Origin of the sequence: Nitrospirillum iridis (genome assembly GCF_014205765.1) — a bacterium.
Lineage (GTDB): Bacteria > Pseudomonadota > Alphaproteobacteria > Azospirillales > Azospirillaceae > Nitrospirillum > Nitrospirillum iridis.
On record NZ_JACIIZ010000015.1, the window covers coordinates 1 to 56,051 of the forward strand.

Here is a 56,051-nt window from a genome sequence, read left to right on the forward strand (position 1 = left end):
GAAGTCTTCGGCCACCGGCGCCAGCGCCATCAGCTACACCACGTCCTACGACGGCACCAGCGGCTCGGGCAGCAGCTTCACCGTCACCCGCTCCGGCGCCCAGTTCAACAAGACCTCCGCCATGTCCGTCACCGTCCCGGCCAACGCCCAGGCCATCGCCGGCAGCTACGCCGACACCCTGACCGTGACCATCGCCGGCAAGTAAGTCCGCGATCCTCACCCCCGGTTCGAAGAAGGGCGGTCCCCAGGGGCCGCCCTTTTCCGCGTCCGCACCCTGGCGGAACGCATCTCCTAATGCATTGATCTTCCTTGATTCCTGGCGCTTCGCACGATGCGGAACGCAAGGACTGGCGGCCCCGCCCCGGGTGCGGCGCCAGGATCAGCCGACATAAGCGATTATTATCAATCCGTTAACTAAAAGTGCGACTTTGGCGCCCGTCCTGGCACCGCGATTGCTTTTACACCTCCCATCAAAGCAACCGGGCAACAAGCCCAGCCGAACCGATAGGACCTACCCCATGATCCGCCGCATCGCCGCCGTCGCCGCCACCGCCGCCCTGGTTTCCGCCGCCCTGTTCGCCGCAGCCCCCGCCTTCGCCGCCGCCGGCGCCTCGGGCACCGTCCAGCTGAACAGCACCGTCGCCCAGACCTGCACCGTCGCCGTCACCGATGCCGGCGCCACCCTCAACATCCTCTCCGGGTCCACCGCCGTCACCGTCGGCACTGTCGTCGAAACCTGCAACGACGGCGCCGGCTACCAGATCAGCGTCTCCTCCGCCAACGGCGCCACCCTTAAGTCCAGCGCCACAGGCGCCCAGCCCATCAGCTACACCCCCATCTACGACGGCCAGTCCGCCGGCAGCAGCGTCAACGTCGTCCGCTCCTCCGCCCAGTTCAACAAGTCCGCAACCGTCGCCGTCACCGTTCCCGCCAACGCCCAGGCCATCGCCGGCAGCTACACCGACACCCTGACCATCACCATCCAGGGCCGCTGAGCCGGCGCGCGGATTTTCAGCGCCCTCTTCCCCCACGCCCTCTTCCCCCGGGGTGTATTCGTGGCGGGCTCTCGGCTACTCTGGCACCAGCCGCTTGGGTCGGCGGCGGCGGTCCCGATGACGAGCGGGGCGCGCAAGGGGCGGGGCCCAGAGGGGTAGGGGTAGGCGTGACTTTGAACGAACGTGGCGCGCGTCCGGCGCGCAAGGTGACCTCCGCGACCGCGCCGGCTGGTGCGCGACGGGGCGGCGCCAAGGCCAGCGGCGTCACCTCCCGCTTCATCGGCACGACGCTGGTGGGGGTGCTGGCCACCGTCGCCCTGTTGTGGTTCGTTGTCTCTGCCGGTGGCAACTGGCACTTCTATTACAATCCCGAAGGCCTGGTGATCGTGCTGGGTGGCGTGGTCTGCGTGGCCTTGTTGGCGTTTCGCGGTGATGAGATCCGGGCGGCCCTGGGCGCCCTGATGGGCATCGTCCGTGACCGCGACAGCATCCGGGTCGACGTGGCTGAATTGCTGGAGGTCGCGCGCCACCTGCATGAAAAGCGCATCCAGGCGGCGGATGAGCGGGCGCAGCGCGTGGCCCATCCCTTCCTGCGGCTGGGACTGCAGATGGTGGTGGACGCTCAGCCCCTGGAAGACCTGCTGCAGGTCATGAACTGGCGCATCCAGAAGCAGATGGAACTGGAGGCCGGGCAATCGCGCTTTTTCCGCACCCTGGCCACCTTCTCCCCCGCCTTCGGCCTGTTGGGCACGCTGGCCGGCATGGTCGGCATGCTGAAGCATCTGGGGGAGGGCGACATTGGCCTCATCGGCGGCAGCATGGCGGTGGCGATGCTGGCGACCCTCTACGGACTGGTGCTGGCCAACCTGGTGTTCAAGCCCATCGCCATCAAACTGGAACAGCGCACGGGCCGGCGGGTCGCGCTGATGAACGTGTTGCTGGAGGGCGTGGTGCTGACCCACCTGGGCCGATCTCCCACCCTCATCCAGGACAGCCTGGACCACTACCTGCGCGACGCGCGGGAGGAGGATTGGGGTGGCGCCTAGCGACTCGACCAAGGGCCCGCCCGACTTGCCGCCGCCGCCCAAGCCGCGGCACACCGCGCGTGTCTACGCCAGCGGCGCCCCCGTTCCCCCGCCGGGGGCGGCGGCCACCCCGGCACAGCCGACGGCGGCCCAGCCCTTGGGCGCCCCCCCTTCCCGGCCACCCTCCCGTACCCGTCCGGATCGGACGCCTGACCGCCCGTCCGGCACGGCGCCCATCCGCATGCCGGGCGAACCGGCGGAAGAGTCCGAGGAATGGGTCATCAGCTACATGGACATGGTAACCCTGCTGATGATCGTGTTCCTCGGCATGGTCGCCATGCTGGGTATTAACGGCCGGCTTAAGCTGAAGTCCGACAACGCCCAGCCGGGCGCCGGCCGGGTGGCGGTCACCGCCGATGCCGTGGGCGCTCCCGCCCGCGACATGGCGAAGCCCCCCACGGCGGCGTCGGTCTCCAGCCCTGTTTTCCCCCCGGTCCCGCCCTATCCGCCGCAGCGCCCGCCCCAAGACGCCCTGCCCGAGGCCGGGCCGGCGGATGAGCCGACGGCGGAAGCCAGGCGCCTGGCCCGGGATCTGGAGGCGCAGAACCTGCCGCCCGACGTGCAGGTGACGCCCAAGGGGCGCGGCCTATCCATCGAGATCAAGGACCGGGTGCTGTTCGCCTCGGGCCGGGCGGATCTGGGGGAGGAGGGGCAGCGCCTGCTGTCGCGTCTGGTGCCGATGCTGCAATCCTTGAAGGGCATGGTGACGGTGGAGGGCCACACCGACAGCAACGCCATCAGCACCGCGCGCTTTCCCAGCAACTGGGAGCTGTCGGCCTCCCGCGCCGCCGCGGTGGTGCGGATGCTGATCAGCGACGGCGTGCCAGCCAGCCGCCTGCGGGCGGTGGGCTACGCCGATACCCGGCCACACGACCCCGGGGCCGATCCCACCGCGCCCGACCATGACCGCGCCGCCGACCGGCGCGTCACCTTGATCGTCGAGACGCCGTAGGCCGTTTTGGCCTGGGAGGGGACGCCGGCTTTGCCGGCAGGGGAACCTCCCGCCATTGTCCCGGCGCCAGGCCGTCCAGCGTCCAATCGCCCACGGCCCAGCGCACCAGGCGTAGGGTGGGGTGGCCCACCGCCGCCGTCATGCGGCGGACCTGGCGGTTGCGCCCCTCCCGCAGGGTCAGTTCCACCCAGCTGGTGGGAATGGCGGCGCGATAGCGGATGGGCGGGTCGCGGGGCCACAGGCCGGCCGGCTCGGCCATCAGGCGGGCGCCGGCGGGAAGGGTGGGGCCGTCGTTCAGGGCGATACCCCGGCGCAGGGCCGCCAGCGCCGCCTCGTCCGGCACACCCTCGACCTGCGCCCAATAGGTCTTGGGCAGCTTGTGCCGGGGATCGGCGATGCGGTGGATGAACGGACCGTCGTCGCTCAGGATCAGCAGGCCCTCGCTGTCGCGGTCCAGCCGGCCGGCCGGGTAGACGTCCGGCACCGGCACATAGTCCTTTACCGTGGCCCGGCGGTCGCCCCCGTTGGCGCCATCGCTGAACTGCGACAGCACGTCATAGGGCTTGTTGAACAGGATCAGCCGGGACATGGGTGGCGGCCTTCGCGGGATCAGGCCCGTTGGGCCAGGGCATGCACCAGGATGGCGGCGGTGGCGGAGACGTTCAGGGACTGCACCTGACCGCTGCCGCGCAGGGTGACCAGCTGGTTGCAGGCCTGCACCGTGGTGGCGGGCAATCCCACCTCCTCATTGCCCAGGATCAGGGCGGCAGGCTTGGCATCCCGCTCGGACAGTACGGCGGCAGGGTCTGGATGGTCGCCCAGGGCCGTGCCGACGATGCGGTAGGGCCCGCGCAGATGGCGCAGGTTCTGGGCGAAGCGCGCCATCTGGTACAGCGTCACATACTCGAACCCGCCCTCGGCCACGCGGTAGGCGGCTTCCGACGGCAGGGCCTGTTCCGGGTGGTCGGACAGCACCAGGCGGTTGATGCCAAAGAAGGCGCACGTGCGGACGATGGCGCCCAGATTGTGCGGGTTGCCCACTCCATCCAGGATCATCAGCGGTTCGCCCGCCGCCGCCCACTGGGCGGCTTCGGCCATGTCGAGGGGCGGCACCGGGCGGGGCGGGGCCACGGCCACCACGCCGCCATGCAGGGGGGTGCCTGCCACCTTTTCCATCTCATCGGCGGGCAACAGGCGGTAGGGCTTGCGCGCCTGGGCCAGGGCGGCGCAGTAGGCGCCCACCTTTTCCTTCATGCGGTCGTCGAAGAACAGCCGCTCCACCCGGTCGGGATCGCGCGCGAACAAGGCCGCCACCGCTGGCAGGCCCAGGACGCGGAAGGTCTTGCGGCGAGTGCCTTCACCGATGGTGGTATCGGCGGGGACGGCCTTGGACGGCCCTTTGGCGCTGCGGGGGTCCGGCATCCCTGGTCCTCGTGGAGCGATAATGGTGATGGGGCCGCATGAAGCGCGCGGGGCCCCCTATGGTCAACCCGTTTTGTCTCAACCCAGCAGACGGCCCAGCCGCACGCCGTCGCGCTCCAGCAAGTCCTGGAAGGCGTCGCCGGCCAGATACGCTTGCTCCACCTGCCGGCTGGCCACCACCGGGTCCAGTCCCGCCAGCACATCGTCGGCCAAGGCCGGGTGCACCATGATCAGCGCGCCATCCCGGGCGGGCACCAGGAAGCGGGCCATCAGGCCGGGAAAGTCGCGGCCGGGGGCGAAGTCATAGACCCCCCGGAATCCATGGTTGGTGGGAATGCCGCGTCGCGCAGCCGCTGGTGCCAGACCGCGCGCCAGGGTGGCGATGATCAGGGCCTTGGGCCTGTCCACCCCGCGCGCCAGGATGGCGGCCAGCGGCTCGGAACAGTTCCGCACATAGACGCTGCCCCGCGGGTAACGGCGGGCCACCGCGTCCAGCACCAGGCCGCGTACCCCCGGCAGCAGGTGCACATGCTGGTGCCCATCGACATGGGCGGGTGGCCGGCCGGCGTGGGCCTCGAACAGATCCAGCTGCCGGTCGATTTCCGCCTTCAGGTCGGCTTGGGTGGCGGCACCCATCAGTCGACCGGTGAGGGACCGCGCCATCAGCGCGCCGACGCTGCCGAAGCGGCCGTTTGGGGCCAGTGCCGGGCAAGGCCCTGCGGGCGTCTGGTCCGTCAGGGTCAGGTGCAGGCCGACGTCGGCCCGGTCCGCCACCTCCGCCAGCCAGGGCGCGTGCTCCGGCCAGAAGGGGGTGGCGGTCATGCAGCTGGTGCCCGACAGCCGCCCCTGGCGGATCAGGGCGAGGATACCCCGTGAGACACCGGGTGACAGTCCATAGTCGTCCGCGTTCAGGACGATGGTCGCGGTCATGAGGTGCGTCCCTCCGCCAGCAGCGTGGCGATCTCCGGGTTCGTGTCCATGCCGCTGGGCAGGGGGGCGGCCGGGTCGGTCACCCAGGCCAGGATATCCCGCCACACGATTTCGGCGTTGAGATCGCGCAGCATCATATGCCAGGCGGTGGGATAAAAGGCGATGCGCGGGCCGCCCTGGCTCTGGTCTGGTAGCCGGGCCAGGGCCTGGCGCATAGGCTCACGGGGGATCAGCTCCTCATGTTGGCCGTACATCACCAGCGATGGCACGTGGAAGGTGGCGGTGGCGGCCATGGCGGCGTCCATCAGGTCGGTCAGGCCCTTCAGCGCGTCCACCCGTGTCGCCTTCACCACCAGCGGGTCGCGGCCCAGCGCGATCATCATGGGGATGTTGTCCGACGCCTGCACGTGGATCAGGCCGCGTGGCGCCGTCACGGTCAACCAAGGCACGGTCCAGTTGGCCAGCGCCAGGGCCCAGCTCTGGTAAAACGGCATTGTGGCGCGCGACCAGACGGCCGGCGCCGTCAGGATGGCGCCCCGGAAACCCGCCGGCAGGTCATGGCCCGCCAGCGCGGTCAGCAACACGGCCGCCCCCATGCTTTCCCCGGTCAGGAACAGCGGCGTGTCGGGATAGCGGTCGTGCAGGGCCGCCGCCGCGTCCCACATGTCGCGGACCATGACGTCACCGCCGGCCCAGACGCCGGACCTGGGATTGCGGCCGAAGCCGCGCTGGTCATAGGCGTAGGTCGCCACACCGTGCTCCGCCCACCAGCGGCCGGGGGCATCATAGGCGTTGGCGTAGTCGTTGAAGCCGTGCAGCGCCAGGATGACGGCCTTGGGTGGGCCGTCGGCGGGCAGCCAGGACTGGGTGGGCAGTACGGTCCCGTCGCGCGTGGTGATGCCGGCGGCCGTCACTTGCGGCGCCACGACCACCGGCGGGGAAGCGAGGCGCGCCGCCGGCGCGCAAGCGGCCAGCGGCGCCATCAGGCACAACAGCAGCCAGAACAGGGCAGGCGCCGTTCCAGCACGACGGCCCTCAGCGCGGTCCATCGACGGCGGCGGGCGCGCGGGTCAGCTGAAGGAAGATGTCCTCCAGGTCCGACTCCTTGGTGCTGAGGTCGACGATGGTCAGGCCGGCGGCGGCGATGGCGTTCAGCACCTCCCCCACCTTCACCTGGCTGGGCGGGTATTGCACCGTCAGCTGGCGGCCCTTCAGCGTGACCTCGAATCCGGCCAGGGTGGCCGGCACCTCGGTCAGGTCCTGGTCCACCACCGCCACCAGATCCTTGCGGTCCAGGGTGCGCAGCAGGCGGTCGGTGCTATCGCAGGCCACCACCTGGCCGTGATTGACGATGGCGATGCTGTCGCACAGCTCCTGCGCCTCTTCCAGGTAATGGGTCGTCAGCACCACCGTGGTGCCGGCGCGGTTCAGTTCGCGCACATGGGCCCACAACGACTGGCGCAGTTCCACGTCAACGCCGGCGGTGGGTTCGTCCAGCACCAGCACGGGGGGCGTGTGCACCATGGCCTTGGCCACCATCAGGCGGCGGCGCATGCCGCCCGACAGGGTGCGGGCATAGGCGTTGGCCTTGTCCTTCAGGCCCACCGCCTCCAGCAGCCGCTCGGTCTGCCGTTCGCGCTTGGGCACACCGTAGAGGCCGGCCTGAAGGTCCAGCAGTTCCCGCGGCGTGAAGAACGGGTCCATGTTCAGTTCCTGGGGCACCACGCCGATGGCGGCGCGGGCGGCCCGGGGATCCTGGTCGATGTCGATGCCCCAGATCTTGGCCGTGCCGCCGCTCTTGGTCACCAGGCCCGCCAGGATGTTGATCATGGTGGATTTGCCGGCGCCGTTGGGGCCCAGCAGGCCGTAGACCGATCCGCGCGGGATGGCCAGGTCGATGCCCTTCAACGCCAGCTTGGCTGGCGCCTTGCCGGACGCCTTGTAGGTCTTGGTCAGGCCACGCAGTTCGATCGCCAGGCTGGGCTGGGTGTCGGCGGGCGGGGCGGTATGGGTATCGGGCGCGCGCGTGTCGGGCATGGGGTCGGGACGGTCCATGAAGACGGGGCCGAAATGGCGGTCGCGGAATGGTTGTCCGCCGGCAGGTCCTATGGCGTACACCCCCGGCTCCTTCATGGTCAACCACGGCCGTCACACCCCCCTGGGGCGTGCACGCCCGTGGCATGGGTGTTCGGGCCACCACCGCGCCACGCGCGGGAACTTATGCGGATGGCCGTACACAGGCGGTTGATCCGGCGACGCGCTTGGCTATGATCCGGGCGTCGGCGGGACGGTCGTTCCGCTCAGGACCTTTATGATGGGAAGCCAAGGCCATGCAGCCGATTGAGACGATCTATGTCGACACCCCGTCCGTCGGGTGCGATGGCGGGGGTGGTGCACTGGGCCATCCGCTGGTCTATCTGACCATGGAAAAGGAAGGCAAGATCGACTGCCCCTATTGCGGCCGTCATTACATCCTGTCCGAGGCCGGCAAGGCCGCGGCCGGCCACGGCCATTGACAGCGCAAGCCGCCCACGGCCGCTAACGCCGTGGGCCCCGGCTTCCCGCGCGGACGTGGCTAGTGCCGAGTCCGGCCCGCGCGGGGACCCTATTCTTCCGCGTGGATAGCGGCGCGCGACTCGTCGCGATATACCAGGATCGGTATGTTAATTGGCCCCCGGCCGCAACGGATTGGGGTCGGTACCGTCAGCTGCAGCCTGTGATCGATGGCCCCCCTTCCGCCCAGCCCCACTCCCACCCCCGCCCGGCTGCCGCTGGCCAAGCTACCCTTCGTCGGGCTGCGGCGTGACGGCGCCTTGGGCTATTGGGTGATGCCTGCGGATGGGGATGTCGCCATCGGCCCGGCCGCCGTGGGGTTGGGGCGCACCTATGCCGCCTGGTTCCTGTTGTATGCCGAGATCAACGGCCTGTCCGCCGCCCGTTCTCTGCTGGACAGCATTGAGCGGGAAATGCCCTCGCGCTATCCCGCCGTCGACCGCGCCTTCCTCCGGGAAATCGCCAGCCACGGATTCGTGCAAAGCGCGGCGTGAGTACGGCTGAAATTTTCTTGCCCAGGTTGCCTCCGGCCCCGTCGACGGCTACCGTTGTCCATGATAACCATCTGTGAACGTATGGCGTGGTAACCAGGGCACGGACTGGTTTGGTCCCGATGTTCGGCAATTTGCGAAAATTGTCGATAATGCTAGACTCGATTGAAACGCCGAAAGGATCGCAGCGGTCGTGCTTGAGGAATTCAGCATCAGCCTGTTCGTGATCGCGCTGCTGGGCGCCGCCTGCATGGTGGCCATGGTGCTGTTCCGTCAGACGCTGCTCTATGCCACCCGCAACGCGGTGGCGGAGATGGAAGGCCGCGTGACCCGGACGCGCGCGTCGTATGACGAGGCGCTGAAGGCGCATGAGCAGAACCAAGTCCGGGCCCGCGACCTGGAGGAGGAGCGGCGGATGATCCAGAACCAGCTAGCGGAAGCCCAGCGGCGGTTGCTGTCGGCCCAGACGGACAATTTCGAACTGATCCATGAGGTGGGTGAGCCCGCCACCGGCCGCCGCCTCTATGTCGGCAGCCTGAGCCTGGGGCCCACCCTGACCGTGAACCAGACGGCCACCACCCACAGTCACCTGCGTGGCTGCCCCCATCTGGTGGAGGTGTGGGCGGAAAACCAGTCGGAGGCCTTGCGTCTGGCCCGCCAGGCATTCCCGGAAACGGCGGGTTTCACCTTGCCGATGGTGCAGGCGCAGGACGCGCCCGTCCAGCAGCTGGTGGCCTCCTGATGTCGGGCGCGCTGCTGGCCAACATCGGCCTGATCGTTCTGCTGTTCTATTCCTTGATCCAGTTCACGCTGACGGCCCGCGCCATCGAGGATGACCGCCGGCTGCGCGAACGCCGCCTGGGGCGGTTGGAAGAGGAACTGGGCCACGTCACCGCCGCGGCCAACGACGCCAAGGCCACCGCCGAGGGCAGCGCCCGGGAAGTGGCGACCCTGGAGGAGGCGCTTGCCGTGCTGCGCACGACCCGGGCGGAGGCCGAGGCCAAGCTGCGCGAGCTGCAATCTGCCCCCCGCCGCCGCATCACCGTGCCGGACAAGGCCGTGCTGGTGCATGGCCGGCTGTGGGAAGTGACGGTGGGCCAGGCGGGAACCGAGGGCGATGTCGCCACCCGTCCTTACCTGTTCGGCGCCACCACCGACCGTGACGCCCGTTTTCGCGCGGAACAGCGCTTTCCCACCGGCCTGGGCTTCCGCGTCCAGAAGGTGGAGCGCTTCAGGCGGGGCTGACGTCCGATGAGCCTGCCCCCCGATTCGACGCCGGAGGATGATGCCGCCGCTTTCGTGATTCCCGCCACCGTGCCGCCGTTCTTCGGCCGGCCGGGGATGGAGCGGGCCTTGCTGCTGGCGCGCGGCGTGCGGCGCATGCTGGTCCATCGCGGCATGCGATCGATGCTGGAGGTGCCGCTGGCCAACAACCGCCGCGCCGACATCCTGGCCCTGGCCGGCGACGGCACCGTCACCATCGTGGAGATCAAAAGCTCCGTCGCCGATTTTCGCGCCGACCACAAATGGGGCGACTACCTGGAATTCTGCGACCGGTTCTACTTCGCCGTGGGCGAGGATTTCCCCCAGGAATTGATCCCCGAGGAATGCGGGCTGATCGTGGCGGACGGCTATGGTGCTGAAATCCTGCGCGAGGGGCCCGAGGTCAAGCTGAACGCCGCCCGCCGCCGGACCCTGCTGCTGCGCGTCGCCATGCAGGCCTTCCAGCGCCTGCACCAGGTGGAAGACCCCCGGCCGACGGCGCTGTAGCGTCGGGCCTTCATAAAAGTCGGGCCTTCATGAAAAAGGCCGGCCAGGTCGCCCCGGCCGGCCTTTCCCCATAGTCCGAGTCCGGGGGTCAGCCCCGGTTCATGCGGCTGTCCACCAGGTCGGTGACCACGGTGGGGTCGGCCAGGGTGGAGGTGTCGCCCAGGGCCTCATGCTCGTTGGCGGCGATCTTGCGCAGGATGCGGCGCATGATCTTGCCGGAGCGGGTCTTGGGCAGGCCGGGCGCCCACTGGATCAGGTCGGGCGTGGCGATGGGGCCGATCTCCTTGCGCACCCAGGCCACCAGTTCCTTGCGCAATTCCTCCGTCGGGCTTTCCCCGGCGTTCAGGGTGACGTAGGCGTAGATGCCCTGGCCCTTGATGTCGTGCGGATAGCCCACGACGGCGGCCTCGGCCACCTTGGGGTGGGCCACCAGCGCGCTTTCCACCTCGGCCGTGCCCAGGCGATGGCCGGAGACGTTGATGACGTCATCGACCCGCCCGGTGATCCAGTAATAGCCGTCCTCGTCCCGGCGGCAGCCGTCGCCGGTGAAGTACTTGCCGGTGAAGGTGGAGAAGTAGGTCTGCTTGAAGCGCTCATGGTCGCCGAACACGGTGCGCATCTGGCCCGGCCAGCTGTCGGCGATGCAGAGGTTGCCTTCGGTGGCGCCTTCCAGCAGGTGGCCTTCGTTATCGACGATGACCGGCTTCACCCCGAAGAAGGGGCGGGTGGCGGATCCCGGCTTGGTGGCGGTGGCGCCCGGCAGGGGCGTGATCAGGATGCCGCCCGTCTCTGTCTGCCACCAGGTGTCGACGATGGGGCAGCGGCCATCGCCCACGACCGAGTGGTACCACAGCCAGGCCTCGGGGTTGATGGGCTCCCCCACCGATCCCAGCAGGCGCAGGCTCTTGCGGCTGTGGCGCTTCACCGGCCCCTCGCCCTCGCGCATCAGCGCGCGGATGGCGGTGGGGGCGGTGTAGAAGATGTTGACCTTGTGCTTGTCGATGACTTCCCAGAAGCGGCCACTGTCCGGATAGTTGGGCACGCCCTCGAACATCAGGGTCACGGCGCCGTTGGCCAGGGGCCCGTACAGGATATAGCTATGGCCCGTGACCCAGCCCACGTCGGCCGTGCACCAGTAGACGTCGCCCTCGTGATAATCGAAGACGTACTGGTGGGTCATGCTGGCATAGACCAGATAGCCGCCGGTGGTGTGCAGGACACCCTTGGGCTTGCCGGTCGATCCCGAGGTGTAGAGGATGAACAGCGGGTCTTCGGCGTCCATCGGCTCCGGCGGGCAGTCGTTTGACGCCGCGGCGACCGCGTCGTGGTACCAGATGTCGCGGCCCTCGACCCAGCCGACGGCCCCGCCGGTGCGGCGCACGACGATGACCGTGTCAACGGTCGGGCAGGACTTCAGCGCCTGGTCGGCGTTGACCTTCAGGCCCACCTTGCGGCCGCCGCGCAACCCCTCGTCGGCGGTGATGACCACGGTGCTGCCGCAGTCCTGTACCCGGTCCTTCAGGCTATCGGGGGAGAAGCCGCCGAAGACCACGGAATGGACGGCGCCGATGCGGGCGCAGGCCAGCATGGCGTAGGCCGCCTCCGGAATCATGGGCAGGTAGATGGTGACCCGGTCGCCCTTCTTCACGCCGCGGGCCTTCAGCACGTTGGCCAGGCGGGTGACGTTCTCATACAGCTCGGAATAGGTGATGTGCTTGTGTTCGGACGGGCTGTCGCCTTCCCACAGGATGGCCGTCTGGTCGGCGCGCGCGGGCAGGTGGCGGTCCACGCAATTGGCGCAGGCGTTCAGCACGCCGTCCTCATACCAGCGGATGGAGACATCGCCGGTGAAGCTGGTGTTCTTCACCTTGGAGTAGGGCTTGATCCAGTCCAGCCGGCGGCCATGCTCGCCCCAGAACCCGTCCGGATCGCTGACCGATTGGTCGTACATCTGCTGGTATTTGGTCGCATCGACCCAGGCGTCTGCCGCCACCGCGTCGGGAACGGGGAACAGGGTGTTGTTGCTCATCGGACCTTGGTTTCCTTCCCTGATGTGTTGTCGCCGGCCGGGGCTACAAGAGCCGGGGCTGCGGGGGACCGGGTGTCCCATGTCCCGCAACCGCCACCCGTGTCCGGCCTGGCCCCTCCGCTCCGGGGGTGCCCTGGCCGTCCTGGCCTGTTACAGGCCAACCGGGTCTGGCGCAGCGATCGCCATCGCTTGCCAGGCCGAGTATCCCTCGTGGCCCCGCTTTCCACAAGCGTGGGCCCGCGCCAGCCGGTGGCAAACTCACGGCAATCCACGGGCTTGCCCCCATTCCGGCGCGTGGACCATGGAACGCCTCCCTGCCATCGCCCGCCATGATATGGATCACCCCGGCAACCGTTCAGGATGACGCGGAAGGGGCACATTTTTGCGTGCCACCCCCATTGGCGCTGCTGTCCCTGTGTTCATCCTGTGTTATTAGTAGTGCTCGCATTTACCATCACGCGGGGCAGCGGCCGTCAGGCGCTGACAGGAAGGCCCATGAACACGGGTGCTGGGGATACCGGTGCTGGACAGGACGCCACGGACCTGATCGGCCGTTTGAGCCAGATCAGCAGCCGTACCAGCCTGATGGCCATCGACAGCGTGCTGCGGGCGCTGGCCCATCCGGCCGTGACCCGGTCGACGTCCGGCCTGGCGACGGCCGAGGGGGGGGCGTCCGCCGCCATGGCCGGCGACGCGCCCTCTGCGGCGTTGGCCACCCCGACGGTCGCGGATGTGGCGCGCGAGGTGGGCGTGATCGCCCGGCGTATGGTCACGACGACCGAGGACTTCGCCGCCACCATGAAGGCCCGGTCGGCTTAACTATCATTGTCCCCTCAGGCGCCGGGCGCTGGCATCCGCCGGCTTGGCTTATCCTCGATTTCCAGTCCGCTCCGCTTCCCAGAAATCTCTGGCGCCCGCGGTTGCGGGCCAGGGATTGTGTGCCTGCGGAGTAGGGCTATTCGTCCAGATACACGGCACCGTCGGTGACGCGTATCAGCAGGGCCGACAGGCTGCGGCCGGCGCAGGGGCCGCGCAGGCAAAAGCCGTCTTCCACCCGGAACAACGCGCCGTGGGTGGCGCATTGCAGATGCAGGCCATCGGCGCTCATGAAGCGGTCCGGCGTCCAGTCCAGCGTGGTGCCGACGTGGGGACAGCGGTTGCGGTAGGCGTAGGCGGCATCGCCCCGCCGGGCGACCAGGATGTCCTCCCGCGCTGCGCCGCCGCCCCAGCTGATCCCCTTCGCCTGGCCGTCGGGAATGTCATCCAGGCGGCACAGGGGAGAGGGGGCGGGGGCTGCGGCGACTTCAGGCATCGACGCCCATGCGTTGGCAGGCGCCCTTCCACTCCTCATCGGTGATGGGGCAGACGGACAGGCGCGACTGGCGCACCAGGGCCATGGTGGACAGCTCCGGGTCGGCCTTGATGTCCTTCAGCGTCAGCGGCGTCTTCACTGGCGCCACCGGCTTCAGGTCCACCATGACGAAGCGGCCGCTTTCATCCGACGGGTCGGGATAGGCCTCGCGCACCACCTCGGCGATGCCGACGATCTCCAGCCCCTCGTTGGAATGATAGAAGAAGGCGCGGTCGCCCACCTTCATGGCCTTCAGGTTGTTGGCCGCCTGGTAGTTGCGCACCCCGTCCCAATGGGTGCGGCCGTCCGCCACGAACTTGTCCCAGGAATATTTGAACGGTTCCGACTTCACCAGCCAGTAGGGCATTTTTAGTTCCTTGGTTCCCTCAAGCGCCGGCGGCGCATCCGCGCCGTGGCCATCCTCGATTTCCCGTCCGCTCCGCTCCCCGGAAATCTCCGGCGGCCGCACTCGCGGCCCAAGAAAACCCCGGGGTAGGGGGGCGCGGCGGTTCAGGCCTTGGGATAGACGACGCGGAAGGGCTTGATCGTTACGGATTCGAAAAGACCAGCTTGGGCATAAGGGTCGGCATCTGCGAAGGCCTGGGTGGCGGCCTCGTCGGGGAATTCCACGACCAGCAGGCTGCCCGTGGGCTTGCCCTCGGCATCCAGCAGGGGGCCGGCCACGACGATGTGGTCCACCTGGCTGTCCAGATATTCCAGATGGCGCGGGCGGGTGGCCAGACGCAGATCCAGGTGGCCGGGCTTGTCGGCGCAGGTGATGGCGAAGTGCATGGGGAAAGGCTCTCCGTTGGAAAGGGTCAGGCGCCCTCGGTCTTGAGGGGGCGGGACAACAGGGATTGGATGGTGGCGTTGACGTCGGCGCCATGGTTCAGGATGGCGTCCACCGCCTGGCAGATGGGCATGTCCACGCCCTGGCGGGCGGCCAGGCGCACCACCGCCTCGGCGGTGTAGACGCCCTCGGCGACGGAATTGCGGCCGGCCAGGATGTCGGCCAGGGGCTGGCCCTGGCCCAGGGCGTGGCCCAGCGACATGTTGCGCGACTGCAGGCTGCCGCAGGTCAGCGTCAAGTCGCCCAGGCCGGACAGGCCCATGAAGGTCTCCGCCCGGGCGCCCAGCGACTGGCCCAGGCGGGCGATCTCCGCCAGGCCGCGGGTGATCAGGGCCGCGCGGGCGTTGTCGCCCAGGGCGCGGCCGGCGACGATGCCGCAGGCGATGGCCAGCACGTTCTTCACCGCCCCGCCGATCTCTGCCCCCACCAGATCATCGCTGGCATAGGGGCGGAAGGTCAGGCTGCCCAGCGCCTGGGCCAGGCGCTGGCTGATATCGGCATCGCGGCAGGCCAGGGTGACGGCGGTGGGCAGCCCGCGCGCCACCTCCGCCGCGAAGGTGGGGCCGGACAGCACGGCCAGCGGCGTGTCGGGCAGTTCCATGGCGGCCACCTCGGTCATCAGGCCGCCGCTGGCGATCTCAATGCCCTTGGCGCACAGCACGACGGGCGTGCCGGCGGCCAGCAGGGGCTTCAGCCTCGCCGTGGTGGCGCGGATGTGCTGCGCCGGCGTGACCAGCAGCACGGCGTCGGCCGCCGCCGCTTCGGCCAAATCGCCGGTGGCGCGGATGGCGGGGTCCAGGGCCACGCCCGCCAGGAAGGGGGTGTTCTCATGGCTGCCATTGATGGCGGCCACCACTTCGGGCTCGCGCGCCCACAGGGTCACGTCGCGCCCGGCCCGCCGGGCGGCCATGGCCAGCGCCGTGCCCCAGGCGCCCGCGCCGATGACACCGATCCGCCGCATTGCCGTTCCCCTCGCCGTTTGCCCATACCCGTCACCAAGGCTTTGGCTTACCCCGGATGCCCTGCGGTCCGCAACGGTCCGGTGGCGGCGGGCGGGGGGCGATGGTACGGTGGCGGCAAGCCGTCGGGCCTGTGACCGGCGGAAGAACAGGGACATGCTTTCAGAATAAGGGGATGCCGAAATGGCTGTTGGTTTCTCGATGACGGCGGGTCGCCGTACCCGTCGCGCTGTCCATGCCTTTGCCCTGCTGGCCGGCTGCGCGCTGGCCCCTCTCGCCGCCCAGGCGCAGGACGCGGCACCGGCGGCCAAGCCCGTGGTGCTGCACTGCCCGGCCCTGCTGGATTCCGTGGCCGGCAAGATGCTGGGCCAGAGCAGCGTGGTCGTCCAGGGTGACCGCGTGACCGAGGTGGCCGCCGGCTACGTCACCCGGCCGGATGCCGAGGTGGTGGAACTGGCGGCGGGCGACACCTGCCTGCCCGGCCTGATCGATGCGCATGTCCACATCAGCATGGAATTCACGCCCACCATCTATAGCGACATGCTGCATTTCAACCAGGCGGACTGGGTGGTGCGCAGCACGGTGTGGGCCAAGCGCACCCTGCTGGGTGGCTTCACCACCGTGCGCAACCTGGGCGACAGCCATTATGAGACGGTGGCCCTGCGCGACCAGATCAACAAGGGCTGGGTCCCTGGCCCCCGCATCCTGTCGGCCGGCCCGGCCATCGGTTCCACCGGCGGCCACGCCGATGACGGCGACGGCCTGCGCATGGACCTGCAGCCCGATGTCGGTCCCCATGACAGCATCATCAACGGCCCGTCCGACGCCTGGAAGGCGGTGCGCGAGCACTACAAGCAGAACGTCGACACCATCAAGATCATGACCACGGGCGGTGTGCTGGATCTGTCGGGCAGCGTCGACAACTCCCAACTGACGGAGGAGGAGACCAAGGCCCTGGTCACGGCGGCCCATGAGTACGGCTACATCGTCGGTGTCCACGCCCATGGGGCGGAGGGCATCCGCCGCGCCGTCGTCGCTGGTGCCGACAGCATCGAGCACGGCACCTTCATGGACGCCCAGGACATGAAGCTGATGAAGGAGCACGGCACCTATTACGTGCCGACGATCTATACCGGCACCTATGTGACGGAAAAGGCCAAGGCCAACCCTCACGCCTATCCGCCGGCGGTGCAGGCCAAGGCCCTGATGGTGGGGCCGCAGTTGTTGAAGACGGTGGGCGACGCCTACAAGGCGGGCGTGAAGTTCGCCTACGGCACCGACGCCGGCGTCTTCCCCCATGGCGACAACTGGAAGGACTTCCCGCTGCTGGTCCAGGTGGGCATGCCGGCGATGTACGCGCTGCAGATGGCCACCATCAACGCCGCCACCCTGCTGAAGAAGGACAAGGACCTCGGCAGCGTCGCCGCCGGCAAGTACGCCGACATCGTCGCCGTGTCCGGCAACCCGCTGACCGACATCACCGTCATGGGCAAGGTCGATTTCGTGATGAAGGGCGGCATCGTCTTCAAGAAGGGCGGGGCCGAGCAGGTGTTCACCAGCACGGCGCATTGAGGGGGATGGCCCCTGGTTGGGGAGGGCTGGGGGCCATCAGCCTAAAGGCGGGATATCGAAGGCACGGAATTGTTCCCGTTACGGGAACACACATGTTGTTCCCGCCGCGGGAACGGGCTATGGTTGGATCATGCAAGTCATAGCCCTGCGCACGCTTCGCCAGTTTTGGGAAAGGCATCCCCGGGCGGAGGCTCCTGTCCGGGGATGGTATGCCATGGCTACCAAGGCCGAGTGGGCCGGCCCCGCCGACATCAAGGCGCAGTTCGGTTCGATCGTGGACTTCGTGGGTGATAATCGAGTGATCTTTGATCTCGGTGGCAACAAATTCCGCCTGATCGTCCATGTGTCCTACACGTTCAGGCGCGTTCTGGTGAAGTTCATCGGAACCCACGCCGAATACGACAAGATTGATGCGGAGACCGTATGATGAAAATCCGCCCCCTGCGTTCCGAAGCGGACTATGAAAAGGCGCTGGCCGAGATTGAGCGCTTTTTTGAAAATGAACCGGCCCCGGGTACGGCGGAGGCTGACGATTTTGATTTGCTCGCCTTGGTCATCGCCGATTATGAGGCGAAACATTGGCCTATCGAGGCTCCCGATCCGGTCGATGCCATCAGGTTCCAGATGGAGACACGGGGCTACAGCCAGCGCGACCTGTCCGTTCTTTTAGGGTCGCGATCGCGGGCATCGGAAATCCTCTCCCGCAAACGGTCTCTGACCATGGAAATGGCCTGGAAACTGAATCGGGAATGGGGGATCCCGGCGGAATGCCTGATCCGGCCCAGCGGCCATGCGGGTTGACGCCCGCCGTTAAGCCTTAACCCCCGCGAACTTCATCGGCTTGGCGTTGGGGTCCAGGGGCCAGCGGGGGCGGGGGGCGAAGTCCAGGCTGTCGGTCTGGCCCAGGCGGAAACGCTCCAGTCCGGCCCAGGCGATCATGGCGGCGTTGTCGGTGCAGAGCGCCAGGGGCGGGGCGGTGAAGGTCAGGCCGCGCTTGGCCGCCAACGTGGCCAACTGCGCGCGCAAATATTTGTTGGCGGCCACGCCACCTGCCACCACCAGGTGCTTGCCCCCACCGTGTTTATCGGCCGGATGCCGGCCCTTGAACGCCTTGATGGCGCGGTCGCAGCGGTCCAGCAGCGACTGGGCCACCGCATGGTGGAAGGCGGCGGCGAGATCGGCCACGTCGGCATCGCTGGGCGTGCCCAACTGTTCCACATGCCGACGCACGGCGGTCTTGAGGCCGGAGAAGGAGAAGTCGCAGTCCGGCCGCCCCTTCATCGGCGCCGGCAGGTCGAACCGCCCGGGGTTGGTGGCGCGCTCGGCCGCCCTTTCCAGCAAGGGGCCGCCGGGATAGCCCAGGCCCAGCAGCTTGGCGGTCTTGTCGAAGGCCTCCCCCACCGCGTCGTCGATGGTGGTGCCCAGGCGGCGGTACCTCCCCACACCCTCCACCTCCAGCAACTGGCAATGCCCGCCCGACACCAGCAGCAGCAGGTAGGGGAAGGGCACGTCGTCGGTCAGGCGCGCCGTCAGGGCGTGGCCTTCCAGATGGTTCACGGCGATGAAGGGCAGCCCACGGGCCGCCGCCATGGCCTTGGCGGTCATCACGCCGACGATGACGCCGCCGATCAGGCCGGGCCCGCCGGTGGCGGCGATGGCGTCGACCTGGCCCAAATCCAGTTGCGCATCGTCCAGCGCCTGGCGGATCAGGCCGTCCAGGTAATGCAGGTGGGCGCGGGCCGCCACCTCCGGCACGACGCCGCCATAGGGGCGGTGTTCGTCCAGTTGCGACAGCACGACGTTGGCGCGGATGGTCCGCGCGTCATCGACGATGGCGCAGGCGGTCTCATCACAGCTGGTCTCGATACCCAGGACGATCATCACTCGGAACCTCTGGCCCGGCGCCTGGCGGCGGGTGCGGCCGGCCGGGGCCTAATCCATATCAAATCGGCATGATTTGCGTCGTTGTCACCGACCCGGGACTTTCCCGCAACCGCAAAGGGCGATAGACAGGCAGTCATGACGACAGCGACGCCCCTCCATACCCCCCGTGCTCCCCTGCGTATTGGCACCAGGGGCAGCCCCTTGGCCCTGGCCCAGGCGCACGAGACGCGCGACCGGCTGGGGGCGGCCCATCCCCATCTGGCCGAACCCGGGGCCATCGAGATCGTCGTCATCAAGACGACGGGCGACCGCATCCTGGACCGTACCCTGGCGGAGGCCGGCGGCAAGGGCCTGTTCACCAAGGAGATCGAGGACGCGCTGATCGCGGGGGAGATCGACCTGGCCGTCCATTCCATGAAGGACGTGCCCACCGCGCTGCCTGACGGCCTGGGCATCACCTGCCTGCTGCCGCGGGAGGATCCGCGCGACGCCTGGTTCAGCCGCAGCGGCGCCGATCTGATGGATCTGCCGGCTGATGCCGTGGTCGGTACCGCCAGCCTGCGTCGGCAGGCGCAGATTCTGGCCCGCCGCCCGGATCTGAAGGTCGTGCCGCTGCGGGGCAATGTCCAGACCCGGATGCGCAAATTGGCGGAAGGGGAGGTCGACGCGACCCTTCTGGCCCTGGCCGGCCTGCGCCGCCTGGCCTTGGCCGACCGGGTGACGGCGGTGCTGGAGCCCGAGGTGATGCTGCCGGCGGTGGCCCAGGGCGCCATCGGCATCGAAACACGGTTGGATGACGCCGTGACCAACGCCTTGCTGGCGCCGCTGAATTGCGCCGAGACGGCCCTGCGGGTGACGGCGGAGCGCGGCGTGTTGACGGCGCTGGACGGGTCCTGCCGCACCCCTATCGCAGCGCTCGCCCGCGTGCTGCCGGACGGCGGGATGGAGCTGGAGGCCATGGCCCTCAGCCCTGACGGCCGCACCATCGTCACCACCCGCCGCCGCTTCCCGGCGGCGGAGGCGCTGACCGCCGGGCTGGACGCGGGACAGGAACTGAAGAGCCGCCTGCCCGCCGGCATCTTCACCGTCGCTTGAGGCGGGAGGCGGGCGGCACCCATGGCCACCGTCCTCGTCACCCGCCCCCAGCCGGAGGCCGACCGCACGGCGGCGGCCGTGGCGGCGTTGGGCCATGATGTCCTGATCGATCCGCTGATGACGGTCGAGTACCTGGACGAGGCCCTGCCGCCGCCGGCGACGGTGCGGGCCTACCTCGTCACCAGCGTCAATGGTGTACGGGCCCTGGCGCGGCTGGGCGCCGACCGTACGCGTCCCACGTACGCGGTGGGCGATCGCACGGCCGCCGCCGCCGCCGCTGCCGGCTTTGGCGCGGTGCGTTCCGCCGCCGGCGACGCCGCCGACCTGGTGCGCCTGGTGGCGGCCGAGGTCGGGCCCGAGGATGGCCTGCTGCTGCACGCCGCCGGGGAAGAGGTGGCGGGCGACCCGGCCGCCGCGCTGGTGGCCCAGGGCTTCGCCGCCCGGCGCCTGGCGCTTTACCGCACGGTGGCGGCTGGTGCCCTGCTGCCGGGGGTGCGCGACGCCCTGGCGGCGGGGGGCATCAGCCATGTGCTGCTTTTTTCTCCCCGATCCGCGCGTACGTTTGTTAACCTTGCGGTACAGGGCGGCGCCGATCTGGCCGCCGTTTCAGCCCTGTGCCTCAGCCCGGCGGTGGCGGGTGCCTTGGAACAGGAGGCCCGTTCGCCGCCCCAGCCGATGTTCCGCCACGTGGCCGTGGCCGCCCGCCCCAACCAGGCGGCCCTCCTGGACCTGCTGGGACTTGAGCCTGGCGCCTGACGGGGCGGCATATTGAGATCGATAGGGAAGGATCGCCGTATGAGCGGTGAAGCATCGGACGCGACGTCCCCCGCCGTGGGTGTGGGCGCCAACCCCCTGGTGGACGCCATCGTCGAACGCTTCGGCGGCATCCGGCCCATGGCGGCCAAGCTGGGCATTCCCGTGACCACGGTCCAGGGCTGGAAGAAGCGCGGACACATCCCGCCCAACCGCCGCGTCGATCTGGAGGCCGCCGCCGCCCGCCTGGGCATCCCCCTGGCGTCGGCGGAACTGGACGCGGTGATGGGCGCGCCTGAGCCCTCGGCGCCCGCGCCGGTCCCCACGGCCGTCATCGCGCTGCCCGGCCCCGACCTGGCACCGCCCTCTGAGCCGCGGCCCACCGCCGATCGCCCCTTCCTGGGCGCGGACGCCGCCAAAACGGAACCGGCCCAAACGGCATCAGCCAAGACCGAACCGCGAGAGGCGGCCCCGCCCCGGATGGAGTTGCCCAAGATGGAACCGATGGGTGCGCCACGGCTGGAGATTCCGCGCCCGGACGCGGCCAGGACAAGCGCGGCGGGTCCTGATCCCGTCCGTCGCGAGCCCCCGCGGCCTACCCCGCGGCCGGCCCGGGGTGGGGCCGTGTCGGCCCTGGCCCTGCTGGTGTCCCTGGTGGCGGTGGCGGCCGGCGGCTACAGCCTATGGCGTGGCGGCGCCCTGGATCCCGTGCTGACCCGGGCTGGTCTGGCGCCCGCCAACCCCGCACTGGGGCCGTCCGTTCAGTCGGTGGAGCAGGTGGGGACGCAGGCGACGCTGGCGGAAATGGCCCGCCGCCTGACCATGGCCGCCCAGCACCAGCAGGCGCTGGAGCAGGAAGTGGCCGACCTGAAGGCCAAGCTGGCGGCACTGCCCGCCCCCACGGCCGCCCCCACGGCGGACGGCGCGCTGGCGGCGCCCGACCCCGCCCTGGCCACCCGGCTGGAGCAGATGACCGACCAGTTCAACCGCCTGACCGAACGCCAGCGGGCGCTGGAACAGGCGTTGGCGCAGTCGGCGCAGCAGCGGGAGGAGCTGACCGGCCGGCTGGCGGCGCAGACCGCGTCGGCTGGGCGCGGCCAGGCCCTGCTGGTGGCGACCAACCAGTTGCAGGCGGCCTTGCTGTCGGGCCAGCCCTATGGGGTGGAGCTGTCGGCCGTGCGTGGCCTGGCGCCGGAGGATGGTGCGCTCGGCCAAGCCTTGGACCGGCTGGCGCAAAGCCAGGCCACAGGCCTGATCGGGCCCGTGGCGTTGCGCGAAGGGTTCGATCGCGCCGCCACCGCCGCCCAGCAGGCGGCCCGGGTGCCGGAGGGTGCCGACTGGCTGGAGCGCCTGTGGGGCAGGATCAAGGCCCTGGTCACCATCCGGCGCAAGGATGGCCGCATGGAAGGAAATGCCCCCGACGCCGTGGTGTCGCGGGCCGGCGCCGCGCTGGACCGGGGTGATGTTGGCACGGCGGTGGCGGAGATGTCGGCCCTGTCCGGCCCACCGGCGGCGACGCCCGAGGTCCAGGCCTGGCTGCGCGACGCCCAGGCGCGCCTGGGCGCTGACGATGCCATGACCCGCCTGTCGCGCCGGGCAGTCAGCGACGTGCAGGCGGGACTGCCCCCGCCCAAGGACAAACCCGTGGCCCCCATCGCTCCGGACAAGCCGGTCGAGAGCGTGTCCCCGCCCGACATCGGCGGGAACCCGGTGGAGGGCAAGCCGGAAGGGGGCCAACCTGACGGCGCCGCCACCCTGCCGCCCTCGCCCATGCCGGTGGATGGGGGGCATCCATGAGGCGGACGCTATGGTTCCTGCTGCGCCTGGGCCTGGTCATCGCGCTCGCCGTCTGGGTGGCGCAACGGCCGGGCACTATCCGCCTGGACTGGCAGGGCTACATCATCCAGACCGAGGTGGGCGTGGTCGCCCTGGCCTTGTTGGCCCTGGGCGTCGTCGCCTATGCGCTGGTGCGCCTGGTTCTGCTGGTGTGGCGCAGTCCCCGCCGTCTGGGGGCGGGGCGCCGCACCAGCCGGCGCACCCGTGGCTACCAGGCCCTCAGCCAGGGGCTGCTGGCGGTGGCGGCCGGGGACGGCCCCGCCGCCACCCGTCTGGCCACCAAGGCCGAGGGCCTGCTGAATGAACCGGCGCTGACCCTGCTGCTCTCCGCCCAGGCGGCCCAGCTGGCGGGGGATGAGGCGCTGGCCGCCACCCACTTCACCGCGATGCGGGAGCGGGGGGCCATGCTCAAGCGGCCGGACATGGCCTTCGTCGGCCTGCGCGGCCTGGCGCTGCAGGCGCTCGCCGCTGGCGACACCCAGGGTGCGCTGGCCTTGGTGCGGGAGGCCGGTGCCCTGCGGCCCAAGGCGCGCTGGCCCCTGGTGACCCAGCTCGACCTCCAGGCGCGGGCGGGGGACTGGACGGCGGCATCGGCCACGCTGGACGCCCTGACGTCCGTCAAGGCGCTGCCGGCCGACACCCTGCGCCGCCACCGCGCGGCGGTGCTGGTGGAGCGTAGCCGCGCGGCGGAGGCCGGCGGCGCCCTGGACCAGGCCCTGTCCCTGGCGCGCAAGGCCCATGATTTGGAACCCGGTTCCGTTCCGGCGGCCGTGCAGGCGGCCCGCCTGCTGGCTGGCACCGGGTCCGCCCGGGCGGCAACCCGCGCCCTGGAACAGGCGTGGCGGCTCACGCCCCACCCCACCCTGGCCGTCGCCTGGGGCCGGGCGGGGGAGAAGGCGGGGGACGCGGCCGACCCGCTGGCCCGGGTCAAACGGCTGGAGGCGCTGGTGGCCCTGGACCCCAGCGTGCCTGAAGCCCACGTCGCCCTGGCCAACGCGGCGACGGAGGCGCGCCTGTGGGGCCTGGCGCGGGGCCATCTGACCCGCGCCCTGACCGCGCGCCCCAGCGCGCGCGTCTACCGGCTGTTGGCGGCGGTGGCGTTGGCCGAGCATGGTCCCGGGGCCGAGGAACGCGGCCATCTGGCCAGCGCCGCGAAGGCCCCGCCGGATCCCGCCTGGGTGTGCGGCACCTGCGGCGGGGTGAATGCCGCCTGGGGCGCGTTGTGCAGCCATTGCGGTGGTTTCGATACCCTGGTCTGGCGGGTGCCCGGGGGAACGGCCCCCGGGGGAACGGCCAAGGGCGCGGACGCGGAGACGATGGGCTTCCTGCCGCCGCCGGAGCCGCCAGCGGGCGACGGCACGGGCGGCGGCCTGGCGCGTCTGTCCGCGCGCCTGCCGTCCTTCCCATTGGGGGGCACATTGGGGGGCACGCTGGGCGGGCTGCTGCCTGGGAAACGGTCGCCGGGGGCGTCATGATCCCCCTGCCGTTCGCGCCGCCACGGGCGGAATCGCTGCTGCTGCTGGCTCTCGCGCTGATCCTGAACGCCTTCATCGCCGGCTTTCCGGCGGTGGACCGCTGGCTGATGACGCCGCAGGGCGAAATCGCCGCCGCCGTGCGCTGGGCGGACAAGCGGCTGAACCGGATCGAACGGCTGGACAGCGTGCGGCTGGCGCGCGGCGCCTTGCTGGTCCTGGTGTTGTGCGGTGGCATGGGACTGGTGGCCCTGGTGCTGACCATCGCCGCCGTGCATCTGCGCGTGGCCTGGCTGCTGTCGCTGCTGCTGGTGACGCGGACGCTGGTCTTCGGCCGCCTGCTGGTCCTCATGCGTGGGCTGCTGGCGGCGGCGCCCGCGGCGGATGAGGACGTGCTGCGCCAGGCGGTGGCCCCCCTGACGCACAAGCCCGTCTGGTCCATGGACCGCCACGCCGTGCTGCGCGCGGGTATGGAGGCGCTGGTGGGCCGGGCCAGCCGGGGGCTGGTGGCGCCGTTGTTCTGGTTCGTGCTGCTGGATCTGCCCGGCTTGATGATCTGGGTGGCGGTGGAGACGGTGGCGGGGACGGTGGGCCACACCTCGCCCCGCTATGCCGCCTTCGGACGACCGGCCCGCCGGGCGTTGCTGGTGATGGATTGGGTGCCGGCCCGCCTGACCGTGCTGTTCCTGGCGGCGGGCTGCCTGTTCGTGCCCGGCAGCCGGCCGGGCACGGCCCTGGCCGCCGTGCGCACCCGGCACATCCAGGGCACCGCCGCCCTGCCGGTGGCCGCCGTGGCCAGCGCGCTGAACCTGGCGCTGGCCGGCCCCCGCAAGGAGGGTGAGATGGTGGTCCATGAGGACTGGCTGGGCACGGGCCGTGCCCGGGTGGACGCGGCCGACCTGCGCGCTGTCGTCGCCCTCACCAGCGCCGCCGCCCTGCTGGCCGTCTTCCTGGCCTTGCTGGCGCTGGTGTGGGCGTAGGTCCGTAGCCTCAGGCGCCGGGCGCCGCTATCCGCGCGCGTCGCGCCCCGGAAATTTTCGGTGCCTGCGGTCGCGGGCTCGCCGTTGCCGCCGCTTCGCCGGTGGGGCCGGAGTAGCGGTAGCGTTGAGCATGCACTATGCTTTCAACGCGGCGGGGGGCAGAGGAGACCCGTGAGGGTACCAGAGGGTAATGCTGACCGCGCCCAGGGGCTTGGGTACCGCTCGCGTTAAGCCTATGCGCGAGCCTTGGCCCCGCCGCACCGCATCCTCAAAAATCGCTGCAGCGGCCCTTGCGTTCCCAGTCGCCATAGCGGGTGGGTTCGGGGCCGGCGGGGCCGCCGATCTCCCGCACGGGGACGGCTTTCGATACCTCCGCCTTGGCGCGCTCGGGCTGCGTCTCGGGCGCGGCGGCCGTGGGCGCCACATGCGTCTTGAACACCGGGGCCTTGGGATCGGGCAAGGGGGGCTGGGGCAGGGGGGGCAGCTTGCTCATGGGGGACATTTTGGCCCCGCCGCCGCCCGCCGCCAAGGGCTTTTGCAACAGGTCCGCATTCACGATCCGAATCCATGCCGGAAACGGGGGGCGGGTGGCCGAAAGGGGCCGGTGACAGCCGTGCTTTTCCGGGGTACACCCCGGCCCCATGAACACCGAAACATTGGCCGCCCGCCGGGTGGTCCTGGATCTCCTGGAAAGCGTGCTGCGCCGGAGCGTGCCGCTGGATGACGCGTTGGATCAGCACCGGGGCCTGGCCGGGCTGGAGCCGCGCGACCGCGCCTTCGTCCGCCTGCTGACCGCCACTGTCATCCGCCGTCTGGGCCAAATCGACGCCGTGGTCATGTCCATGCTGGCCCGGCCGGACCTGCCCAAGGGCGGGGTGCTGGACATCTTGCGCGTCTCCGCCGCCCAGCTGCTGTTCCTGGGCACCCCCGCCCACGCCGCCGTGGACACGGGCGTGGAATTGGCGGTGGGCAAGGGCCTGGCCGGCATGAAGGGCCTGATCAACGCCGTGCTGCGGCGCATGGCGCGCGAGGGGGCCGAGCTGGTGGCGGCGCAGGACGCCGGCCGGCTGAACACGCCGGACTGGCTGTGGCTGTCCTGGCGCCAGCACTACGGCACCGGCCATACCCGCGCCATCGTCGACGCCCATCTGGTCGAGGCGCCGCTGGACATCACGGTGAAGGGCGACCCGCGCGCCTGGGCGGAACGGCTTGAGGCCACCCTGCTGCCCACCGGCACCCTGCGCCGCGCCGCCGGCGGATCGGTGACGGAGCTGCCGGGCTTCGGTGAGGGCGCCTGGTGGGTGCAGGACGCCGCCGCCGCGTTGCCCGCCCGCCTGCTGGGCGATGTCGCCGGCTTGAATGTCATCGATCTCTGCGCCGCCCCCGGCGGCAAGACCGCCCAATTGGCCGCCGCCGGTGCCAGGGTGACGGCCGTCGACCGGTCCGCCCCCCGGCTGGAGCGGCTGTCGCGCAACATGGAACGGCTGGGTCTCAGCGCCACCACGGTGGTGGCCGACGCCGCCCGGTGGCAGCCCGACGAACTGGCCGACGCCGTCCTGCTGGACGCGCCGTGCAGCGCCACCGGCACCATCCGCCGCCACCCCGACGTGGCCCGCCTGAAGACGCCGGAGGATGTGGGCCGTCTGTCAACGGTGCAGCGCCGCCTGCTGGACCGCGCCATCGACATGGTGAAGCCCGGCGGCATGGTCGTCTACTGCACCTGCTCCCTCCAGCCGGAGGAAGGCGATGAGCAACTGTCCAAGCTGCTGTCGCGCCGCCAGGATGTGATGGTGGAGCCGGTCATTCCGGTTGACCTCGCCTATGGTCCGGATGCCGACGCCACCGCGCTGGCGCCCCTGGTGACGGACGCCGGCGACGTGCGCACGTCGCCCGGCCACTGGGCGGATCTGGGCGGCCTGGACGGATTTTTCATGACCCGCCTGCGCCGGACCGCCTAATTCTGTAAGGCGGCCGGACAGCTTGGCAAACCCGTGTTGAGTTGATAGGAACCGAAGTCATCATGCAGCAGCCGGTACGCATCGCCCCCTCCATCCTGTCGGCCGACTTCGCCAATCTGGGCGCGGAGGTGCGGGCGGTGGACGCTGCCGGCGCGGACTACATCCACATCGACGTCATGGATGGGCATTTCGTGCCCAACCTGACCATCGGCCCCATGGTGGTGCAGGCCCTGCGCCCCCATTCGGCCAAGGTGTTCGACGTGCATCTGATGATCAGCCCCGTGGACGCCTTCGTCGCGGGTTTCGCCAAGGCTGGCGCCGACATCATCACCGTGCATCCGGAGGCCGGGCCCCACCTGCACCGCACGCTGCAGCTGATCCGCAGCCTGGGTAAGAAGGCTGGCGTGGCACTGAACCCGGCTACCCCCGTTTCCGTGTTGGACTATGTCATGGATGACGTCGACATGATCCTGGTCATGTCGGTCAACCCCGGCTTCGGCGGCCAGTCCTTCATCAACAGCCAGAAGGACAAGATCCGGGCCATCCGCCAGCGCATCGACGCGGTCACGGCCGGTACCGGTCGGGTCATCGACCTGGAGGTCGACGGCGGCATCAATGCCGAGCTGGCGCCCGTGGCGATCGCCGCCGGCGCCGACGTGCTGGTGGCCGGCACCGCCACCTTCCAGGGCGGGCCGGAGGCCTACGCCGACAACATCCGCCGCCTGCGCGGCCCGCTGGTCTAAGGGGTCCGACGGCGCATGGCCCGTGTCACTTCCGGCATGAGACGGTTCCGCGCCGGCCCCGGCGCGCTGGTCTACGGCACGCCGCTGTACGGCGTGCTGCTGAAGGGCCGCGCGCCCCAGGCGCTGGGCGTGGTGCCGGCCGATCCGTGGCCGGGAGATCCCCGCCAGGGTGAGGCGCTGCTGGCCGGGCGGTTCAGCTTCGCCGGTGAGGAACGCCAGGCAGACCTGCCACCCTGGCTGGACCTGTCCGCCGGTTCCGCCTGGCTGACGGCCTTGCACGGGTTCGACTGGCTGCGCCACCTGAAGGCCGCTGGCGGCGATGCCGCCCGGCGCCAGGCCCGGGTGCTGGTCACCAGCTGGCTCGACGGCTTTTCCTCCTGGCATGCCGTGGCCTGGGCGCCGGAGGTGACGGCGCAGCGCATCGTTTCCTGGATCGGCGCCCACGACTTCTTCCTGGCCAGCGCCGACGACGGGCTGCGCGCCCGTGTTTTCGACAGCTTGGCCCGCCAGATCCGCCACCTGGCCCGCCTGGTGCCCGGCCGCCTGTGCGGCGTGGATCTGCTGCTGGGCGTCAAGGCGCTGGTTTATGGCGGCTTCTGCCTGGCCGGCCGGGAGCGCGCCGCCCAGCGGGCCCTGTGGCTGCTGAACCGCGAGCTGGCCCGCCAGGTCATGCCCGATGGCGGCCATGTCCAGCGCAGCCCGTCGCTGCAGCTGCAGGCCTTGCGCCATCTGATCGACATCCGGGGCGTGTTGCGCGCCGCCCGGGCCGACATGCCCGACGCCCTGCAGCACGCCATCGACCGCCTGACCCCCACCTTGCGCTTTTTCCGTCACGGTGACGGCGGCCTGGCCCTGTTCAACGGCGGCTGGGCCGAAGACCCGTCCTTCATCGACACGGTGCTGAGTCAGGCGGACGCGCGCGGCCGGCCGCTGCGCTCCGCCCCCCATATGGGGTTTGAGCGCCTGGCGGCGGGCCGGACCTGCGTGCTGATGGACGCCGGCGCCCCGCCGCCGGCCGGACTGGACGCCCGGGCGCACGCCGGCACCCTGTCGTTCGAGATGAGCGTGGGGCGCGAGCGGTTGATCGTGAACTGCGGCAGCCATCCGTCGGAGACCGGGGCCTGGCGTGGGGCGTTGGCTTCCACCGCCGCCCATTCCACCCTGGTGGTGGCCGACACCAACTCCGCCTCCGTGCGCGAGGATGGCGGCCTGGGCCGGCGTCCGCACCCGGTGGAGGCCAAGCGGCGGGAGACCGGCGGCGCCGTGCTGGTCGAGGCGGCGCACGACGGCTACCGCGACACGTTCGGCATGATCCATCACCGCCGCCTCTATCTGGCCGACACCGGTGAGGATCTGCGGGGCGAGGATCGCCTTGAGGGCGGCGTTGACGGCCAGACCTACACCCTGCGCTTCCATCTGCATCCGGGCGTGCACGCCAGTCTGTCCCAGGGGGGTGACGGCGTGCTGCTGCGCCTGCCGTCGGGCGCCGGCTGGCGGCTGCGCCTGTCGGGCGGCACGGTCGGGTTGGAGGAAAGCGTCTATCTGGGCGACGGGCCCGAGCCGCGCGGCACCCTGCAGGTCACCGTGCGCGGCGAGACCGCGGCCGGCGGCGCCACCGTGAAGTGGGCGCTGCGCCGTGAGAAGAAGGCCGAAGGCGCCGACCCCTGACCCATCCCCTGCGAAGTTTCCCTTGAGCCCGGCATCCGTGCCGGGTTCTGCTTTTTCTCAACACGTCAATTCAGCCGGATTGCCATCATGACCAGCCCCGATCTCGTTCCCCTGCGCCGCGCCCTCATCTCCGTGTCCGACAAGACCGGCCTGGTCGAGCTGGGCCAGGCCCTGGCCGCGCGCGGCGTGCACATCCTGTCCACCGGCGGCTCCGCCCAGCGCCTGGCCGAGGCTGGCGTGCCGGTGACCGAGGTGGGCGACCACACCGGCTTTCCCGAGATGATGGACGGCCGGGTGAAGACCCTGCACCCCCGCATCCATGGCGGCATCCTGGCCCGCCGCGATGACGAGGGGCATGTGGCGGCCATGAACGCCCACGACATCCCCGGCATCGACCTGGTGGTGGTGAACCTCTATCCCTTCGAGGCCACGGTGGCCAAGGGCGCCGATTTCGAGACCTGCATCGAGAACATCGACATCGGTGGCCCCAGCCTGATCCGGGGGGCGGCCAAGAACCACGACTTCGTGGCCGTGGTGACCGACCCGTCCGACTACGCCCCCCTGCTGGCCGAACTGGCCGCCCAGGACGGCCAGACCACCCTGGGCCTGCGGCGCCATCTGGCGGCCAAGGCCTATGCCCGCACCGGCGCCTATGACGCCGCCATCGGCGCTTGGTTCGCCAACCGCCTGGGCCAGACCTGGCCGGAAAGCGTCACCGTCTCCGGCACGCTGCGCCAGACCCTGCGCTATGGCGAGAACCCGCACCAGACCGCCGCCTTCTATGTGACGGGCGAGCGCCGGCCGGGCATCGCCACCGCCACCCAGCTGCAGGGCAAGGAGCTGTCGTACAACAACCTGAACGACACCGACGCGGCGTTCGAGCTGGTGGCGGAGTTCGACCGCCCGGCCATCGCCATCATCAAGCACGCCAATCCCTGCGGCGTGGCCGAGGGTGAGGATCTGCCCACGGCCTACGCCCGGGCTCTGGCCTGTGATCCCGTCTCGGCCTTCGGCGGCATCATCGCGGCCAACCGCACGCTGGACGCGGCCACGGCCGAAGCCATCGCGAAGCTGTTCGCCGAGGTGGTGATCGCCCCGGACGCGGATGAGGCCGCGCGCGCCGTGCTGGCGTCCAAGAAGAACCTGCGCGTGCTGCTGACCGGTGATCTGCCCAACCCGGCCCAGGCTGGGACCCTGATCAAGACCGTGGCCGGCGGCTTCCTGGCGCAGAGCCGGGACGACGGCCGCGTCCAGCCCTCCGCGTTGAAGGTCGTCACCAAGCGCGCGCCCACGCCGAAGGAACTGGCCGACCTGCTGTTCGCCTTCCGCGTGGGCAAGCATGTGAAGTCGAACGCCATCGTCTATGCCAAGGATCTGGCCACGGTGGGCATCGGCGCCGGGCAGATGAGCCGCGTCGACAGCAGCCGCATCGCCGCCATCAAAAGCCGCGAGGCGGCGGAGGCCGCCGGCCTGTCCGAGCCGGGCACCAAGGGCAGCGTGGTGGCGTCCGACGCCTTCTTCCCCTTCGCCGATGGCCTGATCGCGGCGGCCGAGGCCGGCGTCACCGCCGTCATCCAGCCCGGCGGCTCCATGCGGGATCAGGAAGTGATCGACGCTGCGGACGAACGCGGCTTGGCCATGGTATTTACCGGGATGCGTCATTTCCGTCACTGACGGGTGTAGGAAAGCGGGGGATGGTCCGTACAAGGGATCGGGCCATTCCCCTGCGGGCTCCCCTGAGGGGTGATCGTTTGGGGATGGCGATGATCTGAGGGTAAGTCCGGGGCCCGCCGAGGATGCGGACGCCCGGACCAATAAGGACCAGGGCCGCCCGTATGACCGCCTCCGCGCCCAACCCATTCGCACCGGCAGGCGCCCCTTCATCCATGCTCAAGGGCGATGCGAAGCCGGCGTCGGGCGATGCCGTTGCCGCCGACCATGACGGCCTGGCCACCGCCGTTCCCTTGATCCCCTCGGCTGGCCGTCCCGTCGCCACCTTGTCGGTCATGAGCCTGGTGCTGACCCTGCTGGTTTTCGCCTGGGCCGCCTGGGACCATCACCGTCGCGTCTGGGACGACGCCCGCGACCAGGTGGTGGACGTGACCCACGTGCTGGAAGAGCATGCGGGCAAGATCTTCAGCATCCATGCCACCAGCCTGCGCTACGTCGAGCGCCTGGTGGACGATGCCGGCTGGCAGGATATCGCCACCGATCACCGCTTCTACGACCGCCTGCGTGAAATCTGGCAGGCGTCGCCGGAGCTTGAGGGCCTATGGGTGGTGGATCCCAGCGGCACCGTTCGCGTCAATACGATGCAATGGCCGACGCCGGTGCTGGACGTCAGCGACCGCGAGTATTTCCGGGTCCATTTGCGGCCGGGTGCCGGCATCTATATCGGCCAGCAGCTGCGCGGGCGTCTCTCCGGGGCGCCCTTCCTGCCCATCAGCCAGCGCATGGAAACCCTGGATGGGCACTTCAACGGCGTGGCCCAGATCTCGCTACGCCCTGATTACTTCATCGCCTTCTATCGCTCGCTGTTCTCGGGCGAGCCCAAGACCATGGTGCTGATCCGTGAGGACGGCGCCCTGTTGCTGCGTGAACCGGCGCCGCCCGACGGCAGCCTGCAGGACGGGGTTTTCCCCCAGCTGATCCACACGGCGGAGGATGCCACCGGCACCTTCACCCTGACCTCGCCCATCGACGGCGTCGAACGCCTCTATGCCCGGCGCAAGGTGCCTGACCTGCCGCTGTACGTCGTCTATGGCATCACCACCGACAGCATCGCCCGCGATTGGCAGAGGCGGGCCCTGGTCTACGCCGCCGTGGCCGTGCCGGCGTCGCTGGCGCTGATGCTGGTCGCGGGGATCGCCATCCGCCGTTCCGGCGATCTTGCCCGCGCCGACCGCGTGCTGCGCCAGGCCAACACCATGCTGGAGGCGCGGGTGGCCGACCGCACCCGCCATCTGGACCAGGCCCTGGCGGAGCGCGAGGTGTTGCTGCGCGACACCCACCACCGCGTGAAGAACAACCTGCAGGTCATCTCCAGCCTGCTGCAGCTGCAAGGCGGCATGAACCCCAGCCTGCGGCCGCTGCTGGGCGACGCGCTGCGCCGCATCCAGGCCATGGGCTTGCTGCATGAGCAGCTGCACCGCGCCTCCAATGTCGATGTGGTGCAGCTGGACCGGGTGATCGCCGCCCTGACGCGGGAGATCGACAACATCCACCAGGGCGAGGATCAGCGGGTCCTGGAGGGGCAGCCGCGCCGCATCGCCGTGGTGCTGGATGCTCAGCCGGTGGAAACCGACCTGTCGGCCTCGGTGCCCGTGACTCTGGCGCTGAACGAGGTGCTGTCCAATGCCTTCAAGCACGCCTATCCCGACGGTCGCGGCGGTACCCTGTCCGTCTGCCTGCGGCGGGAAGGGCAGGAGGGCGTGCTGATCGTCGCTGACGACGGCATCGGCATGCCCGACGCGGCGACGGCGGAGCCCGGCCGCCAAAGCCTGGGCCTGCTGCTGATCGACGCCTTCACCCGCCAGTTGCGCGGGCGCTACACCTATGAGGCGAGCCATCCCGGCACCCGCTTCACCCTGCGCTTTCCGTTGGGGCAGGGGTGAGGCTGATTGGCATAGTATGCCAATCAGGTTTAAGCTCCAGGCTCCGGGCCGATGACAGGAGGTGCCAATGCCGACACGGAACGTGGTTCTGACCGATCATCACGAACGGGTCATTGAAGAGCTGGTGCGGTCTGGCCGCTATCAGAATGCCAGCGAGGTCCTGCGCGAGGGGTTGCGGCTCATCGAGCGCAACGAGGAACACCATGCCGCCAAGCTGAAGGCCTTGCGGGAGGCGGCGGCGATTGGTCACCGCGACTTGGATGAGGGCCGTTTTGATGAAGTCCGGGAGGAGGACCTGGAGGAGTACATATCCGCGCTGGGCAGGGAAGCCAACAGACTGCGTTGACGACCCATGCCGCGCTATCGGATCGCCGCCCTCGCCCGAGCGGATATTCGGGCTATCTTGATCCAATCGGACCAGGATTTCGGCACCGCCGCCCGCCGCCCGCCGCCGATATGAGGCGCTGATACTCCAGGCCATTCGCGATGTCGCTGCCGATCCCCATCGGTTCGGCAGCCTGGAGCGGCTGGACTTGCGGGGGCGGACGTACCACCTGCGGTACAGTCGGCGAAGGGCCAGCGTGGACGGCCAATCCGTTCTCAAACCCCGCCCCCTGTTGCTCTATCGGCTGGAACCTGGCGTGGTCGGCATTGTGCGTATCCTTCACGATGCCATGGACTTTGAGCGGTACGCACCCGATCCGTTCGACGACCAGTCCTGAAACGCGCACCGGCCGCCCCTTGTGGGGGCGGCCGGTGCGGTACTCGGGAGAAGCGCGAAACGGCTGAGGGTCAGCCGTCACCCATCTTCAGGGCGGCGATGAAGGCGCTCTGCGGGATTTCGACCTCGCCGAACTGCCGCATGCGCTTTTTGCCTTCCTTCTGCTTGTCCAGCAGCTTGCGCTTGCGGCTGATATCGCCGCCGTAGCACTTGGCCAGCACGTCCTTGCGCATGGCGCTGATGGTCTCGCGGGCGATGACGCGGCTGCCGATGGCGGCCTGCACGGCGATCTTGAACAGCTGGCGGGGGATCAGTTCCTTCAGCCGCTCGCACAGCAGGCGGCCGCGATGTTCGGCCTGGCTGCGGTGGACGATGGTGGACAGGGCGTCCACCGGCTCCGCGTTCACCAGGATGGACATCTTGACCAGGTCGCCGGTCTCGTACCCGTCCATCTGGTAGTCGAAGCTGGCGTAACCCCGGCTGATCGACTTCAGCCGGTCATAGAAGTCGAACACCACTTCGTTCAGCGGCAGCTTGTAGACCAGCATGGCGCGGCCGCCGACATAGGTCAGGTCGATCTGCTGGCCGCGCCGCTCGGTGCACAGCGCCAGGATGCCGCCCAGATACTCGTCGGGCAGCATGATGGTGGCGCGAATCCAGGGCTCATCGATGTGGTCGATGCGGATGGGGTCCGGCATGTCGGCCGGGTTGTGCATGTCCATGACCGACTTGTCGGTCATGTGGATCTTGTAGATGACGCTGGGCGCGGTGGTGATGAGGTCCAGGTTGAACTCACGCTCCAGCCGCTCCTGGATGATCTCCAGGTGCAACAGGCCCAGGAAGCCGCAGCGGAAGCCGAAGCCCAGCGCCGCCGACGTTTCCGCCTCGAACTGGAAGCTGGCGTCGTTCAGGGCAAGCTTGCCCAGGCTTTCGCGCAGGTGCTCGAACTCCGCGGCGTCGGTGGGGAACAGGCCGCAGAACACCACCGGCACGGATGGCTTGAAGCCTTCCAGCGGCGCGCTGGCCGGGCGGCGCTCATCGGTGATGGTGTCGCCGACCTTGGTCTCGCGGATGTCCTTGATGCCGGCGGTGATGAAGCCCATCTCCCCTGGCCCCAGGCGCCCGGACTGCACAGCCTTGGGCGTGAAGTGGCCGACGCGGTCGGCTTCCTTCGTGGCGCCCGAGGCCATCATGCGGATCTTCTGGCCCACCTTCAGCTCGCCATCGACGACGCGCACCAGGATGACCACGCCCAGGTAGGGGTCGTACCAGCTGTCGACCACCAGGGCCTTCAGCGGCGCGTCCAGCTCGCCCTTGGGCGGCGGCAGGCGGGCGACGATGGCCTCCAGCACGTCCTTGATGTTCAGGCCGGTCTTGGCCGAGATCATGACGGCGTTGCTGGCGTCCAGCCCGATGACGTCCTCGATCTGCTGCTTGATGCGGTCGGGTTCGGCCGCCGGCAGATCGATCTTGTTCAGGACCGGGACGATCTCATGGTTGTGGTCGATGGCCTGGTAGACGTTGGCCAGCGTCTGCGCCTCCACCCCCTGCGAGGCGTCGACCACCAGCAGCGAACCTTCGCAGGCCGCCAGCGACCGCGAGACCTCATAGGCGAAGTCGACATGGCCGGGGGTGTCCATCAGGTTCAGCTGATAGGTCCGGCCGTCGTCCGCGTTATAGGTCAGGCGCACGGTCTGCGCCTTGATGGTGATGCCGCGCTCGCGCTCGATATCCATGCTGTCGAGCACCTGTTCGCGCATCTCGCGCGCTTCCAGGCCGCCGCAATACTGGATCAGGCGATCGGCCAGGGTCGACTTGCCATGGTCGATATGGGCGATGATGGAGAAATTGCGGATGTGGGAAAGGTCGGTCATGACGGGCCGGTCTGGGAAAACTGAGCGCGACCATAGGATGCCCGGCGTTCCCGCGCAACCGCAGGGATGGCGGGGCGTTCATGTGTGGGCGTGCTTATGACGCTATCCGGTCCGTGGGCGGCGAAGGCCAGGGGCGCTCACGGGACACTTGCCCGGGGGCGGGCCCTGACCTCAACCCGCCCGCACCTTGGCCAGGAAGCCGGCCACCTGGTGGCGCAAATGGTCGGACTGGCTGACCAGATCCTGGGCGGCATGCAGCACGTCGACGGCCATGGTGCCCGTCTCGCTGGCGGCGCGCGTCACCTCACCAATCGTGCTGGACACGTCGGAGGTGCCGGCGGCGGCTTGCGCCACGCTGCTGGCGATCTCGTTGGTGGCGGCCCCCTGCTGCTCCACCGCCGCGGCGATGGTGGTGACGATGTCGCTGATGCGGCCGATGGTGCCGCTGACGCCGTGGATGGCGCCGGCGGCATTGCCCGCCACGGATTGGATTTCACCGATCTGGGCGCTGATCTCCTCCGTCGCCTTGGCGGTCTGGGTCGCCAGGGTCTTCACCTCGCTGGCCACGACGGCGAAGCCCTTGCCGGCCTCCCCCGCCCGTGCGGCCTCGATGGTGGCGTTCAGCGCCAGCAGGTTGGTCTGGCTGGCGATGTCGCTGATCAGGCGCACCACGTCGCCGATCTTGCGCGCCGCCTCCACCAATCCGCTGACCGTGTGGTTGCTGCGCTCCGCTTCCACCACGGCGTTCTGGGCGATGGTGGATGATTCCTCCACCCGCCGGCCGATTTCCTGGATGCTGGCCGACAGTTCTTCGGCCGCCGCCGCGACGGTGTTGACGTTGCCGGCCGCCGCCTCCGCGGCACCCGCGACCGCCAGCGTCTGGTGGTTGGTCTGCTCCGCGATGGCGGACAGGCCCTTGGCGTTGCCTTGCATGCGGTCGGCGGCGCCCGCCACCCCCTCCACCACCTGGTTCATGGCGGCCTCGAACTCGTCCGCCAGGCGGGCCAGGGCGGCCTGACGCTCGGCCTGGGCTTGGGCCTTCATCGTCTCCTGCTCATGGCGCAGCGTGTCGGCCTCCACCATGGTACGCTGGAAGATGCGCAGGGCCCGCACCGTGGCGCCGATCTCGTCCTTGCGCTCGGTGGCCTTCACCTCCACCGTCTGGTCGCCGTCGGCCAGCGCCGTCATGCTGTCGACGATGCGTTTCAGCGGGCGGGACACGCTGGCCCAGGCGATCCACAGGGCCAGCGCCATCACCACCACGCCCCCCGACAGGCCGCCGGCCAGCGTCACCCAATATGTCCGCTCATTGCGGGCCTTGGCGGCAAGCTCGCCCTTGCCCAGGTTCTCATCCACCGCCTTGGTGATGGCGGTCAGCCGGTCCAGCAGCTTGGACAACTTGATGTCGAATTGGTCGGTCAGGGTGGCGGCACCGGCCTTGGTGTTGCCGGCCGCCATCTGTTCGCGCGCTTCCTCCGCGAACTTCATCATGCCCTTGAACTCATCCCGGGCCATGGCCAGGTCGTCCTTGGTGCCCGGGTTCAGGCGGGCCACCGCGTCCAGATATTTGGCCAGGTCGCCGGCCTGCTGCCCAATCTCATCCTTCATGCTGTCGATGATGAATTTGTCGGTCTCGGCCAGCATCATGTAGCTGATGCGGCCGATGTTGGCGGCGGCACCGTTGGCCCGGTCGATGGCCTTCAGGGCTTCCGCCTCGCCGCGCAGCAGATGCTGGTACTGCGCGGCACCCGTGTTCATCTGCGACAGGGTGTAGAGAGAGGTGCCCAGCGTCACCAGACCCATCAGGATCAGGGGCAGCAGCAGCTTCTGGATGATGGGCAGATTCCGGAAAAACTTCATGCGGCCCTCTCCTCCCTGGAGTACGACGCCAGACTAGCGTCAGTCTCTCCCTTTTATCTTTGAAAAGATAGTTAAGGGTGGGCAAAGGGCACCGGCAAGGGCCTAAACAAGGGCCTGATACACAATAAATTGGTTAAAAAAGAAAGGCGCCCCCGAAAGCCAAGGGGCGCCTACTGCAACCGTGAAAGCTCTGTGTCAGCCGCGCAACACCGCGCCGGTCGCCTTGGTGACGGCGGCGACGACTTTGGCGGCTGCGGCTTCGATTTCCGCGTCCGTCAGGGTTTTGTCCACCGGTTGCAGGGTGACCGACAGGGCGACCGACTTGAAGCCGGCGTCGACTCCGGGCCCCTGATAGACGTCGAACAGCTGCACGCCGGTGATCAGCGCCTTGTCGGCACCCTTGGCGGCGCGGACCAGACGGTCCGCCTCCACATCCTTGCCCACCACGAAGGCGAAGTCGCGGCTGATGGGCTGGAAAGCCGACAGCTCCAGCTTCGGTTTCTCCGTCCCGCCCTTCTTCTTCGGTTGCGGGATCACGTCCAGAAAGACCTCGAACGCCACCAGCGGCCCGGTCAGGTCCAGGGCCTCCAGCACCGCCGGGTGCAGCTCGCCGAAGTGGGCCAGCACGGTGGGACCCAGCCGCAGGCAGCCGGAGCGGCCCGGGTGGTACCAGCCGGGCGCGTCGGTGGAGACGACCAGGTTGGCCGTTGGTGCGCCGGCCGCCTCCAGCGCCGCGATGGCGTCGGCCTTGGCGTCAAAGGCGTCGACGGGGCGGGTGCCCTTGGCCCAATGGCGGGCGACGGCCAGGCCGGCACGCACGCCGGCGGCCACCAGGTCCTGGCCCTTTTCCGTGCCGTCGCGGAAGGCGGGGCCAACCTCGAACAGCGCCAGGTCGGGATAACCCCGTGCGGCGTTGCGGCCGACGGCGGCGGCCAGGTTGGCCAGCACCGACGGGCGCATGATGGCGAGATCAGCGCTGATGGGGTTCAGCAGGGCCAGCTCGTCCGGCGCGCCGCCGAACAGCTTGGCCGTCTCCGGCGCCAGGAACGACCAGGTGATGGCCTCCAGCATGCCGCGGCCGGCCAGCAGGCGGCGCACGGTGGCGGTGCGGCGCTGCTTGGCCGTGACGGCCACCTTGGGCAGGCCCTCGTCGCGCGGCAGGCTGGTGGTGGGGATGGCGTCGAAGCCGTGGATGCGCAGCACCTCCTCCACCAGGTCCGCCTCGGCATGCACGTCGGCGCGCCATGACGGCGGCGTCGCGTGGATCAGGCCGTCCTTCTGGGCGACGTCGAAGCCCAGGGCGGCCAGGATGCGCACCTGATCCGGCTCGGGCACGTCCACGCCGCCCAGGTTGGCGACGCGGGCGGGACGCAGCGTCAGGGGGCGCTTCCAGGCGGGTTCGGCCCCGGCCACGAAGACCTCGCCCGCCTCACCACCGCAGAGGTCCAGCACCAGGCGGGTGGCCTGCTCGATGCCGCTGACGACCGAGGCCGGATCCACCCCACGCTCGAAGCGATAGCGGGCGTCGCTGTCGATCTGCAGGGCGCGGCCGGTCTCGGCCACCTTCGCGGGCTCGAACAGCGCCGCTTCGATGATGAGCTCGGTCGTGGTCTCCGACACGCCGGTGGTCTCTCCCCCCATGACGCCGCCCAGGGACAGCACGGCGCCTGAGGCGTCGGCGATGACGGTGAGGCCGGCGGGCAGGGTGTATTCCTTGCCGTTCAGCGCCAGCAGGGTCTCGCCGGGCCGGCTCTCGCGCACCGTCAGGTCGCCCTGGACCTTGGCGGCGTCGAAGACGTGCAGGGGGCGCACCTGGTCCAGGGTCATCAGGTTGGTGATGTCGACCAATGCCGAGATGGGGCGCAGGCCCACGGCGGTCAGCTTGTCCTGCAGCCATTGCGGGCTGGGGCCGTTGCGCACGCCGCGCACCACGCGGGCGGCGAATTGCGGGCAGGCGGCGGTTTCCAGGACCACCTTGACCGGGGCCGGGAAGGCGCCGGGCACGGGCGTGGTGTCAAGGGGCTTCAGGGTGCCGACGCCAGCGGCGGCGAGGTCGCGGGCGATGCCGTGAACCCCGGCGCAGTCCACCCGGTCGGGCGTCAGCGAGATCTCGATGACGGCGTCGTCCAGCTTGCGCCAGGCGGCGAAGCCGGTGCCGACGGGGGCGTCCTCCGGCAGCTCGATGATGCCGTTGTGCTCCTCCGACAGGTTCAGTTCCCGTTCGGAGCACAGCATGCCCCGGCTTTCCACGCCACGGATGGCGCCGACCTTCAGGGTGTCGCCCGTGGCCGGGATGACGGCGCCCGGGCTGGCGAACACGACGGTGATGCCGGCGCGGCAATTGGGGGCGCCGCACACCACCTGGACGGGCTCGCCCGCGCCGGTGTCGACCATGGCGACACGCAGCTTGTCGGCGTTGGGGTGCTTCTCCGCCGACAGCACCTTGGCGATGACGAAGGGGGCCAGCGCCTTGCCGGTGTCCTCCACGCCCTCGACCTCCAGGCCGAGGGCTGTCAGCTTGTCGGTGATGACGTCCAGCGGGGCGTCGGTTTCTAGGTGCTGCTTCAGCCAGGAAAGGGTGAACTTCATCGCTACCTGCCGTCTTTCGGGTGGGGCGCCGGACCGTCCGGTCGGCTGCCGCTCTTGCGTCGTATGGGGTTCTTTAGCGGGTAAGGCCTTGCGCCAGGCTGGGCACGTCCAGCGGCACGAAGCCGTAGTGCTTCAGCCAGCGCAGGTCGGCCTCGAAGAAGGTGCGCAGATCCGGAATGCCGTATTTCAGCATCGCCACGCGCTCGATGCCCATGCCGAAGGCGAAGCCTTGCCAGCGGGTGCTGTCGATGCCGCAATTCTCCAGCACCTTGGGGTGCACCATGCCGCAGCCCAGGATCTCCAGCCAATCGCCGTAATTGCCCAGCTTCAGCTCGCCGCCCTTGCGTGAGCAGCCGATGTCCACCTCCGCCGACGGTTCGGTGAAGGGGAAGAAGCTGGGACGGAAGCGCAGCGGCAGGTCGTCCACCTGGAAGAAGGCGCGGCAGAATTCCAGCAGCGTGCCCTTCAGGTGGCCCATGTGGATGTTCTCGCCGATCACCAGGCCTTCGATCTGGTGGAACATGGGGGTGTGGGTCTGGTCATAGTCCGACCGGTAGGTGCGGCCCGGGGCGATGATGCGGATGGGCGGCTGGCCCGCCAGCATGGTGCGGATCTGCACCGGGCTGGTGTGGGTGCGCAGCACGCGCGTCCCCTCGTCCGGCCCGTTGGGCAGGTAGAAGGTGTCGTGCATCTGGCGGGCCGGATGCTCCGGCGGGATGTTCAGCGCGGTGAAGTTGTTGAAGTCGGTCTCGATGTCCGGCCCTTCCGCCACGGTGAAGCCCATGTCGGCGAAGATGGCGATCATCTCTTCCACCGTCTGGCTGATGGGGTGGACGCGACCCTCGGTCTCGGGGCGGGCCGGCAGGCTGACGTCGATGCGCTCCGCCTCCAGCCGCTGGGCCAGCGCTTCGGCCTTCAACACCTGGCGGCGGGCGTCCAGCGCCTGGGAGATCTCTTCCTTCACCGCGTTCAGGGCCTGGCCGCGTTCCCGCCGCTCATCCGGCGTCAGCGATCCCATGTCCTTCATCAGGCCGGTGACGCGGCCCTTCTTGCCCAGGGCGTCCACCCGCACCTCTTCCAGGGCGGCCAGGTCGGGGGCGGCGGCAGCGGCGGCCAGCAGGTCGGCCTTCAGGCTGTCGAGGATGTTCATCGCAACGATCCGTCTTTAGGGGGCAATGGGGCGAACTTGGGGGGATACTATCAACGGCAGGAGGCTTTGACCCGTGCCGCCGCAGGACGCGACCCCTCGCTTACAGGGAAAAGGGGCCGCCGGAGCGCGCACCGCTGCGCCCGGCGTCCGAGGGAATAAAAACAAAAAAAGGGGAGCGGGCCCGCCGGGCCTGCTCCCCTTCTTATCAGTACCGTTGATCCGGGTAGGATCAAGCGGCCTTGAGAGCGGCCTGGGCTTGATCGACCAGGACCTTAAACGTCTCCGGCTCGCGCGCGGCGATGTCGGCGAGGACCTTGCGGTCAACGTCGATGGCGGCGCGCTTCAGGCCGTGCATGAACTGGCTGTAGGTCAGGCCGTGGATGCGGGCACCGGCGTTGATGCGCTGGATCCACAAGGCGCGGAAGTTACGCTTCTTGGCGCGACGGTCGCGGTAGGCGTAACGCAGCGCCTTCTCGACCTTCTCGATCGCGATACGGAAGCAGTTATTGGAACGACCCCGGTAGCCCTTGGCCAGCTTCAGGATCTTCTTGTGACGGGCGTGGGTGGTCACGCCCCGCTTAACGCGAGCCATGGATCAGCCCTCCTTACGGTACCCGAATGAAATTCTTGGTGATGATGATACCGTCCTGCTTGGACAGGGTCATCATACCGCGGGCGTTCCGCTTCATCTTCTGCGGACGCTTGCGCATGCCGTGGCGCTTGCCGGCGGCCTGGGCGCGAACGAGACCGGAGGCGGTCAGCTTGAACCGCTTCTTCGTCCCGCTGTGATTCTTCAGCTTGGGCATTTTGGTTCCTCACGAAAGAATAGCCGCCCCTGGGGAACGCCCCTGGGGACGGCGGTGGAATTCAGATGAGCGGGTGGGCATGCCCTGGACCCTTCGGTCCGGCCTCGCCGCCCAAATGAAGCGCGGTTTGTACACGGGGCGGGGCGGTCTTGCAAGGGCGGAGCGTGGCGGAACGACTCAATTCCAGGCACATCCGCCCCTTGCCGGACACAGGGCTGGGGCCCACTTCTGAAGCAATGGGCCCACACGACCCCAGCCCCATATCCCCGCCCCCGTGACAAGGACGCGCCCGCCCATGCCCGAACTCTACACCATAGGGTATGAGAAGGCGGGCCAGCCGGCGTTGGTGGAGCGGTTGGTGCGGGCGGGGGTGCGGACCCTGATCGACGTGCGCGAGCTGCCGCTGTCGCGCCGGGCCGGCTTTTCCAAGGGGCCGCTGTCGGCGGCCTTGCGCCAGGCCGGCATCGCGTACCTGCACCTGAAGGCGCTGGGCACGCCCAAGGAGGGGCGGCTGGCCGGCCGCGCCGGCGACCAGCCGCTGTTCTGGTCCATCGTTGATCAGGCGCTGGCCCGGCCGGAGGCGCAGTATGAACTGGGCGTGGCGGCGGCGACCGCGCTCAACCAGGGGCCCGCCTGCCTCTTGTGCCTGGAACATGACCCGCATATCTGCCACCGTTCCCGGGTGGCGGCCGACATGGCGGCAGGCTGGGGATTGGACGTCCATCACCTGGCGGTGGACACGGCCTTCTGAGCCGACCTCCCATGCGCGAAAAGTCTTCAAAAAATTTCCAGCCCCGCGCCGCATCCCGGACACAATAAGCGGCGAGAAGGGGCGGGTGGCCGGCGGATGGGACTCCGCAAGGGACGCTGGCCCAACGGACAGCTAGTCCAAGGGCTTGGGCCTGAGGTAAGCCTCAGCCCACAAGGTAACGGCATGGGGGTGGGGCGCGGGCGGCGGCCATTCCCGGGGGGAGAAGACGGCACGTGCATCCGGTTGACACCATCATCCTCGCCATCGGGTCGCTTCTGCTGCTGGCCATCCTGGCCGGACGCGCCTCCTCGCGCATCGGGGCGCCCCTGCTGCTGGTGTTCCTGGCCCTGGGCATCGCTGTCGACAAGGTCGCCAACTTCCAGTTCAACGACTACCGCCTGGCCTCGCTGGTGGGGTCCATCGCCATCGCCGTCATCCTGTTCGATGGCGGTTTGCGCACGCCCAAAGCCGTTTTCAAGCTGGCGCGGTGGCCGGCGCTCAGCCTCTCCACCGCCGGCGTGCTGGTCACGGCGGGTGTCACCTGCGTGGTGGCGCGCTGGCTGTTGGGCGTGGGCTGGGCGCAAGGGTTCCTCATCGGCTCCATTGTCGCGTCCACCGACGCCGCGGCCGTCTTCCTGCTGCTGCACCAGCGCGGCTTGCGCCTGCGCCCCCGCGTTTCCGCGCTCCTGGAGGTGGAGTCGGGCCTGAACGATCCGATGGCCGTCTTCCTGACCCTGCTGTCCATCCATGCGGTCCAGGGGGCGGGTTTCGGCTGGGCCCAACTGGGCCAGTTCGCGATGGAGATGGGCGGCGGCGGCATCATCGGCGTGGCCGGCGGCTTCGCCCTGGCCGCCATCATCAACCGGCTGGAGCTGTCGGCCGGCCTCTACCCCATCCTGGCCCTGGCCGGCACCCTGTTCATCTTCGGCGCCACCCAGACCATCGGCGCCTCGGGATTCCTGGCCGTCTATCTCGCCGGCTTCATCGTCGGCAACCGCCGGGTCAAGGCGCGGCAGATCATCGAGCGCTTCCACGACGGCCTGGCCTGGCTCAGCCAGATCTCCCTGTTCCTCATGCTGGGCGTGCTGGTCTCGCCCGACACGCTGGTGCGGGTGGCGCTGCCCGCCATGGTCGTCGCCGTGGCGCTGATGGTGGTGGCCCGGCCCCTGGCCGTCACCCTCTGCCTGTCCTTCTTCGGCTTCGCCTGGAACGAACGGCTGTTCATCTCCTGGGTCGGGTTGCGCGGGGCGGTACCCATCTTCTTAGGCTTGCTGCCGGTGCTGGCGGGATTGCCGGGGGCGGAGACCTATTTCGGCATCGCCTTCGCCGTGGTCCTGCTGTCCCTGCTGGCCCAGGGGTGGACGATCGGCCCGGCGGCGCGCCTGCTGGACGTGGAGATCCCGGCCGATCCCGAGCCGCCCAGCCGCGCCGACATCGACCTGCCGGTGGATGGGCCGCAGCAGCTGGCCATGCTGACCGTGGCGCCGGAAAGCGAGGCGGCGGTGCGCGGCCTGGGCCGGCTGGTGGTGCCGGAATCGGTGCGCGTGCTGGCCATGATCCGCGAGGGCCATCCCGTGGCCCCGGAGGAGGTGCGCGTGCTCTACCCCGGCGACGCCGTGCTGGTGCTGGGCGAGCCGGCGGCGCTGGCCGCCATGGAACGCTTGTTCGGCCGGCGCGACCAGGGCCGACGCGCCGCCGGCCTGGGCGACTTCCAGGTCAAGGGTGAAACGCCGCTCGCCACGGTGGCGGGCCTCTACGGTTTCGAGGCGCCGGACGTGGGGGAGGTGGCCATCGGCGAGCATCTGGCCCGCCGCCTGGGCCGCCGCGCCTCCGTCGGCGTGCGCCTGAAGGTGGGCGAGGTGGCGTTGATCGTCGCCTCCATGGACGAGGAGCGGGTAACCGAGGTCGGCATCGACCTCACGCCGAACGAGCGGCCCTGGACGCGGCTGCGCCAGGGCATCAAGGGGCTGCGGCGCAGCGCCTAGGCGCCCCCGTCGGCGCGCCCAGGCGCATTCTCCCATAGGACGCGGCTGCGTCAGCCAGTTTCCCATAGGATGCGACTGCGTCCGCCGGAGATTTCCGGGGAGCGTCAGCGGACCGGAAATCGAGGACAGCCAAAGGCCCGGATGGGCCTGCCGGCGCCTCAGGAAATCACAAAGTCTTGAACCGCTCCGTCGCCTGCACCAGGGCGGAGCGGATCCCCGGCTCCATGGCGCTGTGGCCGGCGTCGGGCACGACGATGTAGTCGGCCTCCGGCCAGGCGCGGTGCAGTTCATCCGCCGTGCGGATGGGGCACACCACGTCATAGCGCCCCTGGACGATGATGGCCGGGATGTGCCGGATGCGGTCGACGTTTTCCAGCAGGGCCGATTCCGGTGTCAGCTTGTTGTTGCGGAAGTAGTGCGCCTCCATCCGCGCCAGGCCCAGGGCGTGGTTGTCCTCGCCGGAGGCCGACACCAGTTCCGGGCTGGGCAGCAGGGTGGAGCAGGCGCCCTCATAGACGCTCCACACCCGGGCGGCGGCCATGCGGGTCTGCGGGTCGGCGGAGGTCAGGCGGCGGTAGTAGGCTTCCAGCAGGTCGCCGCGCTCATTCACCGGGATATGGGTCACGAAGGTGGACCAGGCCTCGGGGAAGAAGGTGCGCATGTCATACAGGAACCAGTCGATCTCCTGCTGGCGCATCAGGAAGATGCCGCGCAGCACCAGGCCCTTCACCCGTTCCGGATGGGCTTGGGCATAGGCCAGCGCCAGGGTGGAGCCCCAGGAGCCGCCGAACACCAGCCAGCGATCGATTTCCAGCATCGACCGCAACTGTTCCAGATCCGAAATGAGGTCGGGGATGCCATTCTCTCGAATCTCGCCCAGGGGCGTGGACCGGCCGGCGCCGCGCTGGTCCAGGATGACGATACGGTAGTGCCGGGGGTCGAAGAAACGGCGGTGGGTGGGCGAGGCGCCGGCCCCGGGGCCGCCATGCAGGAACACCACAGGCGCGCCATACGGATTGCCGGCTTCCTCCCAATAGATGGTATGCAGGCCGCTGACGGCCAGCGTGCCCGTCCGGTAGGGTTCCAGGGATGGGAAAAGATCGCCGCGCGCCATGGGTCGGTACACCAGATTGCTCGAATAGGGGGCGAAGTGTAGGCCAAGGCCCGCCCCCAGCGCAAACCCAACCGGCCCCGGGACGTTTGCCCTAACCTGTTTCGCGGGAGCTTTTACAGGGATGACACAGCCCTTTGCCCTCTTCAGCGAGGAGTCGCTGGCCGTTCTGGTGCGGGTCTTCTATGACCGCGTGCGCCAGGACGACCTGTTGGGCCCCATTTTCCACGGCGCGGTCGGCACGACCGAGGAGGCCTGGGCGCGCCACCGCGCCCGCATCGTGGACTTCTGGTCGTCCGTCCTGTTGTCAACCGCCCGCTATGAGGGCCGGCCCATGGTGGTGCATGCCGGCTTGCCCGCCATCGGCCCCGACCATTTTCGCCGTTGGCTGGCCCTGTTCGACGACACCGCGCGGAGCCTGTTCACGCCCGACGCCGCCGCCCGCCTGGCGGAGGTCAGCACCCGTATCGGCCGCAGCCTGCAGATGGGCTTGGCGGTGGCACGGGGGCAGGACGCGGGTGCCGGGGCTGGCTCAGGGCTCCCCCGGTGATGTCTGCGGAGAGGCGCCCTCTTCCTGCGCGGTGGCGCGCGCCGGCCGTCGACGGGGCCAGCGGCCATCGGTGGTGACGATCTGGTCGGGGTGGGTGACGCGGATCATGGGGCCGTTGTGGTCCTCGACCCAGCCCCGCACCTCGATGGCGCGATCCCTCAGGTCCAGCGGGTCCAGATGCCGGGCGCGGAAGGCGGCCAGGTCACGGCGGTCGATCTCCACCGTGAAATCGGTGCGGCGGTCGGCGCCGAAGTTCAAGTAGACGCGGTCGCGCGCCTCGGCCGCCTCCAGCACCCGGCCGGTGATGATGGCGTAACGCCCCTGGGCCCGAAAGGCGGTGTCGGGATCGCCCACGGCGTAGAAGCCGTCGGCCCACAGCCCCACCCCATGGGCGCGGGCGTAGCTTTCCGCCCGGCGCAGGGCCGCCAGGCCCTTGGGCGCGTCGGGATGGGGCGCCAATTCCACCCACCCCCGGCGCAGCAGCATGTCCTGCACCCACACGGGCCGCCGGCCGTCGCGCACCACCAGGTGGGCCAGCACGCGGCCATACCGGTCATGGTCGGCGCCGCCCAGCATCAGGCTGACGGTACGGTTCAGGACCAGGGCCTCCAGCGCCGCCCGCGAGTCTTCCGCCAGTGGCCACGGGGTGCGGCCGGCTTCGCCGTCCTGGGCCCGCCCGCCGCGCGGCAGCCGGGGCGCCAGGATGCCCGCCAGGCGCACCACCCGGCCGTCGCGCAGGCTGACCGTGTCGCCGCTGAGCACGCCGATGACCACGCCGCTGCCGGCGGGGGTGAGGCCGTGAAAGGTCTTGGCACGGCGCTCGCGATGCGGGCTGTGCGCCCGGGCGCTGGCGGGCGGGGCTAGAAGCAACAGCGCCGACAGCGCCAGCAGGGCGATTCGCCAAACGTGCATCGTGGGTAGGTTCCGGCAACCGGCGCGCGACGACGATACGGCAGCACCGCCGCAAAGGAAAGCTGGGCAAAGGAAGGCCGGGCAAAGAAAAAACGGCGCGGACCACCAGGATCCGCGCCGCTGAAAGTTTACGCGTTCTGCCAGAACCGATTGATGGCACGGCCGCGTATGCCGTTGATGGGGCGTCTGGTGTTTCTGCCTGTCCGGGTCGTCGGGTCCGACCCTAGGAGGCCAAGGACGCGAAGCCAGAAACTTTGATGAGGCACAATTCCGTCGGTTCCATCGTCTGCGGTCCCCTTGTGGGTGTTGCTCTGCAAGACACCCCCCTCAATGCAAGGGGGGGGCCAGCGGCAAGTAGTTCGTTGTGTTAATTAATTTCGGGATGAAGCCCCAGGCTTTCCGCGAATTCCGCTGATCATCCTCTTCGGGCGCGCGAGTGGACAATTGCATTAAGTAATGCGTAATGCGGTAACGGGGCGCGAGACGGGCGTTGTTGCATAATGCAATATGCTCTCTTGGAATTCGCCCCATGTCCGGCACGGAGGCACCTGCCCCGATGCCGCTGTTGCCGCCGGGCCGCCCGGCAGCTACCGTGCCGTCATGAGTGAAACGACACAGGCCCTGGAAAGGCCGGCGGGGGGATGTCCCATCCGGCGGTCCGCCGTGCGCGTATCCATCGCCACCGCGCTGCTGCTGGGGTTCGGCACGCTGGTTCTGGTTGCGGTGGCCAGCGTTCTGATCCTGGGTTTCAGCACCTCTACCCGCAATACGGCGGCGCTGCTGACCGACAAGGTCATCCTGGCGATGGACGGGATGACGGTGCGGGTGCGCGCCCAGTTGGATCCCGCCCAATATCAGGCGGAATTCCTGGTGGCTTCCATGCAGCGGGGGGAGATCGACACCGCCGACAGGGCGCGCCTGGGTCAGAACTTGCGCTCCGCCCTGGCGGCGTCGCCCCAGATCACGGCGGTCAGCTTCCTGGCCGCCGACGGCACATGGACCGTGGCCCGCCGTACCGGGCCCACGGACGCCGAAATAATGACCATGCCGCCGCCGCCCAACAGCGATCTCCTGATGCAGGAGATGAAGGCGGCGCGCATCGCCCGCTGGGTGGACCCCGTCTGGTCGGAGGAGCAGGAGACCAGCTTCCTCACCGTCCGGGCGCCGGTGTGGTCGCGCGATGGCCGCTTCCTCGGAGCCGTGCTGGTGGGCGTCAGTTTCGCCGACCTGTCGGGCTTTCTGGGTGAGCTGGACAGCAGCCAGGGCGTCACCGCCTTCATCCTGTTCGATGCCCAGCACGTGCTGGCCCACCCGGCCCTGATCGGCCGCACGTTCAGCTTGGCTGGCCGCACCCCGCCGCTTCCCACCCTGTCCGACCTGGGCGACCCCGTGGCCGCCGGCATCTGGCAGCGCCAGCCCCCGGGCCGGGGTAGTGCCAGCGATGCCTTGGGCGGCAAACTCCGCGACCTGGATTTCCGCCAGGCCAGCGTGGGCGACGTCGACTATGTCTATCTGCTGCGCGACCTTAGCGGTTATGGCGCCCAGAACTGGACCCTGGTCATGGCCCTGCCGCAGCGCGAGGTGGACCAGGAAATCCGCCGCGTGCGCTGGTTCGGCCTGGGCGGCGTCGCCATCCTGCTGGTGTCGGTGGCCCTCAGCCTTATCCTGGGCAAGACCATCAGCCGGCAGATCCGAGGCCTGTCGCAGGCCGCCACCTCGCTGCGGGATCTCGACTTCCACGCCGTGCCCTATCTGCCCGACAGCCGCCTGCGCGAACTGTCGGACGCGGCCGCGGCCTTCAACACCATGCTCACCGGGCTGCGCTGGTTCGAATCCTATGTGCCCAAGGCCCTGGTGCTGCGCCTCATCCGCCGGGGCGACCATGCCGGCTCCATCCTGTCGGAGGAACGCGACGTCACCGTCATGTTCACCGACATCAAGGGGTTCAGCACGCTGGCCCAGAACATGACGCCGGCGCAGACCGCCTCGCTGCTGAACGAGCACTTCACCCTGCTGTCCGCCTGTATCGAGGCGGAGGGCGGCACGGTGGACAAGTTCATCGGTGACGCCGTCATGGCCTTCTGGGGCGCCCCCGACGATCAGGCCGACCATGCCGCCCGGGCGCTCCGGGCCGCCGCCGCCATCGACCACTGCATCCGGGAAAGCCATGACGAGGCGGTGGCCCAGGGGCGGCCCGCCATCTGCCTGCGCGTCGGTATCCATTCCGGCCCGGTGGTCGTGGGCAACATCGGCACCGCCAGCCGCATCAACTACACCATCGTGGGCGACACGGTGAACGCCGCCGCCCGGCTGGAGGCGCTGGGCGCCGATTTGGCCGATCCGGCCGCCGCCTGCATCGTGCTGGCCAGCGCCGACACGGTGGACGCCGCTGGCGATTGCGGCGTGCCCATGACCGACGTGGGCGAGTTCAGCCTGCGCGGCCGTACCGGCCAGGTGCGCGTCTGGCAGTTGGCCGATGGCGTGCACGGCCCCCGCGACCCGGTCGGTCCCGTCGGGGAGACGGTGGGGGAACCGAGGGTCGAGCCCCACTGCCCGGTGCCCCGCTGCCCGGATGTGACCACGCCCCAGCCGGTATAAAGTTTTTATGACGTATGGGGGAAAGCCCCCCGCCGCCGCATCCACCCCCTAGTATCCCGGCGCCGCCCCACCCCGAGGCGGCCCTAGATGAAGAGTGGATGGCGGCCCCCGTGCCCGAACGACACGACGCGATCTCCCGGCCGCAGGACGGCCCGCCGCCCGCCCCTTTCGGCGACGCCCGCTTCGGCGACGACAGGGCGCGGTGGCTGGCGGCGCATGTCCTGCCCCATGAGCATGGCCTGCGCGCCTGGCTGCGGTCCAAGTCCTTCCTGGGCTTCGACGCCGACGACGTGGTCCAGGAAACCTACGCCATCCTGGCGGCCAAGGCCTGCGTGGCCGGGATCGAGAACCCCCGCGCCTACGCCTTCCAGACCGCCTATTCGGTGGTGCTGCGGCAGATGCGCCAGTCGCGCGTGGTGCCCATCGCCGCCGTGGCCGACCTGTCGGCGCTGGAGGCGGTGGTGGACGCCCCCTCGCCGGAGGAGGTGACGTCGGCGCGCCAGGAACTGCGCCTGATCCAGGACGCCATCGCCGACCTGCCGCGTCAGACCCGCCGCGCCTTCGTCATGCGCCGGGTTGAAGGCCTGCCGCAGCAGGAGATCGCGCGGCGCATGCGGCTGTCGGAAAACACGGTCGAAAAACATATCGCCCGGGGTCTGAAGCTGCTGGTGGAGCGCTTTGGCCGGGGGCAGCGCGGATCCCCGTGAAGGACCGCCTCGAGTGAAGGACCGGATGAGCGTGGGCGCAAGACAGAAGGCCGGGGCGGTTGACCTGGCCGCCGCCGCCTGGGCGGCACGGATGGACGCGCGCGCCCTGACCGCCGACGAACGGGCGCGGCTGGACGCCTGGCTGGCGGCTGATCCCCGTCACCTGGGCGCGATGGCCCGTGCCCGCGCCCTGCTGCTGAGCCGGCAGGACGCGGTCTCCCCCGCCTTGGTCGCCCCCGACCTCCCACCCCAGCCCGGGCCGTCCCAGCCCGGGCCGCTCCATAGCCGGCGGCGCCTGCTGGCCGCCGCCGCCGGCGTGGCCGGATTGGCGGTGCTGGGCGCCGGTGTGCGCCAGCCCGCGGCCCGGCAGATCTACCGGTCGGCATTGGGCGAGGTGCGTCACATCCCGCTGGAGGATGGGTCGACCCTGACCCTCAACACCGACTCGTCCGTGACCGTGGTCTACACCGCTGGCCGCCGCCTGGTGTATCTGGACCGGGGGGAGGCGTTCTTTGACGTGGCGCTGGGATCCGATCGGGCTTTCGTCGTGCGCGGGCCGCTGGCCCAGCTGGCGACGGCGGGCGGCGCGTGCTGCGCCCGCCTGAATGGCGACGGCGCCATGACGGTGGCGGTCCTGTCGGGCCAGGTCGCGGTGGAGGGGGCGCCATCGGCCCTGGCGGAGACGCTGGGCCGCGTGACCGGCCGAGACTGGACCCTGCGCGCCGGCGGACAGGACGCCGTGCTGGTCACCGCTGGGCAGGAGGTCTCCATCCGCCCCGGCGGACGGGGGCATGGCACCCTGGTCAGTTTCGAGACGGTGGCGCCCGGTGCCCTGGACCGGGCGTTGATGTGGCGGGAGGGGCGGCTGGCCTTCGCCGATGAGACCCTGGCCCAGGCCGGGGCGCAGTTCGCCCGCTATTCCCGCCGGCGCATCGTGCTGGCCAGCGAGCGCCTGGCCCAGCGCCGCATCTCCGGCCTCTTCGACGCCACCGACATCGCGGGCTTCGCCCACGCCGTGGCCGTCAGTTTCAGTGCCAAGTATAAAGAAGAGGGTGACGCCATCATTCTTTATGATTGAGTCTAAGCGCTGGGGTTCGCCTCAGGTCGCCGCTGGTTGTTAAACTTAAATGACGTAGTGGCGGAAAGATGATCCGCCGGATCTCTCCCTCATCATGAATGTGAACAAGTGCGATGGGCCGGCAGTACAGCGCCAAGTCGCCAATCATCGTTGGGGGAAAGATACAATGATTAAGAAATATGGCAGTTTCATTGCTCTGTGCGGTACGGCGTTGATGGGGTGGGCGGTTCCGGCCTGGGCGCAAAGCGCGCATTTCGACCTGGCGGCGCAGCCCGCCGTCCGCTCCATCCCGCTGTTCGCCCAGCAGGCCGGCATCCAGATCCTGGCCCCAACCGACCAACTGGATGGCATCGTCACCGCGGCCCTGGCGGGTGATCTGGACCGTCACCAGGCGCTTCTCCGCCTGCTGAAGGGCACGCCCCTGGTGGTGGCCTCGGACGATGGCCACACCGTGGTGCTGAAGCTGGCGCCCACGCCCGCCGCCGCCACCACGCCGGTGCGCAAGGCCCAGACGGCGCCGTCGGCCGCAGGTGTCCAGGTGGCCTACGCCGATAACGACGCGCTCAGCGAGATGATCGTCACCGGCACCCGCGATCGCGGCCGCACCCAGTTCACCACCATGACGCCGGTGGACGTGCTGTCGGCCAAGGATCTGCAGGACGGCGCTTCCAACCAGCTGCTGGAAAACCTGACGCAGGTGATCCCGGGCTTCAACGTGCAGAAGCTGCCCAGCTCCGACGGGGGGCAGTTCATCCGCCCGGCGCATCTGCGCGGCCTGTCGCCGGACCAGACCCTGGTCCTGATCAACGGCAAGCGCTTCCATCGCACCGCCTACTTGGGCCAGCGGGGCGCCCAGGGCGCGGACCTGGCGCAGATCCCCGACTTCGCCATCGGCAGGGTGGAGGTGTTGCGCGATGGCGCCTCGGCCCAGTATGGGTCCGACGCCATCGCCGGCGTCATCAATATCCAGCTGGACGACCGCCCCGGCGTCTACGGCTACATGCAGGGCTCGCAGTATTACGCCGGCGACGGCACCACCTGGAACGGCGGCTTGCGGGCAGGGACTGAGCTGGGCGACGGCGGCCATCTGGTGGCCACGGCCGAATGGTCGGACGGCACGCTGACCTCGCGCACCCACCAGCGGACCGACGCCGCCGCCTTCCAGGCGGCCAACCCCTCGCTCAGCATCGCCAATCCGGTGCAACGCTGGGGCCGGCCGGATGAGACCAGCTACCATTACGCGGTGGACGGGCTGCTGCCGGTCGGCGCCGTGGAGCTCTATGGCTTCATGACCATCGCCACCGGCGATGGCCTGAACGACATCAACTGGCGTCTTCCCAGCGCCACCAGCAATTCCAGCGTCTATGGGTTGGCGCCCAAGGTTTTCCCGGGCTGGGACCTGAAGTCGCTCTACCCCAACGGCTTTACTCCGCATGAGGGCATCAAATACACCGACTACCAGGCGGCGTGGGGCGCCCGTGGCCATGTCGGCGATAACTTCGACTGGGATGCCAGCGGTTCCTACGGTGAAAATGAAAGCCGCTTTTTCCTCTACAATTCCATCAACGCGTCGCTGGGCCCCAACAGCCCGACCAACTTTTATCTCGGCACCCAGCGGCAGGATGAATTCAACCTGAACCTGGACGGGGTCTACCGCCTGGATGTCGGCGCCCTGCCAGAGCCGCTGAACATCGCCTTCGGCGCCGAGCGCCGGCTGGAGATGTATACCGTCGAGGCGGGGGACAAGGCGTCTTACGAGGTGGGGCCCGGCGCCGCCTATGGCCTGGCGTCGGGCGCCAATGGCTTCCCCGGCTTCAGCGACCAGCAGGCCGGCTCATGGTATCAGACCAGCTACGCGGGATACCTGGACCTTGAGGCCAAACTGACCCCGGATTGGACCGTGGGGGCGGCCGGCCGGTATGAGACCTACTCCGGCTTCGGCGACAAGATGACCTACAAGGGCTCCACCCGGTATGAGATCACGCCGGACCTGGCCCTGCGCGCCTCCTACTCCACCGGTTTCCACGCGCCGACGCCGGGGCAGCTGAACTCGCTCAGCACGTCGCAGGGGCTGGACACCACCACCCTGCAACTGTTCACCAGTGGCCGCCTGTCGCCGGAAAACCCCTTGGCCGTGGCCCTGGGCGCCAAGCCCCTGCGGCCGGAGACATCGAAGAACTATAGCGTCGGGGGCGTCTGGCGCACCGATATTGGCCTGTCGGGGTCGGTCGACGCTTATCAGATCGACATCGCCAACCGCTTCTCCAGTTCCTCCACCATCACGTTGACGGCGGCGCAAAAGGCCCTGCTGGTGGTGCAGGGCGTGGCGGGGGCGAACAACTACACCTCCGTCTACTGGTACACCAACGACTTCGACACCCGCACCCGGGGCCTGGACGTGGTGGTCGACTACACCCGGCCGGTGTTCGAGAGCGACCGGGTGGACCTGAAGCTGGCCTATAACCACAATCTGACCGAGGTGACCGGCGGCAGCCTCAGCGCCAGCGCCACGCAGAAGATCCTGTATGAAAAGGGCCTGCCCAAGAACAACGTCACGGGCAGCGTCACCTACGTGAGCGATCCCTTCGAATACCAGGTTCGCGCCCGGTACTATGGCGGCTGGACCGACTCGACCGGCAATTCCACCGGTGACATCTTCCAGACCTTCGGCGGCATCACCTTCTATGACGTGTCCGTGACCTATCACATCAATGAGAACCTGTCGGTCCGGGTGGCGGGCGAGAACGTCTTCGACACCTATCCGGCCAAGGCCATCTACCAGGCCAGCCGCGGCATCGAATATTCGCGCAACGCGCCGTACGACACCTATGGCGGCCGCTACTATGTCCGCTTCAACGCCGCCTTTTGATCCATGATGATTGTTCGGGGTGCGCCCCTGCGGGGGCGGCACCCTGGGAGAGCCATCCCAAGGAGTTATGGTTCATGCGACGACGCACCCTGTTGCGGGCGGCCCTGGCCGGTGGCGCCAGCGGCTTGCTGGCCGGTTCCACCCTGCCGGTGGCGGCCCGGCCCGGCCCCTTGCCCAGTCCCTTGGCCCCCGGCGCCGCGCCGCCGGGTCCGGAGGACGAAGCCGGCTGGCAGGCCATCGCGGCGGCCTATCCCACCCGCCTGTCCAGCGGCGTCATCAACCTGGAATTCGGCGCCTTCGGCCAGATGCCGTTGGCGGTGCAGGCTGCCTATGAGCGCTACACCGCCAAGGTGAACCAGGAGGGCGCCACCTTCGTGCGCCGGGATTTCGTGGGGTATTACCAGGCCCTGCGCCAGCGTATCGCCGCCATGGTTCAGGCCGATCCCGGCGAGATCGTCATCACCCGCAACGCCACCGAGTCGCTGCAGGCGGTCATCGGCGGCTATGCCCGCCTGCGGCCCGGCGACGCCGTGCTGATGAGCGACCATGACTATGACAGCGCCCGCATGGCCCTGTCGTGGCTGGAACGCCGCCGGGGCGTCACCGTCATCAGCGTCGACCTGCCATATCCCGCGACTTACCAGGGGCTGATCGACGCCTATGACCAGGCGCTGGCGGCCCATCCCAACGTCCGGCTGATGCTGCTGACCCATCTCAGCCACCGCGATGGCCTGCGCCAGCCGGTGCGGGAGATCGTGGCCCTGGCCCGCGGCCGGGGTGTGGACGTGGTGGTGGACAGCGCCCAGGCCTGGGGACAGGGGCTGGTGGACCTGCACGGCGACGGCGTGGATTTCGCCGTCTTCAACCTGCACAAATGGATCGGCGCCCCCCTGGGCGTGGGTGCGCTCTATATCGCCAAGGCCCGCATCGCCGATATCGAGCCCTTCATGGGCGAGGAACCGTCGGAGCGTGATCCCATCCTCGGCCGGGTGCACACCGGCATGGCCAACTTCGCGGCGCAGATGGCGGCGGTGGACGCCCTGGATTTCCACAACGCCCTGGGCTCCAGCGTCTGCGGCGCCCGCCTGCGCCATTTGCGCGACCTGTGGGCCCTGCCGGCCCGGGACATGGGCAAGATCGAGGTGCTGACCCCCGATGACCCGCGCCTGTGCGCCGGCATGACGTCCTTCCGAGTGAAGGGCCAGACGACGCCGTCGGCCAACACCGCGCTGGCCGCCCAGTTGCTGGAAAAGCACGGCCTCTTCACCGTGATGCGCACCGGTCTCGCCGGCGGCGCCTGCCTGCGCGTCACCCCCGGCTTCAGCACCACGCCGGAGGACATGGGCACGTTGGTGGAGGCGCTGAAGGCGATTTGAGAGACTGAACGAACCCCCCGGGTCACGCACAACGGCGATGCCCCGGGGGTGGAGCGTAGCGACTAGGACGCGACCGCGTCCGCCGGAGTTTTGCGGGGAGCGTCAGCGGACTGCAAGACGAGGACAAGCCAAAGGCCCGGATGGGCCTGCCG

At 69.4% G+C, this 56,051-nt stretch carries 52 protein-coding genes and 1 pseudogene; 33 read left to right on the forward strand and 20 right to left on the reverse strand.

Going from position 1 to position 56,051, the window contains the following annotated elements; genetic code table 11:
- The 4 genes and pseudogenes from FHS74_RS22815 to FHS74_RS22830 form a co-directional block, all read left to right on the forward strand.
- Positions 1–205: pseudogene (locus tag FHS74_RS22815) on the forward strand (hypothetical protein); the annotation flags it as partial.
- Between the two features lie 313 nt (positions 206–518).
- The gene (locus tag FHS74_RS22820; protein ID WP_184801285.1) at positions 519–995 is read left to right on the forward strand and encodes a spore coat protein U domain-containing protein; all 477 of its coding nucleotides are present in this window, start codon (positions 519–521) and stop codon (positions 993–995) included.
- 167 nt (positions 996–1,162) lie between these two features.
- Entirely contained in the window at positions 1,163–2,041 is an 879-nt protein-coding gene (locus FHS74_RS22825) for a motility protein A (protein WP_343067011.1), read from the forward strand.
- Positions 2,031–3,032, forward strand: coding sequence for an OmpA family protein (locus tag FHS74_RS22830; protein ID WP_184805783.1), 1,002 nt, complete (start codon positions 2,031–2,033; stop codon positions 3,030–3,032). Before FHS74_RS22825 ends, FHS74_RS22830 begins: the two co-directional genes overlap by 11 nt.
- On the opposite strand, the gene FHS74_RS22835 is transcribed toward FHS74_RS22830, so the two are convergent.
- The 5 genes from FHS74_RS22835 to FHS74_RS22855 form a co-directional block, all read right to left on the reverse strand.
- Positions 3,007–3,621: a pseudouridine synthase gene (locus FHS74_RS22835; RefSeq protein WP_184805785.1), complete on the reverse strand. Its 615-nt coding sequence runs from the start codon at positions 3,619–3,621 to the stop codon at positions 3,007–3,009. The two genes, FHS74_RS22830 and FHS74_RS22835, sit on opposite strands and share 26 nt — an antisense overlap.
- Before the next feature lie 20 nt (positions 3,622–3,641).
- Positions 3,642–4,454, reverse strand: coding sequence for a TrmH family RNA methyltransferase (locus FHS74_RS22840; RefSeq protein ID WP_184805788.1), 813 nt, complete (start codon positions 4,452–4,454; stop codon positions 3,642–3,644).
- A gap of 78 nt (positions 4,455–4,532) precedes the next feature.
- Positions 4,533–5,384, reverse strand: a complete 852-nt coding sequence (locus FHS74_RS22845; protein ID WP_184805791.1) for a ChbG/HpnK family deacetylase — start codon at positions 5,382–5,384, stop codon at positions 4,533–4,535.
- On the reverse strand, positions 5,381–6,433 hold the full coding sequence (locus tag FHS74_RS22850) for an alpha/beta fold hydrolase (RefSeq protein WP_184805794.1): 1,053 nt from the start codon (positions 6,431–6,433) through the stop codon (positions 5,381–5,383). The genes FHS74_RS22845 and FHS74_RS22850 overlap by 4 nt, the downstream gene beginning before the upstream one ends.
- Positions 6,420–7,421, reverse strand: coding sequence for an ABC transporter ATP-binding protein (locus tag FHS74_RS22855; protein WP_246463313.1), 1,002 nt, complete (start codon positions 7,419–7,421; stop codon positions 6,420–6,422). The genes FHS74_RS22850 and FHS74_RS22855 overlap by 14 nt, the downstream gene beginning before the upstream one ends.
- 293 nt (positions 7,422–7,714) lie before the next feature.
- Between FHS74_RS22855 and FHS74_RS22860 the strand changes: the two genes are divergently transcribed.
- From FHS74_RS22860 to FHS74_RS22880, 5 genes are all read left to right on the forward strand, one after another.
- The gene (locus FHS74_RS22860; protein ID WP_184805800.1) at positions 7,715–7,900 is read left to right on the forward strand and encodes a zinc-finger domain-containing protein; all 186 of its coding nucleotides are present in this window, start codon (positions 7,715–7,717) and stop codon (positions 7,898–7,900) included.
- 207 nt (positions 7,901–8,107) lie between these two features.
- Positions 8,108–8,431, forward strand: a complete 324-nt coding sequence (locus FHS74_RS22865; RefSeq protein WP_184805803.1) for a hypothetical protein — start codon at positions 8,108–8,110, stop codon at positions 8,429–8,431.
- A gap of 190 nt (positions 8,432–8,621) precedes the next feature.
- Entirely contained in the window at positions 8,622–9,170 is a 549-nt protein-coding gene (locus FHS74_RS22870) for a hypothetical protein (RefSeq protein WP_184805806.1), read from the forward strand.
- A complete protein-coding gene (locus FHS74_RS22875; RefSeq protein ID WP_184805808.1) occupies positions 9,170–9,673 on the forward strand; it encodes a hypothetical protein in 504 nt (167 codons plus the stop codon). Before FHS74_RS22870 ends, FHS74_RS22875 begins: the two co-directional genes overlap by 1 nt.
- A 6-nt stretch (positions 9,674–9,679) precedes the next feature.
- Complete coding sequence (locus FHS74_RS22880; protein WP_343067012.1) at positions 9,680–10,198, forward strand: MmcB family DNA repair protein; 519 nt, start codon at positions 9,680–9,682, stop codon at positions 10,196–10,198.
- Between the two features lie 88 nt (positions 10,199–10,286).
- Here FHS74_RS22880 and acs read toward each other — a convergent pair whose 3' ends face one another.
- Positions 10,287–12,227, reverse strand: coding sequence for an acetate--CoA ligase (acs, locus tag FHS74_RS22885; protein ID WP_184805811.1), 1,941 nt, complete (start codon positions 12,225–12,227; stop codon positions 10,287–10,289).
- Positions 12,228–12,722: 495 nt separating this feature from the next.
- On the opposite strand from acs, the gene FHS74_RS22890 reads away from it, so the two are divergent.
- Entirely contained in the window at positions 12,723–13,046 is a 324-nt protein-coding gene (locus FHS74_RS22890; protein WP_184805814.1) for a hypothetical protein, read from the forward strand.
- Between the two features lie 136 nt (positions 13,047–13,182).
- On the opposite strand, the gene FHS74_RS22895 is transcribed toward FHS74_RS22890, so the two are convergent.
- From FHS74_RS22895 to FHS74_RS22910, 4 genes are all read right to left on the reverse strand, one after another.
- Positions 13,183–13,539, reverse strand: coding sequence for a Rieske (2Fe-2S) protein (locus FHS74_RS22895; protein ID WP_184805817.1), 357 nt, complete (start codon positions 13,537–13,539; stop codon positions 13,183–13,185).
- Positions 13,532–13,945 (reverse strand): EVE domain-containing protein, encoded by a 414-nt coding sequence (locus FHS74_RS22900; protein WP_184805820.1) that lies wholly within the window; start codon positions 13,943–13,945, stop codon positions 13,532–13,534. Before FHS74_RS22900 ends, FHS74_RS22895 begins: the two co-directional genes overlap by 8 nt.
- Before the next feature lie 143 nt (positions 13,946–14,088).
- The gene (locus FHS74_RS22905; RefSeq protein ID WP_184805823.1) at positions 14,089–14,370 is read right to left on the reverse strand and encodes a YciI family protein; all 282 of its coding nucleotides are present in this window, start codon (positions 14,368–14,370) and stop codon (positions 14,089–14,091) included.
- A 26-nt stretch (positions 14,371–14,396) separates the two neighbouring features.
- Positions 14,397–15,389 (reverse strand): NAD(P)H-dependent glycerol-3-phosphate dehydrogenase, encoded by a 993-nt coding sequence (locus FHS74_RS22910; protein ID WP_184805826.1) that lies wholly within the window; start codon positions 15,387–15,389, stop codon positions 14,397–14,399.
- Positions 15,390–15,570: 181 nt separating this feature from the next.
- Between FHS74_RS22910 and FHS74_RS22915 the strand changes: the two genes are divergently transcribed.
- The 3 genes from FHS74_RS22915 to FHS74_RS22925 all read left to right on the forward strand — a co-directional run bounded on the left by FHS74_RS22915 (position 15,571) and on the right by FHS74_RS22925 (position 17,760).
- Positions 15,571–16,959 carry a metal-dependent hydrolase family protein gene (locus tag FHS74_RS22915; protein ID WP_184805828.1) on the forward strand — a complete coding sequence of 463 codons (1,389 nt, stop codon included), beginning with the start codon at positions 15,571–15,573 and terminating at the stop codon, positions 16,957–16,959.
- A gap of 130 nt (positions 16,960–17,089) precedes the next feature.
- Complete coding sequence (locus FHS74_RS22920; protein WP_184805831.1) at positions 17,090–17,386, forward strand: type II toxin-antitoxin system HigB family toxin; 297 nt, start codon at positions 17,090–17,092, stop codon at positions 17,384–17,386.
- Complete coding sequence (locus tag FHS74_RS22925) at positions 17,383–17,760, forward strand: helix-turn-helix domain-containing protein (protein WP_184805834.1); 378 nt, start codon at positions 17,383–17,385, stop codon at positions 17,758–17,760. Before FHS74_RS22920 ends, FHS74_RS22925 begins: the two co-directional genes overlap by 4 nt.
- A gap of 9 nt (positions 17,761–17,769) precedes the next feature.
- Here the strand turns inward: FHS74_RS22925 and tsaD are convergent, their stop codons facing one another.
- Positions 17,770–18,840, reverse strand: coding sequence for a tRNA (adenosine(37)-N6)-threonylcarbamoyltransferase complex transferase subunit TsaD (gene tsaD / locus FHS74_RS22930; RefSeq protein WP_184805837.1), 1,071 nt, complete (start codon positions 18,838–18,840; stop codon positions 17,770–17,772).
- A 138-nt stretch (positions 18,841–18,978) separates the two neighbouring features.
- Between tsaD and hemC the strand changes: the two genes are divergently transcribed.
- The 5 genes from hemC to FHS74_RS22955 are packed head-to-tail and all read left to right on the forward strand — an operon-like array spanning position 18,979 to position 24,979.
- Positions 18,979–19,938 (forward strand): hydroxymethylbilane synthase, encoded by a 960-nt coding sequence (gene hemC, locus FHS74_RS22935; protein ID WP_184805840.1) that lies wholly within the window; start codon positions 18,979–18,981, stop codon positions 19,936–19,938.
- Between the two features lie 21 nt (positions 19,939–19,959).
- Positions 19,960–20,694 carry a uroporphyrinogen-III synthase gene (locus FHS74_RS22940; RefSeq protein ID WP_184805843.1) on the forward strand — a complete coding sequence of 245 codons (735 nt, stop codon included), beginning with the start codon at positions 19,960–19,962 and terminating at the stop codon, positions 20,692–20,694.
- 39 nt (positions 20,695–20,733) lie between these two features.
- Positions 20,734–22,488, forward strand: coding sequence for a COG4223 family protein (locus tag FHS74_RS22945; RefSeq protein WP_184805846.1), 1,755 nt, complete (start codon positions 20,734–20,736; stop codon positions 22,486–22,488).
- A complete protein-coding gene (locus tag FHS74_RS31015; protein WP_184805849.1) occupies positions 22,485–24,002 on the forward strand; it encodes a heme biosynthesis protein HemY in 1,518 nt (505 codons plus the stop codon). Before FHS74_RS22945 ends, FHS74_RS31015 begins: the two co-directional genes overlap by 4 nt.
- The gene (locus FHS74_RS22955; protein ID WP_184805852.1) at positions 23,999–24,979 is read left to right on the forward strand and encodes a cobalamin biosynthesis protein CobD/CbiB; all 981 of its coding nucleotides are present in this window, start codon (positions 23,999–24,001) and stop codon (positions 24,977–24,979) included. Before FHS74_RS31015 ends, FHS74_RS22955 begins: the two co-directional genes overlap by 4 nt.
- A 268-nt stretch (positions 24,980–25,247) precedes the next feature.
- On the opposite strand, the gene FHS74_RS22960 is transcribed toward FHS74_RS22955, so the two are convergent.
- Positions 25,248–25,472 (reverse strand): DUF1674 domain-containing protein, encoded by a 225-nt coding sequence (locus tag FHS74_RS22960; protein WP_425491367.1) that lies wholly within the window; start codon positions 25,470–25,472, stop codon positions 25,248–25,250.
- 148 nt (positions 25,473–25,620) lie between these two features.
- Between FHS74_RS22960 and FHS74_RS22965 the strand changes: the two genes are divergently transcribed.
- The 7 genes from FHS74_RS22965 to FHS74_RS31345 all read left to right on the forward strand — a co-directional run bounded on the left by FHS74_RS22965 (position 25,621) and on the right by FHS74_RS31345 (position 33,684).
- On the forward strand, positions 25,621–26,937 hold the full coding sequence (locus FHS74_RS22965; protein WP_184805855.1) for an RsmB/NOP family class I SAM-dependent RNA methyltransferase: 1,317 nt from the start codon (positions 25,621–25,623) through the stop codon (positions 26,935–26,937).
- A gap of 62 nt (positions 26,938–26,999) precedes the next feature.
- Positions 27,000–27,680 (forward strand): ribulose-phosphate 3-epimerase, encoded by a 681-nt coding sequence (gene rpe, locus FHS74_RS22970; RefSeq protein ID WP_184805858.1) that lies wholly within the window; start codon positions 27,000–27,002, stop codon positions 27,678–27,680.
- Between the two features lie 15 nt (positions 27,681–27,695).
- Entirely contained in the window at positions 27,696–29,348 is a 1,653-nt protein-coding gene (locus FHS74_RS22975; RefSeq protein WP_246463315.1) for a heparinase II/III family protein, read from the forward strand.
- An 87-nt stretch (positions 29,349–29,435) separates the two neighbouring features.
- Positions 29,436–31,022, forward strand: coding sequence for a bifunctional phosphoribosylaminoimidazolecarboxamide formyltransferase/IMP cyclohydrolase (gene purH / locus FHS74_RS22980; protein WP_184805861.1), 1,587 nt, complete (start codon positions 29,436–29,438; stop codon positions 31,020–31,022).
- A gap of 212 nt (positions 31,023–31,234) precedes the next feature.
- Complete coding sequence (locus FHS74_RS22985; protein WP_184805864.1) at positions 31,235–32,962, forward strand: sensor histidine kinase; 1,728 nt, start codon at positions 31,235–31,237, stop codon at positions 32,960–32,962.
- A gap of 67 nt (positions 32,963–33,029) precedes the next feature.
- On the forward strand, positions 33,030–33,308 hold the full coding sequence (locus FHS74_RS22990) for a type II toxin-antitoxin system ParD family antitoxin (protein ID WP_184805867.1): 279 nt from the start codon (positions 33,030–33,032) through the stop codon (positions 33,306–33,308).
- 76 nt (positions 33,309–33,384) lie between these two features.
- The gene (locus FHS74_RS31345) at positions 33,385–33,684 is read left to right on the forward strand and encodes a type II toxin-antitoxin system RelE/ParE family toxin (protein ID WP_425491371.1); all 300 of its coding nucleotides are present in this window, start codon (positions 33,385–33,387) and stop codon (positions 33,682–33,684) included.
- Between the two features lie 70 nt (positions 33,685–33,754).
- Here the strand turns inward: FHS74_RS31345 and lepA are convergent, their stop codons facing one another.
- The 6 genes from lepA to rpmI form a co-directional block, all read right to left on the reverse strand.
- Positions 33,755–35,557, reverse strand: a complete 1,803-nt coding sequence (gene lepA / locus FHS74_RS23000) for a translation elongation factor 4 (protein ID WP_184805870.1) — start codon at positions 35,555–35,557, stop codon at positions 33,755–33,757.
- Positions 35,558–35,728: 171 nt separating this feature from the next.
- Positions 35,729–37,417, reverse strand: a complete 1,689-nt coding sequence (locus FHS74_RS23005; RefSeq protein WP_184805873.1) for a methyl-accepting chemotaxis protein — start codon at positions 37,415–37,417, stop codon at positions 35,729–35,731.
- Positions 37,418–37,612: 195 nt separating this feature from the next.
- Positions 37,613–40,006: a phenylalanine--tRNA ligase subunit beta gene (gene pheT, locus FHS74_RS23010; protein WP_184805876.1), complete on the reverse strand. Its 2,394-nt coding sequence runs from the start codon at positions 40,004–40,006 to the stop codon at positions 37,613–37,615.
- Positions 40,007–40,079: 73 nt separating this feature from the next.
- Positions 40,080–41,156, reverse strand: coding sequence for a phenylalanine--tRNA ligase subunit alpha (gene pheS, locus FHS74_RS23015; protein WP_184805880.1), 1,077 nt, complete (start codon positions 41,154–41,156; stop codon positions 40,080–40,082).
- A gap of 229 nt (positions 41,157–41,385) precedes the next feature.
- Positions 41,386–41,748: a 50S ribosomal protein L20 gene (gene rplT, locus FHS74_RS23020; protein ID WP_184805883.1), complete on the reverse strand. Its 363-nt coding sequence runs from the start codon at positions 41,746–41,748 to the stop codon at positions 41,386–41,388.
- 13 nt (positions 41,749–41,761) lie between these two features.
- Positions 41,762–41,962, reverse strand: a complete 201-nt coding sequence (rpmI, locus tag FHS74_RS23025; protein WP_004271784.1) for a 50S ribosomal protein L35 — start codon at positions 41,960–41,962, stop codon at positions 41,762–41,764.
- 295 nt (positions 41,963–42,257) lie between these two features.
- On the opposite strand from rpmI, the gene FHS74_RS23030 reads away from it, so the two are divergent.
- Complete coding sequence (locus FHS74_RS23030) at positions 42,258–42,713, forward strand: DUF488 domain-containing protein (protein ID WP_184805886.1); 456 nt, start codon at positions 42,258–42,260, stop codon at positions 42,711–42,713.
- A gap of 233 nt (positions 42,714–42,946) precedes the next feature.
- A complete protein-coding gene (locus FHS74_RS23035; RefSeq protein ID WP_184805889.1) occupies positions 42,947–44,698 on the forward strand; it encodes a potassium/proton antiporter in 1,752 nt (583 codons plus the stop codon).
- 166 nt (positions 44,699–44,864) lie between these two features.
- Here FHS74_RS23035 and pip read toward each other — a convergent pair whose 3' ends face one another.
- On the reverse strand, positions 44,865–45,812 hold the full coding sequence (pip, locus tag FHS74_RS23040; protein WP_184805892.1) for a prolyl aminopeptidase: 948 nt from the start codon (positions 45,810–45,812) through the stop codon (positions 44,865–44,867).
- Positions 45,813–45,933: 121 nt separating this feature from the next.
- Between pip and FHS74_RS23045 the strand changes: the two genes are divergently transcribed.
- Positions 45,934–46,359 carry a group III truncated hemoglobin gene (locus tag FHS74_RS23045; protein ID WP_184805895.1) on the forward strand — a complete coding sequence of 142 codons (426 nt, stop codon included), beginning with the start codon at positions 45,934–45,936 and terminating at the stop codon, positions 46,357–46,359.
- On the opposite strand, the gene FHS74_RS23050 is transcribed toward FHS74_RS23045, so the two are convergent.
- Positions 46,342–47,271, reverse strand: coding sequence for a thermonuclease family protein (locus FHS74_RS23050; protein ID WP_184805898.1), 930 nt, complete (start codon positions 47,269–47,271; stop codon positions 46,342–46,344). The two genes, FHS74_RS23045 and FHS74_RS23050, sit on opposite strands and share 18 nt — an antisense overlap.
- 663 nt (positions 47,272–47,934) lie before the next feature.
- On the opposite strand from FHS74_RS23050, the gene FHS74_RS31200 reads away from it, so the two are divergent.
- The 5 genes from FHS74_RS31200 (at position 47,935) to FHS74_RS23075 (ending at position 55,899) form a co-directional block, all read left to right on the forward strand.
- Positions 47,935–49,869: an adenylate/guanylate cyclase domain-containing protein gene (locus FHS74_RS31200; protein ID WP_184805902.1), complete on the forward strand. Its 1,935-nt coding sequence runs from the start codon at positions 47,935–47,937 to the stop codon at positions 49,867–49,869.
- Positions 49,870–49,979: 110 nt separating this feature from the next.
- Positions 49,980–50,576, forward strand: a complete 597-nt coding sequence (locus FHS74_RS23060; protein ID WP_211106496.1) for a sigma-70 family RNA polymerase sigma factor — start codon at positions 49,980–49,982, stop codon at positions 50,574–50,576.
- Positions 50,577–50,601: 25 nt separating this feature from the next.
- Positions 50,602–51,654 carry a FecR family protein gene (locus FHS74_RS23065; protein WP_184805909.1) on the forward strand — a complete coding sequence of 351 codons (1,053 nt, stop codon included), beginning with the start codon at positions 50,602–50,604 and terminating at the stop codon, positions 51,652–51,654.
- 166 nt (positions 51,655–51,820) lie between these two features.
- Positions 51,821–54,523 carry a TonB-dependent receptor gene (locus tag FHS74_RS23070; protein WP_184805911.1) on the forward strand — a complete coding sequence of 901 codons (2,703 nt, stop codon included), beginning with the start codon at positions 51,821–51,823 and terminating at the stop codon, positions 54,521–54,523.
- Positions 54,524–54,597: 74 nt separating this feature from the next.
- Entirely contained in the window at positions 54,598–55,899 is a 1,302-nt protein-coding gene (locus tag FHS74_RS23075) for an aminotransferase class V-fold PLP-dependent enzyme (protein ID WP_184805915.1), read from the forward strand.
- Positions 55,900–56,051: the final 152 nt, after the last annotated feature.

Bases quoted from the DNA above. Each gene is read 5' to 3' on its own strand.
- FHS74_RS22820 (WP_184801285.1), top strand. From the start codon at position 519: ATGATCCGCCGCATCGCCGCCGTCGCCGCCACCGCCGCCCTGGTTTCC.
- FHS74_RS22835 (WP_184805785.1), bottom strand. From the start codon at position 3,621: ATGTCCCGGCTGATCCTGTTCAACAAGCCCTATGACGTGCTGTCGCAG.
- FHS74_RS22840 (WP_184805788.1), bottom strand. From the start codon at position 4,454: ATGCCGGACCCCCGCAGCGCCAAAGGGCCGTCCAAGGCCGTCCCCGCC.
- FHS74_RS22845 (WP_184805791.1), bottom strand. From the start codon at position 5,384: ATGACCGCGACCATCGTCCTGAACGCGGACGACTATGGACTGTCACCC.
- FHS74_RS22850 (WP_184805794.1), bottom strand. From the start codon at position 6,433: ATGGACCGCGCTGAGGGCCGTCGTGCTGGAACGGCGCCTGCCCTGTTC.
- FHS74_RS22855 (WP_246463313.1), bottom strand. From the start codon at position 7,421: ATGCCCGACACGCGCGCGCCCGATACCCATACCGCCCCGCCCGCCGAC.
- FHS74_RS22860 (WP_184805800.1), top strand. From the start codon at position 7,715: ATGCAGCCGATTGAGACGATCTATGTCGACACCCCGTCCGTCGGGTGC.
- FHS74_RS22865 (WP_184805803.1), top strand. From the start codon at position 8,108: ATGGCCCCCCTTCCGCCCAGCCCCACTCCCACCCCCGCCCGGCTGCCG.
- FHS74_RS22875 (WP_184805808.1), top strand. From the start codon at position 9,170: ATGTCGGGCGCGCTGCTGGCCAACATCGGCCTGATCGTTCTGCTGTTC.
- FHS74_RS22880 (WP_343067012.1), top strand. From the start codon at position 9,680: ATGAGCCTGCCCCCCGATTCGACGCCGGAGGATGATGCCGCCGCTTTC.
- acs (WP_184805811.1), bottom strand. From the start codon at position 12,227: ATGAGCAACAACACCCTGTTCCCCGTTCCCGACGCGGTGGCGGCAGAC.
- FHS74_RS22890 (WP_184805814.1), top strand. From the start codon at position 12,723: ATGAACACGGGTGCTGGGGATACCGGTGCTGGACAGGACGCCACGGAC.
- FHS74_RS22895 (WP_184805817.1), bottom strand. From the start codon at position 13,539: ATGCCTGAAGTCGCCGCAGCCCCCGCCCCCTCTCCCCTGTGCCGCCTG.
- FHS74_RS22900 (WP_184805820.1), bottom strand. From the start codon at position 13,945: ATGCCCTACTGGCTGGTGAAGTCGGAACCGTTCAAATATTCCTGGGAC.
- FHS74_RS22905 (WP_184805823.1), bottom strand. From the start codon at position 14,370: ATGCACTTCGCCATCACCTGCGCCGACAAGCCCGGCCACCTGGATCTG.
- FHS74_RS22910 (WP_184805826.1), bottom strand. From the start codon at position 15,389: ATGCGGCGGATCGGTGTCATCGGCGCGGGCGCCTGGGGCACGGCGCTG.
- FHS74_RS22915 (WP_184805828.1), top strand. From the start codon at position 15,571: ATGGCTGTTGGTTTCTCGATGACGGCGGGTCGCCGTACCCGTCGCGCT.
- FHS74_RS22920 (WP_184805831.1), top strand. From the start codon at position 17,090: ATGCAAGTCATAGCCCTGCGCACGCTTCGCCAGTTTTGGGAAAGGCAT.
- FHS74_RS22925 (WP_184805834.1), top strand. From the start codon at position 17,383: ATGATGAAAATCCGCCCCCTGCGTTCCGAAGCGGACTATGAAAAGGCG.
- tsaD (WP_184805837.1), bottom strand. From the start codon at position 18,840: ATGATCGTCCTGGGTATCGAGACCAGCTGTGATGAGACCGCCTGCGCC.
- hemC (WP_184805840.1), top strand. From the start codon at position 18,979: ATGACGACAGCGACGCCCCTCCATACCCCCCGTGCTCCCCTGCGTATT.
- FHS74_RS22940 (WP_184805843.1), top strand. From the start codon at position 19,960: ATGGCCACCGTCCTCGTCACCCGCCCCCAGCCGGAGGCCGACCGCACG.
- FHS74_RS22945 (WP_184805846.1), top strand. From the start codon at position 20,734: ATGAGCGGTGAAGCATCGGACGCGACGTCCCCCGCCGTGGGTGTGGGC.
- FHS74_RS31015 (WP_184805849.1), top strand. From the start codon at position 22,485: ATGAGGCGGACGCTATGGTTCCTGCTGCGCCTGGGCCTGGTCATCGCG.
- FHS74_RS22955 (WP_184805852.1), top strand. From the start codon at position 23,999: ATGATCCCCCTGCCGTTCGCGCCGCCACGGGCGGAATCGCTGCTGCTG.
- FHS74_RS22960 (WP_425491367.1), bottom strand. From the start codon at position 25,472: ATGAGCAAGCTGCCCCCCCTGCCCCAGCCCCCCTTGCCCGATCCCAAG.
- FHS74_RS22965 (WP_184805855.1), top strand. From the start codon at position 25,621: ATGAACACCGAAACATTGGCCGCCCGCCGGGTGGTCCTGGATCTCCTG.
- rpe (WP_184805858.1), top strand. From the start codon at position 27,000: ATGCAGCAGCCGGTACGCATCGCCCCCTCCATCCTGTCGGCCGACTTC.
- FHS74_RS22975 (WP_246463315.1), top strand. From the start codon at position 27,696: ATGGCCCGTGTCACTTCCGGCATGAGACGGTTCCGCGCCGGCCCCGGC.
- purH (WP_184805861.1), top strand. From the start codon at position 29,436: ATGACCAGCCCCGATCTCGTTCCCCTGCGCCGCGCCCTCATCTCCGTG.
- FHS74_RS22985 (WP_184805864.1), top strand. From the start codon at position 31,235: ATGCTCAAGGGCGATGCGAAGCCGGCGTCGGGCGATGCCGTTGCCGCC.
- FHS74_RS22990 (WP_184805867.1), top strand. From the start codon at position 33,030: ATGCCGACACGGAACGTGGTTCTGACCGATCATCACGAACGGGTCATT.
- lepA (WP_184805870.1), bottom strand. From the start codon at position 35,557: ATGACCGACCTTTCCCACATCCGCAATTTCTCCATCATCGCCCATATC.
- FHS74_RS23005 (WP_184805873.1), bottom strand. From the start codon at position 37,417: ATGAAGTTTTTCCGGAATCTGCCCATCATCCAGAAGCTGCTGCTGCCC.
- pheT (WP_184805876.1), bottom strand. From the start codon at position 40,006: ATGAAGTTCACCCTTTCCTGGCTGAAGCAGCACCTAGAAACCGACGCC.
- pheS (WP_184805880.1), bottom strand. From the start codon at position 41,156: ATGAACATCCTCGACAGCCTGAAGGCCGACCTGCTGGCCGCCGCTGCC.
- rplT (WP_184805883.1), bottom strand. From the start codon at position 41,748: ATGGCTCGCGTTAAGCGGGGCGTGACCACCCACGCCCGTCACAAGAAG.
- rpmI (WP_004271784.1), bottom strand. From the start codon at position 41,962: ATGCCCAAGCTGAAGAATCACAGCGGGACGAAGAAGCGGTTCAAGCTG.
- FHS74_RS23030 (WP_184805886.1), top strand. From the start codon at position 42,258: ATGCCCGAACTCTACACCATAGGGTATGAGAAGGCGGGCCAGCCGGCG.
- pip (WP_184805892.1), bottom strand. From the start codon at position 45,812: ATGGCGCGCGGCGATCTTTTCCCATCCCTGGAACCCTACCGGACGGGC.
- FHS74_RS23045 (WP_184805895.1), top strand. From the start codon at position 45,934: ATGACACAGCCCTTTGCCCTCTTCAGCGAGGAGTCGCTGGCCGTTCTG.
- FHS74_RS23050 (WP_184805898.1), bottom strand. From the start codon at position 47,271: ATGCACGTTTGGCGAATCGCCCTGCTGGCGCTGTCGGCGCTGTTGCTT.
- FHS74_RS23065 (WP_184805909.1), top strand. From the start codon at position 50,602: ATGAGCGTGGGCGCAAGACAGAAGGCCGGGGCGGTTGACCTGGCCGCC.
- FHS74_RS23070 (WP_184805911.1), top strand. From the start codon at position 51,821: ATGATTAAGAAATATGGCAGTTTCATTGCTCTGTGCGGTACGGCGTTG.
- FHS74_RS23075 (WP_184805915.1), top strand. From the start codon at position 54,598: ATGCGACGACGCACCCTGTTGCGGGCGGCCCTGGCCGGTGGCGCCAGC.